At 39.8% G+C, this 43563-nt stretch carries 35 protein-coding genes, 1 tRNA gene and 1 other RNA gene; 12 read left to right on the top strand and 25 right to left on the bottom strand.

The window, feature by feature from the left end:
• Positions 1–390: 390 nt before the first annotated feature.
• From HXN26_RS04360 to HXN26_RS04340, 5 genes are read right to left on the bottom strand one after another with little or no spacing between them, the layout of a single operon-like run.
• Entirely contained in the window at positions 391–1398 is a 1008-nt protein-coding gene (locus HXN26_RS04360; RefSeq protein ID WP_234397494.1) for a hypothetical protein, read from the bottom strand.
• 11 nt (positions 1399–1409) lie between these two features.
• Positions 1410–2525, bottom strand: coding sequence for a YncE family protein (locus tag HXN26_RS04355; RefSeq protein WP_273158991.1), 1116 nt, complete (start codon positions 2523–2525; stop codon positions 1410–1412).
• 18 nt (positions 2526–2543) lie between these two features.
• The gene (locus HXN26_RS04350) at positions 2544–4583 is read right to left on the bottom strand and encodes a TonB-dependent receptor (protein WP_273158989.1); all 2040 of its coding nucleotides are present in this window, start codon (positions 4581–4583) and stop codon (positions 2544–2546) included.
• Between the two features lie 36 nt (positions 4584–4619).
• Complete coding sequence (locus HXN26_RS04345; RefSeq protein WP_273158987.1) at positions 4620–5192, bottom strand: GNAT family N-acetyltransferase; 573 nt, start codon at positions 5190–5192, stop codon at positions 4620–4622.
• A gap of 8 nt (positions 5193–5200) precedes the next feature.
• Positions 5201–6685, bottom strand: coding sequence for a phosphomannomutase/phosphoglucomutase (locus HXN26_RS04340; RefSeq protein ID WP_273158985.1), 1485 nt, complete (start codon positions 6683–6685; stop codon positions 5201–5203).
• Between the two features lie 259 nt (positions 6686–6944).
• On the opposite strand from HXN26_RS04340, the gene HXN26_RS04335 reads away from it, so the two are divergent.
• Positions 6945–7337 carry a hypothetical protein gene (locus tag HXN26_RS04335; protein WP_273158983.1) on the top strand — a complete coding sequence of 131 codons (393 nt, stop codon included), beginning with the start codon at positions 6945–6947 and terminating at the stop codon, positions 7335–7337.
• A 191-nt stretch (positions 7338–7528) separates the two neighbouring features.
• Complete coding sequence (locus tag HXN26_RS04330; protein WP_025000935.1) at positions 7529–8086, top strand: hypothetical protein; 558 nt, start codon at positions 7529–7531, stop codon at positions 8084–8086.
• 291 nt (positions 8087–8377) lie between these two features.
• Here HXN26_RS04330 and HXN26_RS04325 read toward each other — a convergent pair whose 3' ends face one another.
• From HXN26_RS04325 to HXN26_RS04255, 15 genes are all read right to left on the bottom strand, one after another.
• Positions 8378–9010, bottom strand: coding sequence for an HU family DNA-binding protein (locus HXN26_RS04325; protein ID WP_273158981.1), 633 nt, complete (start codon positions 9008–9010; stop codon positions 8378–8380).
• Positions 9011–9271: 261 nt separating this feature from the next.
• Positions 9272–9862 carry an IMPACT family protein gene (locus tag HXN26_RS04320; RefSeq protein WP_025000933.1) on the bottom strand — a complete coding sequence of 197 codons (591 nt, stop codon included), beginning with the start codon at positions 9860–9862 and terminating at the stop codon, positions 9272–9274.
• A 131-nt stretch (positions 9863–9993) separates the two neighbouring features.
• Positions 9994–11241 (bottom strand): DUF1015 domain-containing protein, encoded by a 1248-nt coding sequence (locus HXN26_RS04315; RefSeq protein WP_273158978.1) that lies wholly within the window; start codon positions 11239–11241, stop codon positions 9994–9996.
• A 93-nt stretch (positions 11242–11334) separates the two neighbouring features.
• A complete protein-coding gene (locus tag HXN26_RS04310; protein WP_025000932.1) occupies positions 11335–12252 on the bottom strand; it encodes an NAD(P)-dependent oxidoreductase in 918 nt (305 codons plus the stop codon).
• A gap of 79 nt (positions 12253–12331) precedes the next feature.
• A complete protein-coding gene (serC, locus tag HXN26_RS04305) occupies positions 12332–13402 on the bottom strand; it encodes a 3-phosphoserine/phosphohydroxythreonine transaminase (RefSeq protein WP_273158976.1) in 1071 nt (356 codons plus the stop codon).
• Positions 13403–13607: 205 nt separating this feature from the next.
• On the bottom strand, positions 13608–14924 hold the full coding sequence (locus HXN26_RS04300) for a DEAD/DEAH box helicase (protein ID WP_273158974.1): 1317 nt from the start codon (positions 14922–14924) through the stop codon (positions 13608–13610).
• Entirely contained in the window at positions 14911–16122 is a 1212-nt protein-coding gene (locus HXN26_RS04295; protein WP_375711684.1) for a tetratricopeptide repeat protein, read from the bottom strand. The genes HXN26_RS04300 and HXN26_RS04295 overlap by 14 nt, the downstream gene beginning before the upstream one ends.
• Positions 16119–17231 (bottom strand): tetratricopeptide repeat protein, encoded by a 1113-nt coding sequence (locus HXN26_RS04290; protein WP_273158969.1) that lies wholly within the window; start codon positions 17229–17231, stop codon positions 16119–16121. The genes HXN26_RS04295 and HXN26_RS04290 overlap by 4 nt, the downstream gene beginning before the upstream one ends.
• Positions 17232–17386: 155 nt before the next feature.
• A complete protein-coding gene (locus HXN26_RS04285) occupies positions 17387–18640 on the bottom strand; it encodes a tetratricopeptide repeat protein (protein ID WP_273158968.1) in 1254 nt (417 codons plus the stop codon).
• An 81-nt stretch (positions 18641–18721) separates the two neighbouring features.
• The gene (gyrA, locus tag HXN26_RS04280) at positions 18722–21325 is read right to left on the bottom strand and encodes a DNA gyrase subunit A (protein ID WP_273158966.1); all 2604 of its coding nucleotides are present in this window, start codon (positions 21323–21325) and stop codon (positions 18722–18724) included.
• Between the two features lie 857 nt (positions 21326–22182).
• Positions 22183–23484 carry an NCS2 family permease gene (locus HXN26_RS04275; RefSeq protein ID WP_025000664.1) on the bottom strand — a complete coding sequence of 434 codons (1302 nt, stop codon included), beginning with the start codon at positions 23482–23484 and terminating at the stop codon, positions 22183–22185.
• 26 nt (positions 23485–23510) lie between these two features.
• On the bottom strand, positions 23511–24293 hold the full coding sequence (nudC, locus tag HXN26_RS04270) for an NAD(+) diphosphatase (RefSeq protein ID WP_273158964.1): 783 nt from the start codon (positions 24291–24293) through the stop codon (positions 23511–23513).
• A gap of 36 nt (positions 24294–24329) precedes the next feature.
• A complete protein-coding gene (locus HXN26_RS04265) occupies positions 24330–26087 on the bottom strand; it encodes a bifunctional metallophosphatase/5'-nucleotidase (protein WP_273158962.1) in 1758 nt (585 codons plus the stop codon).
• A 53-nt stretch (positions 26088–26140) separates the two neighbouring features.
• The gene (locus tag HXN26_RS04260; RefSeq protein ID WP_273158960.1) at positions 26141–27397 is read right to left on the bottom strand and encodes a type IX secretion system plug protein; all 1257 of its coding nucleotides are present in this window, start codon (positions 27395–27397) and stop codon (positions 26141–26143) included.
• 18 nt (positions 27398–27415) lie between these two features.
• Positions 27416–27844, bottom strand: a complete 429-nt coding sequence (locus HXN26_RS04255; protein ID WP_273158958.1) for a hypothetical protein — start codon at positions 27842–27844, stop codon at positions 27416–27418.
• Between the two features lie 228 nt (positions 27845–28072).
• On the opposite strand from HXN26_RS04255, the gene galE reads away from it, so the two are divergent.
• The 9 genes from galE to HXN26_RS04210 all read left to right on the top strand — a co-directional run bounded on the left by galE (position 28073) and on the right by HXN26_RS04210 (position 38426).
• Positions 28073–29110 (top strand): UDP-glucose 4-epimerase GalE, encoded by a 1038-nt coding sequence (galE, locus tag HXN26_RS04250; RefSeq protein ID WP_273158956.1) that lies wholly within the window; start codon positions 28073–28075, stop codon positions 29108–29110.
• Between the two features lie 621 nt (positions 29111–29731).
• Positions 29732–30241, top strand: a complete 510-nt coding sequence (locus HXN26_RS04245; protein WP_273158954.1) for a hypothetical protein — start codon at positions 29732–29734, stop codon at positions 30239–30241.
• A 128-nt stretch (positions 30242–30369) separates the two neighbouring features.
• Positions 30370–31410, top strand: coding sequence for a dual-specificity RNA methyltransferase RlmN (gene rlmN / locus HXN26_RS04240; protein ID WP_273158952.1), 1041 nt, complete (start codon positions 30370–30372; stop codon positions 31408–31410).
• Positions 31397–32308: a DUF4837 family protein gene (locus HXN26_RS04235; RefSeq protein ID WP_273158950.1), complete on the top strand. Its 912-nt coding sequence runs from the start codon at positions 31397–31399 to the stop codon at positions 32306–32308. Before rlmN ends, HXN26_RS04235 begins: the two co-directional genes overlap by 14 nt.
• A 40-nt stretch (positions 32309–32348) precedes the next feature.
• Positions 32349–33440 carry a PdxA family dehydrogenase gene (locus HXN26_RS04230; protein WP_273158948.1) on the top strand — a complete coding sequence of 364 codons (1092 nt, stop codon included), beginning with the start codon at positions 32349–32351 and terminating at the stop codon, positions 33438–33440.
• A gap of 101 nt (positions 33441–33541) precedes the next feature.
• Complete coding sequence (locus HXN26_RS04225; RefSeq protein WP_273158946.1) at positions 33542–34534, top strand: lysylphosphatidylglycerol synthase transmembrane domain-containing protein; 993 nt, start codon at positions 33542–33544, stop codon at positions 34532–34534.
• A gap of 64 nt (positions 34535–34598) precedes the next feature.
• Positions 34599–36284, top strand: a complete 1686-nt coding sequence (locus tag HXN26_RS04220; RefSeq protein ID WP_273158944.1) for a right-handed parallel beta-helix repeat-containing protein — start codon at positions 34599–34601, stop codon at positions 36282–36284.
• A 388-nt stretch (positions 36285–36672) separates the two neighbouring features.
• A complete protein-coding gene (locus tag HXN26_RS04215) occupies positions 36673–38253 on the top strand; it encodes a hypothetical protein (RefSeq protein WP_273158943.1) in 1581 nt (526 codons plus the stop codon).
• Positions 38254–38267: 14 nt separating this feature from the next.
• On the top strand, positions 38268–38426 hold the full coding sequence (locus HXN26_RS04210) for a hypothetical protein (protein WP_234397464.1): 159 nt from the start codon (positions 38268–38270) through the stop codon (positions 38424–38426).
• Positions 38427–39033: 607 nt separating this feature from the next.
• Here HXN26_RS04210 and HXN26_RS04205 read toward each other — a convergent pair.
• The 5 genes from HXN26_RS04205 to rnpB form a co-directional block, all read right to left on the bottom strand.
• A tRNA-Cys gene (locus HXN26_RS04205) sits at positions 39034–39104 on the bottom strand.
• Between the two features lie 84 nt (positions 39105–39188).
• The gene (locus tag HXN26_RS04200) at positions 39189–39380 is read right to left on the bottom strand and encodes a FeoB-associated Cys-rich membrane protein (protein ID WP_273158940.1); all 192 of its coding nucleotides are present in this window, start codon (positions 39378–39380) and stop codon (positions 39189–39191) included.
• Positions 39381–39398: 18 nt separating this feature from the next.
• Positions 39399–39806 carry a YkvA family protein gene (locus HXN26_RS04195; protein WP_273158938.1) on the bottom strand — a complete coding sequence of 136 codons (408 nt, stop codon included), beginning with the start codon at positions 39804–39806 and terminating at the stop codon, positions 39399–39401.
• 52 nt (positions 39807–39858) lie between these two features.
• Positions 39859–40281 (bottom strand): hypothetical protein, encoded by a 423-nt coding sequence (locus HXN26_RS04190; RefSeq protein ID WP_273158936.1) that lies wholly within the window; start codon positions 40279–40281, stop codon positions 39859–39861.
• Positions 40282–40407: 126 nt separating this feature from the next.
• Positions 40408–40790, bottom strand: an RNA gene (gene rnpB / locus HXN26_RS04185) — RNase P RNA component class A.
• Positions 40791–41063: 273 nt separating this feature from the next.
• Here rnpB and HXN26_RS04180 point away from each other — a divergent pair.
• Positions 41064–43388 carry an outer membrane beta-barrel family protein gene (locus HXN26_RS04180; protein ID WP_273158935.1) on the top strand — a complete coding sequence of 775 codons (2325 nt, stop codon included), beginning with the start codon at positions 41064–41066 and terminating at the stop codon, positions 43386–43388.
• Positions 43389–43563 lie beyond the last annotated feature (175 nt).

Raw genomic sequence — 43563 nt, 5'->3', positions numbered from 1 at the left:
CTAAGTTGGAAAAGGGGATGTTCATGGCTAAGCATGTCCTCTAAAGAAGAGAACAAAGAGAGCTGTTTGGATGTACGTTTAAGCATAAATATCTGCAAGATTTATAATGTAAAGGTACAAAAACTTGCAGATATAAGCAAATAATTTACAGGATAATATACTATGAATCAGGAGAATATTAGGTTTTTAAGGGAGGACTATCTTAATACCTATTGTAATAAGTACTATATTAATTCTTTATTCACAAATTCAGCTATCTTTTAGTGTGTTTTGTTCTTAACAGCAATCCCCTTTAAAGGAAAAGAAATAGAAAAACAAAAAGGGCAAGCTGCTGTTTTCCTTTGCAACTTGCCTTTATTAACTTGTTATTTAAATCGTTTTTCGCTTGTCTTATTTAACTAAAACTTTTCTAACCTTTCCATTTGCCATCTTAACGATATTCAAACCGCGTTGCAATTCTGTAACTTTCTTACCCTCAATGGTGTAAATTGCCACCACAGTTGTTTCCTCGTTAGAATTGAGTGGTGCATCAATCTTTGTAGCAGTAGGGTGCAAATCTTCTGCACCTTTTACTTCAGTAGAAAGCTCTCCCGTCCAATTAGGCTTAGGACATTGGTCGTTTACAGCACAATAAACGCGTACAAAGTCTATCTGGTCTAACTTTACAGGCTTTCTGTTGGCATCTACTGCATTCTCTATGTTAAAGCCTTCGGTCTTATCGTTAGGCAGATTGTCTACATAGCCATAACGCAAAGCATTCTGTACCCACCAGCCTTTTTCGTTAGTATAGCTTCCAGAAGGAAGCAAAGTTCCTTTAAAAGTCAGCGGTTTCTTTATCCAAAGTGGGTAATATTCTTGAGTATGGTAGGTTAAACGCTCAATCGTTCCGCTACCTCCTTGGTTGTCGGTCCAAGGTATTGGTTGCATCGGATTAGGCGTATAAGTAATTTCGTAATTGTATTTTACCTTGCCAATACTATCTACATCGGCACTTCCCGATAGCTCGTACCATGTGTCATCTGGCTTTCCGTTGCCGTTTACATCCTTCATTACCATTACTATTCCTGGCTCTGAACTATTCTCAAAAGAATTACCATAGACAATAAAATCGGGTGCTCCTTGTACATTTATAATAGGATGATCGAAGTGAAAGGTAATATATCCGCCATAAGCACCCAATGTTATAAGACCACCTTGCTGCTTTCCTGCAATTTCATTTGTACACGCTTGTGCTGCCGTTTCGGGTGTATCGTTCTCTGTAAGTTCAGGTAACTTGTTTACAAACTGCCCTGGCGCAGGCACATACTCGTCTACTCCTTTTATATAAGGAGAGTTTTGAGCACTCAAAAGTGCCGATAATGACATAAATGCCATTGATAAATAAAGTCTTTTCATCATGTATATATTGTTTATTTTCTTAATAAAAAGCATCCGTGCCCTGGTATATCACCGGTTTGCGTATGCCATTTGTAATTTCCATATTTATCGAAACAGTATAGTTTTCCGCTTGAAACGTAGTTGGTTGCGTCCATAACAAAGATGTCTCCAGTAATTGGATGAATCATTAAACCATAAGCAATCTTTATCGGAAACTTCTCTGGCACCTTCAAGAAGTTGCTGTCCACTACTTTATGAGTGCGTATATCCAAAACCTTAAATAATGGTTTGCCATTCAAATTAGTATATGTTACAAGCGAATCGCCTATCATATCGAAACCGTCTACCGCTATATTCAGCTCGCTTTCTACCTTATCGTTGTCAAGAACATAGAGGTTTGAAGGTGTCTTATCATAGTCGCCACGTGACGAAACCCATAGTTTCCCATATTTATCGCTACGAAGACGGAACAGATTTATACCGACATCGATGGTTTTCGTTACGGTAAAGGTCTTTAAATCAATCACACTCACAGTACGATCATAGCCTAATGACGACATACCATTGTATCCTCCGCTGTTGGCAACATAGATTTTGCCGTCTTGTATAAGGAGTTCTTCGGGCTGAAAGCCCACCGTACACTTGTCAACTACCTTTAATGAGGCTGTGTCTACCTTATAAACAGCACCCAAAACACTCTTCTCGCTTATCTTTCCGACGTACGAACTAACGTAAGCATAGCCATCTTGGAATGTAAGATAGCGACAATTAGGTATATCTACATGTCCTCTGCTTACCGCTGTGCGGGCATTTGCAACCTCAACCTTATTGGATTGGTTGATAACAAGCCACAAACTGTTTCCATAAATCTGAACATCGTTGCCTACATCGCCCAGTTCTTTAATCTGATTTGGGTTGCGTGAGGGGAAGATATTGCGATAATACTTTCCAGAATCTAAGTCTAAGAAGTCTAATGTAGCCTTATTAGACCCCATATTTCCTTCGTTTAAGATGTAAAGACCTGCGTATTTCGTTTTCGTTTCTTCGCCTATACTGTGTTCAGAAGGGTAGATAATGATATCGTCTTCGCGGCAAGAGGCAGCTAAAAGAACTACCAATGAGCCATAAAGAATATGTTTTAATTTCATTTTAGTTAATCTCTTTTATTATAATTCTACTTGTAATCCAATCACACCGTTAATGCCTGGCATTGGATAATTGAGGATAACGTCGTATTTTTGGTCAAGAATGTTGTTTATTTCTAGCAATGCTCTGCACTTAGAACCGAACGCTTTGAAGTCGTATTGCAGACTTACGTCGCTCGTATACCATGGTTGCATATAGTTGTTCGGTATGTTTTCTTGCTGATTATAACGCTTTCCCGAATAGATAAAGCTATAATTAAGTGTCCAGTTATGGTACGCAAGGTTTACAATAGCCGACCCACTGTTGTACGGAATGTACGGAATCTGATGCTTATAAAAGCTATCAGAAGGATAAGTAACATCTCTTGCATCTTGATAGGTGTACTGTAAACGACCTGTAATCAAGAAATCTGAAGCTAGCGGTTTAAGCGTTATAGAGCCCATAACATCTACTCCTGTAATGTGAACTCGGCCCAAATTAAGCATTGTCCAGCGGAACTGCTGTCCTTTAGGGTATGCTATAATCTTATCGTGTATGGTGTTATAATATCCATCAGCTTGCAAATACAAGTTACGAACAATGCCTTGTTGGTTGTATTGTTTACTGAAAACCATGCCGAAATCGTACTGCATTGCACTCTCTGGCTTTAAGTTTGAATTTCCCAAATCGGTGTAATACAGGTCGTTAAACGTTGGCATACGGAAGCTACGCTTAGCAAACGTGCGCAGAGAGAACTTTGTTGATACACCGTTTTCATACTTATCAACCAACGGGAAGTCAATAAAGAGTGCAGGAGTGACTTTAGTTATGTTATCTTTTGCCTTCATTCCGTTCATTAAACTAGTCTTAGGATGGAGTTTATCGTGTATGAACGAAGCCAGCACTGAACCTTGAATACGTATGAAACGAGCTTCAAAAGCAGTGGCAAGACTTATCAAATTAGAAAAGCGTGTGGGGAAAACAAAGCGATAAGTATCTGCATTGAGTTTGTTCCAACGGAAGTCATAGCTTATAGAAGCACTCCAGTTGGGCAATATTTCGTAGGCATTGGCAGAAGAAAGATAGAACTCTTGCTGCCAGAAACGATTATCGGCAGGTAGCTGTGTAGTATCTTTGTTTATATAATGCGTGCGGTAAAAGGCATATTTAGCCAACCATTGTGTTGAGAAACGATCGGTAATATCCTTTTGAAAACGATTTTGCACAAAGAAATTGAGGTCGCCTTGTCGTTCTCCTCTGCGCCAAACGTTATTCACAATGGCTCCAGGAATGCCGCGTTGGCTATTGTAGAAGTAAACTTTTGTGTTCCAATAGCCGCGTTGCAAGATACCATTTACATTGAAATCGACACGGTCTGCACGTATATCACCATTCTGACGTATTGCTGTTGTGTCGTAAGCAACATCTCCACTTGGTGTTACACGGCGATAATTGAATTTGTATTTACCACTTGAAGTAAGATGTTCGGCATTCAGCGAAGTAGAGACAGCAGACGAAAGACGTTGTTCCCACAAAGCAGAAAGGCGCACCAAATCGCTCGAACCATACTTTGCTTTCAACTTTAAATTATAGGTTTTGCCATCAGTAAAACGGGGTTTGCGTGTTCGAATATACACGCTACCAGCATTTCCGAAGTCGGATGCTGGCTGAAAAATAGCACTTTTTTGTCCATTATAGAGCGATATCTCGTCGATATTGTCGAGCGAAAATTGTCCAAGATCTATCTGTCCGTTCTGCGCATTGCCAAGTTCTATGCCGTCATAGAATATGCCTAAGTGGTGCGTACCCATACTACGGATATCCACTGTCTTGATTCCACCTACTCCACCATAGTCTTTTAGCTGAATACCAGAGAAATATCGAAGAGCATCGGCCACCGACTGACTATTGAGACGTTGCAGTTCTATGCTCTTTAAGCTTTGTGCTGGAACGATTTCACGCTGTGTTAAGCGCGCTGTTATCTCTACTCCTTTGATGGTTTGAATAGAATCTTTCTGTGTTGTTTCTGCTTTTGTGCCAACTCCAAGGGCTAGAAGTAAAGTTAATGACAATAATCTCATAACTACAATTTTAATTCTTCTGTTACTTCATACTCATTATAATGCATATACCATGTGGCGCATAGTGTGGCCACCCCATTGGTTATCGTCTTTGTAAACAAAGCCTACTACGTTGTAAAGAGCTTCTGCTTCAGGGTTATTTGTATCTACCAACAGCCCTGAAGGTAGGTTCATGCGTTTACCTTTTTCTATTGTTGCACGTAGCAACAGCTTGGCTATGCCATTACCGCGATGTTTTTTTCTTACACAAAGCGAGTCGATGTAAAGTTCGCCTGCCGCTGTTTCGTCTGGCATATCGGAGAAATCGCGACCGAAAGTAGCCTTTGCTCCCTCTATAAATGCCTTGCGAAGCGTGTGTAACTGACTTCCATCGTAGCTGACACATACGCCAATAACTTCATCTTCGGGCGTTATGGCGACAAGGGTGTTAAGGTAAGAGTATTGAGAATCGGTACGTTCGACGAGCTTTTTCATCAGATTGAAGAAGTCGTCTAACGTATGTTGCGGTCCTGCAAACCATTGACAGCATTCATGATTCATAGCTTCCATTATCATTTCGGCTATGACGGCTGACTGCTCAAGGCGTGCTGAAACTACTCTTACCTTCATTTCGTATATTATTGCTTTAATGCTTTAAAGTCGGAGAGCAAGCTAAGAACTCGCTCGGTGATGCGATTGACACCTCCTTCTACATTCGATTCGATATTCAAAGGCAACACTGGGTCGTGTAAAGACTGGCGAAGCAAGAACCAACCTTGCTCTTCTCCTCCTTTACAAGCGATGCGCACACCTTCGTGGTTAGGCGATACCAGCTGCCAATCTTGCTCTTTTTCTGCTGCCATCTTAATGTGTTCCAACACCTGTTCGCCGTAAGTTTTAAAGTCATTGATACCAATTTTAAAGCGTATTTCCTTGCTTTCAACAGGTTGTTGCAGGTCGGCGATAAGGTTTTGAAGCTCTTTTCCTTCCTTGCGCAAGCATGCTGCCTCAACAATTAGCTTTGCTACAAGATACGCTCCATCGTCTAAGAAGTAGTTTTCGCGTAGTGCGGCGTGTCCAGAAGTCTCTATTGCGAGCCACGATTCTTCACCGTTCGCATTCAAACGGAGCGATTCATTAATGACATTCTTGTATCCACGGCGGAAGCGATGATGCTTTCCGTTGCGGTCGGCAATAAACTTTGCCAAGCCGTCTGACGTTACTGAGTCGGTAACGATAGTGCTTCCAGGGTGTTCGCGCAATATTACGGCTGATATCAATGCGATAAGTGCATTGCGGTTGATAGACTTTCCTGTTCTATCTACAATTGCAGAGCGGTCTACATCGGTATCGAAGATAATACCTAAATCGGCTTTATGTTCTACAACGGCTTTGCAAATAGAAGCCATTGCCTCTTTGTTTTCTGGGTTAGGGATATGGTTTGGGAAATGACCATCGGGTTCAAGGAACTGACTTCCTGTTGTATCGGCTCCCAAAGACTTCAACACTTTGTTAGCAAAAAAGCCACCAGCGCCATTGCCTGCATCTACTATGATGTGCATACCTTGCAATGGTTGGTCGCCATTATTCACACCACGGCGTATATAATTGGCAAGTATGTCGCAGTAAGTAGCCATAAAATCAACGGCTTTTACCTCGCCATTGCCTTTCTTTTCGGCACCCATGAACTGTGGTGCAAGCTCTAAGATGCGTGCAATGTCTGCTTTTTCCAATCCACCTTTGGCTGTAAAGAACTTCAATCCGTTTCTATTCCAAGGCAAATGGCTTGCTGTTACCATAACGGCACCATCTGCACGAAGCTGCTCATCAACTGTTGCCATGAACATTGCTGGCGTTGATGCCATGCCAAAACTAAGCACTGTTGCACCAACAGCGGCGGCTCCATCGGCAAAGGCCTTACAAAGTGCAGGGCTGGAAATACGTGAATCGCTACCGACAGCTATTGTTTGAGCCGTCTTTCCATTCTTTTCGCCCAACCAAGCAACGAATGCTTGTGCCAAAGCAGTTGTTACTTCGTTGGTAAGATTTACGCTTTCGCCTTCTATTCCTTCGAGTGCTACGCCTCTAATATCCGAGCCATTCTGCAGTTTCTTCCAGTCCATTTGTCTTATCTTAAATAGTTCTTATTTATAAATAAAGGTGTTGAGAAGTGCACGATGTTCTATTTTCTTTGTGCATTTCGAGGGCAAAGGTACTGAATTTTTCCTGATTATTTAATTCTTAGCAACTTATCTTTTAAGTCTATTTGAATAAGTTTGCTAAATTAGTAAACTTGCCTTATTTGATATTACGAAAGAAATGGTATCTTTGCAGCAGGTTTCTTAAAAATAGAATAATAAATAATGGTAATATATAGAAGCAATGGAAGAACTAAGATTAGCTATAAAACAGTATCTTGAAAGCAGGGAAAAGCTACAAGATTGCTTGTCAAATGTTGAGATAAATAAGGCTGCTAATAGTGCAGATTCTGCTGCTTTACTTTCTATTATCAACGATTCTTTTTTTGAAGCGAAGGCTTTTGAACTGCTGTTACATGCAAATGCTGATGAGGCTAAAAGGTATATCAACTTGTTTTACCTACAAGGAGACCCTCAACTAAAAGCAAAATTCAAGGGTAATTTAGACGTTATGTTAGACGATTATAGGTGTATCTTGGGGGATATGGAGTTTAAAAAGCTAATAGATTCATTGCCAAAAGAGCACAAAGAGTTTTATGTAATCAAGGAGGCAATTGACTTTTCAGGGTCAGAATAAGCGGATATGCGTTTCTAAATTGTCAAAAATATGATACAGAACAACTTACATCATAGTTTCAAATCAAACCATAGACGATGCCAACACCCTTGTAAAAATAGTTTGTCTTTGCCATTTACAACTTTCACCATCATAGGTTTACACTAAAAGATGATTGCTAACGAATAAAAGAAAATTAAATATAGCTCACTATGAATAAGATTGCGAACATCTCTTCAGATGTGTCTTGCAGTGGAATAGGCAGGATTGGAGGAAATATTCCTATTTGTTTCTTAAAAGATACAGAGGACTTAAAGCATTACAAATACTTTCTAACGATTGAAAATCCAAATGCTAAAAACGAATACTTATCTATCTTTGTGCCTGAAAGTTACGACACAATGATTGATAATAATATCTATCCTAACTGCTCGATGAAGGTTTTTGAACATTCATTTTCAGAGGAAAGTAACAATGATTCCTATACTTTGGAAGGACTTCGTAAATCTTCTATTGTTGGATTTGAGCAGGTTGAAGACGATGAGTTCGGCTTTATTACTTGTGCTAAGAGCCCACAGCTGATACAAGATGAGGACTATTACTTTGAGAAACTAAAGGAAGAAGGGTTCGATTTCTTACTTCAGATAGACGAAGACTACTATCCTGATGGAGTGATTACGGGGAATTACATTCTCGGATATGGTGCAATGTACTTATACAAGCATCGCATAACAAACGATATAATAGTGGGATTTTGGCAGTACACGTAACCTTATTGCAGCACTTCTTACTTGTATAAGCGCATTATACAGATTATTCTATATCTTTGATTCGAATATATTCAGAATTGGTTAATGGGGTTGTGGCTTGTTACTCAACTTGTTCCGCAACGTAAAAAATAGGAATTGACAAGGTAATAGTACTTAAATTACGAGGCAAAATAAGCGAAAAATAAGTTGGAAAGCTATAGGAAAAGAATATTTTCTACGTAGGAATATATCTCATACTACGCAGGAAATATTGGTGTAATAAGTAGGATTTTAAAACGAAAAAAAATATTCTTATACCTCAGTATAAACGTTTGTATGCCCTATACGGGTTTTACGGAGGATTGGATTGTCGCCTTCGGTCATCATATCGAGGCACTTTTTCGATGTCTTATAACTAAGACCTGTTTCTCGGCGGTACTCTTCAATCGTAACAAACCGATTTCCACCCTTATCAGCAGAAAGGCAATTTTCCAACGATTCGTTACGTTGGCTGTAGTATTCCACTGACATTGCATGCTTGCGACGGTCTATCTCTATGCTTTGAAACTGGCTTTCTACAGCCTCTCGAAATGCCTTTGTAGGACGGAAATCTATTCCGCTAAGACTAATATCGGAGGATATAACTTTCTCGTCATCGGTCATAGTACGCGCCAGTTGAGGCTTAATGTAAAAGCTACCAAGTGGAGTATGAACTCGCTTATGCTCGCCTATCAACTGGGGAATAATGTGTATCAGTGCATCAAAACAACGTGAGACATAGCCTTTAGGCAGACTTTCGTATTCATGGCATAGGGCATCAAGCTCGTCAATGGTTATTTCATCATGGGTGTTAGAAGATACGTAAAGCATTCTGTTCCCATTTTTGCCATTGAAATTTGATGGATATATGGTTACGTGGAGAGGGCTCTTTTTCTGTCTTACCATAGTATTTTCGTTTTCTTTGGCAAATATACGAAATATTATACAAAACGCAAAGAAACTTCTTATTGCCTTTTTCGATTGTCGTACTTTATTGATACGATTAGCAAAAGAGGATAAAATATGAAATAGAAAGAAGTGATAAGGTAGTAAAGAACAAGAATTTATACAAATAAAAGAGTTGAAAGCTGTTGCTTTCTGAAGTACGTTTACTATCGAAATAAGTGCATTTATAACAAATAAATAGGCGCATGCAAACGACTTAAATCAAGCAAACGAAAGTTTTTTTAGTCGTGTTTCAAGTTGGTCGGCAAGCGATTGGCGAATGGAAAGAACGATTTCGCAAGTATTATCAAAGTTTTGTTCAACGATATTGGCATTCATTTCCTTCACAATCTTCATAACATCGTTCATCATTGGATAAGAAAAGGTGTATCGAACAATTTGTTCTACAAACTTTTCTTCTATCTGTGAATGTGCAATACCGTCTGAAGCTGCTTCACGATAGGCAACAATGAGACCACTGGTACCGAGTTTCACACCTCCAAAATAACGGATAACACAAATCAAAGCATTTGTAATTTCGTTGCTAACAAGCTGGCCGAGAATGGGTTTCCCTGCCGTTGATGATGGTTCACCATCATCATTAGCACGAAATTCTGCTCCATCTGCACCTAAACGATAAGCGTAGCAACAATGACGGGCATCATAATACTTCTTCTTATAGTGCTTTATTATCTCTAAAGCTTCCTCCGCAGAGTCTATATGATGCACAAAGGCGAGGAATTTACTCCTCTTTTCGGAATAAAACCCCTCGCCTATTGTGTTCTTATGTACAGTCTTGTACTTATCTGTCATTAAATAAATTTGATAGAATATTGATATTAAGGCAAACTCCTAAAAGCAAAAATCCACATTAAGTAGAACTTTATTGTAATGCTTCTACCCTAATGTGGATTTGTTAGAATTTGGCTTATAATGTCATAAACTTATGAAAGCTTGTGAATGATAAGACCTGAACGGAGCTTTGGTTCGAACCAAGTAGCCTTAGGAGGCATAATCTTTCCGCTATCAGCAATATCCATAATCTGCTGCATAGAAACAGGATAGAGTGCCAAAGCCATCTTCATTTCACCGCTATCTACACGCTTCTTGAGTTCTTCGAGACCACGAAGACCGCCTACAAAGTCGATACGATCGCTTGAACGCAAGTCTTTGATATCGAGAAGTTCGTCGAGAATTAAACGGCTTGAGATATCAACGTCGAGTACACCGATAGGGTCGTTGTTGTCGTATGTACCTTCCTTGGCTGTGAGAGAGTACCATTCACCTTCCAAATAGAGTGAGAACTCGTGCAAAGCAGCTGGCTTATAAATAGCAGCCCCCTTCTTCTCAACAATGAAGTTCTTGTTCAATGCTTCGAGGAACTGAGCAGGTGTCATACCATTCAAGTCCTTAACAACACGGTTGTAATCGAGGATGGTAAGCTCAGATGCTTGGAAGCAAACTGCCATAAAGTAGTTGTACTCTTCCTTTCCTGTGTGGTTTGGATTAGCCTTTGCCTTTTCGCCACCTACAAGACCTGCAGCAGCTGAACGGTGGTGACCGTCTGCAATGTAAAGACTTGGCATCTTTGCAAACTCTTCAGTGATGGTCTTGATGTCCTTATCGTCAGAAACTACCCAAAGCTTATGACCGAAACCATCGATAGGAGCGATGAAGTCGTATTCTGGAGTAGTAGCTGCGTAGCGAGTAGTTATTTCCTTCAACACTGGATTATCAGGATAAGCGAAGAATACAGGCTCGATGTTGGCATCGTTTATACGAACGTGCTTCATACGGTCTTCTTCCTTGTCGCGGCGTGTAAGCTCGTGCTTCTTGATAACACCGTCTACGTAGTCCTGGCAAGCAGCACCGACAACGATACCATACTGTGTCTTGCCGTTCATAGTCTGAGCATAGATATAGTATTGTTCCTTGTCGTCTTGTACCAACCAACCCTTGTCTTGGAACATCTTGAAGTTCTCAGCAGCCTTTTCGTAAACACGTGGGTCGTATTCGCTTGTGCCTTCTGGGAAGTCGATTTCAGGCTTAATGATATGATAAAGGCTCTTTTCGTTGCCCTTAGCTTCTTCGCGTGCTTCCTCTGAATTCAATACGTCGTATGGACGGCTTTCTACTTGTTCAACGAACTCCTTTGGAGGACGAACACCTTTAAATGGTTTTACTATTGCCATAATATATTGTAGATATAAAATAAAAGCAGACTATCAGGGCTTTTGCTGTTATATAAGCATAGTTCCTAATAATCTGCAATATGGGTTTAAATATTATTTATTTACTTGGAATTTAGTATCGCCAGTAGCGAAGAAAGCATTGATTTGCTTTGCTGCTGCAATACCAGCGTTGATGTTAGCTTCAGCTGTTTGAGCTCCCATCTTCTTAGGTGTGCTGAAGTAACGACCTTCAAACTTAGCGAACTCTGCGTCTGCGTCTGGCTTGATGTCGGTAATGAACTTCAAGTCTTCGCGTTCGCCCATCAACTTGATGAGTTCTGGTTCGTTGATAACTTCCTTACGAGCAGTGTTGATAAGGGTACCGCCCTTAGCCATCTTGTTTACGAGAGCGTAGTTGATGCTCTGCTTTGTTTCAGGAGTTGCAGGAATGTGGAGAGAAACGATGTCGCAAGTTTCGAACAAAGCCTCTTGGTTATCAACAGCCTTAACACCAGCAGCTTCGATAACGTCCTTTGGACAGAATGCATCGTAAGCATAAACTTCCATGCCAAAGCCCTTAGCAATGCGAGCAACGTTGCGACCAACATTACCAAATGCAAGGATACCGAGCTTCTTGCCCATCAATTCAGAACCACTCTTGCCGTTGTAGAAGTTGCGTGCGCCATAAACGAGCATACCCAAAACAAGTTCAGCAACTGCATTTGAGTTCTGACCTGGAGTATTTTCAGCAACAACGTTGTGTGCAGTAGCTGCAGCAAGGTCAATATTATCAAAGCCTGCACCTGCACGAACTACAATCTTCAAGTTCTTTGCAGCGTCAAATACTTCTGCAGTAGCCTTATCTGAACGAATGATAAGAGCGTCAACATCTTTGACTGCATCCAACAACTGAGCTGTTTCTGTATATTTTTCTAAAAGTGCGAGTTCGTGTCCTGCACCTTCTATTTCCTTTCTGATACCCTCAACAGCTGCTGCTGCGAATGGTTTTTCTGTTGCAATTAAAACCTTCATAGTAATAAATTTTTATAACGCAATTACACGGATATAACCTTTTATGGGTCTATCCGTGCATTTGCTTTAATATCTTTAATTAGTGCTTAGCTTCAAATTCCTTCATTGTTTCAGCAAGAGCCTTGCAGCCTTCAACTGTCATTGCGTTGTAGCAGCTTGCACGGAAACCACCAACATCGCGGTGTCCCTTGATACCAACCATACCTCTTTCAGTTGCAAACTTGAAGAATTCATCTTGAAGTTCAGCGTACTCATCGTTGAGAACGAAGCAAATATTCATATATGAACGGTCTTCCTCGCACTTAACTGTACCACGGAACAACTTATTGCGGTCGATTTCGCCATAAACAATATCAGCACGCTCCTTAGCAAGTTTTTCCATTGCTACTACACCACCATTAGCCTTAATCCAACGGAGATTCTCCATTGCTGTGTAGATTGGTACTACAGGAGGAGTATTGAACATAGAACCCTTCTTGATATGTGTACGATAATCCAACATTGTTGGTATTTCGCGCTGTACACGACCAAGAACTTCGTCCTTAATAATAAGGAATGTAACACCAGCCATAGAGAGGTTCTTCTGCGCACCACCATAAATACAATCGTACTTAGAAACATCTACTGGACGACTAAAAATGTCTGAAGACATATCACCAATCATACGAACTGGTACGTCCAAATCTTTGTGGTACTCTGTACCATAAATTGTGTTATTGGTTGTTACGTGCAAGTAATCCAAATCTGTAGGAACATCGAAGTTCTTTGGAAGGTATGTATAGTTCTCATCTGCTGATGAGGCAACTTCAACAACATCTCCAAACAACTTAGCTTCCTTCATTGCCTTCTTTGCCCAAACACCAGTATTCAAATAGCCAGCCTTCTTTACCAAGAAATTGAAAGGAATCATGCAAAACTCAAGTGATGCACCACCACCCAAGAAAAGCACTGAATAGCCTTCAGGAACATTTAAAACTTCCTTTACCAAAGCCACAGCTTCGTCCAAAACTGGTTGGAAATCCTTTGAACGATGGCTAATTTCAGCAATTGAAAGACCAATTTCGTTAAAATCTAAGATAGCACTTGCTGTTTTTTCGATTACTTCACGTGGAAGGATACATGGACCAGCACCAAAATTGTACTTCTTCATGATGATATTAATTTTTTAGTTGAACTTATTTATTATATTATTGTTATTTTCTAAAAGTGTGTATAGACTTAATCATACGTTTGCGAAATTAAAGAAATTATTTGATATGGACAAATATTTAAGCATATTTTCACAATATATTTTATTATGATTTTTTTCCTTTTTACCAACAAACTACAAATTACCCAACATTATAACACTGGTACTACCGAACCTCTTCCACAACGGTACTTATCCCTTTTATTTTCTCTCCTTTAGTCATTTTCAGAATTTGAGATATTCGTATACGGGGAACGGCAACGTAAGTAAAACGTGGCATAACATCTATTTTACCTATCTCGGTTTGCTTTAATCCCGCTTTCTTACACAAAAAGCCCACTATGTCACCTTTAGATATTTTATCTTTCTTACCCTTACCTATATATAATGTGGTCATACGAGCAGGCTTTATAGTAGGCAGTATTTTAGGAAGTTCCATTGTTTCTACTTTCTGTTGAACATATTCTGGAAGTTTTTCCTCTGGCCCAATCACGAAAAATGCTTTTCCTTGCTTATCCCAACGCGCAGTCCTACCCACCCTGTGTACGTATTCGTCATCATTCTCGGGTAGATGGTAATGAATAATATTGTCTACATCAGGAATATCCAAACCTCTTGCTCCCAAGTTTGTGCTTACAAATATGTTGGCCGAACCATTTGCAAAAAGATATAACATTGCTTCACGCTCTTTCTGTGCCAATCCTCCGTGGAACATGGAAACTGTATAACCTTCTTCTTTTAGATATGAAGCTGTACGGATAACAGCATCACGATAGTTTAAGAAAACAATGCTACTTTTATCTTCTAAACACTTTAATAAGTTAGAAAGTACTTCTAACTTATCTTTTTCTAGGCTACGAACGATAAATAGTTGAACACGATTGGGAACCTTCTCTTCATTGTCACGATAGTCAATTCGTATACTTCTCCCCATGTTGACAAACTTTGGAATAGACTCAGCTTCGGTGGCTGAAAGTAAAATACGACGTTCTACTAGAGGTAACTTATCAACAATTTCCTTCATTTCATCTTGAAACCCCATTTCCAAACATTTATCAAACTCATCGATTATAAGCCATTTAATACTTTCAGTTATTAAATTGCCTTTATCAAGATGATCATTTAATCTACCTGGAGTGGCAAAAAGAATTTGAGGCTTGATACTGCGCATTTCTCGATGTTCGTCCATCGTAGGTCTACCACCATAAACTGCCATAGGTCTTAAGCCCGATTTCATATCTAGAACCACATTAGCCGACTGCTTAGCTAATTCTCGCCCAGGAACCGCGACTACTGCTTGAACCTCATCAATTGCGACATCTAACAATTGTATCAAGGGTAATAGGTAAGCATAAGTCTTTCCTGACCCCGTTGGGGACAGCACTATAATATCTTTGTTAGAACGTAAAAAAGCTTCTGAAACAGCTTCTTGCATCGGGTTTAGTTCTATTCCCAACTTCTCTATTATTTTATTTATCTCCATTTCGTAATCTATCTATTTCATCAAACTCTTTTCCCATATTCAAATTCAGATAAATGGTATATAGTGGGGCTAACCATTTATCTTTTGCTTTTGGTGCCATCTTTCTATAACGCTCAAGATAAGGCATTGCTGTTTCATATAGCTTTATTATCTTCGTTCTATTAGAACGACTGTGTTGTACTTTAGCTAACTCAATGGCCTGATCGAAGTAAGCCAATCCTATATTACAAAAAGCATCAGCAAATTTATCGTTTTCTTTTATAATCTGTAGACAGATGTCTATACATTCTTTATAACGTCCTAAATTTAGCAATACTGTACTTTTTGTAAAACGAAATAATACACTTGTAGAGTCAGCTTTTAACGCATCTTCTGTTATACGAAGTGCCATTTCATTGTCGCCTTTCTTGGCATAGTACTCCACTAAACGGGGAAAGAAAAACGCAAAGTTCGGATACTCTTTGAAACCTACTTGCAAGGCTTTTACATACTTTATAGTATCTTTCTGTACCAAATAAGCATCAGCTTCATACTGTCTTACAAAGTTCAACATTGACGTATCACGTTCTGCTAATCGCAAATGACGCATGGTTTTCTCTGTATCTTTCAATTTATATCCACAATACATTGCCCAATAGGCAGCATGTGGCATCAACACATCTTTATGTTCATAGTCATAACCTGTAAAGAGAGACTGCTTATCGCTTTTTATATAGCTATCAAAATATTCATAAGCAGTTTGATAATCCTTTGTATGAATAAAGTATGTACCTCCATTAAACAAATTCGGCCGAATAGAATTAAGTAGCTGCGCATGCCTTTCCCGATACTTAGGACGTACAGGAGTAGGTGTATATAAGCGAGCATCAATAGAGTCAAAACTCGCCATTGTCTCATACATTCGTTTTGTTACAGAAAAGAAAGCAGCTGTATCGTATTTCTGCTTTAAATATAATTTCTCATTACCTTGCTCATATTGTTTTATTAAAATATCGCAAAGCACAACCCAAATTTTTATATTTGTGCGATCGACAGAGTCTTCCAATAAAGTTCGCATGGACTTCTCAGCCTTCTTTAATTCTTTGCCAGCCTTAAGTAAATCTCGTGCTGCAGCTATCTGCTTCTTTTGTGCAAATACTAACAACGGACAAAATATGAGTAAAAGTAATATCGTCTTCTTCAAATTATTCCTTATCACTTCTTCAATTTATTAATCAGTGTTTCCAATTCTTGTGCTTTTATCTTATCGCCAAGCAATGTATAAGCCATAAATAAAGGGTTTACCCAATCCACTTTATTGCGTCGCGGGTCTTTAGCCTTCACTCTTTCAAGATAGTTTCGCGCATCAGCAAAATACATCATATAATCATTTTCAGATATCAGTTCTCCTTTTTTCTGCTTTTCTAACACCTCATTCCTTATTTCAATTCCTCGCATATTCAGACATACCCCTATATTGAATGCTATAGGAATAAGGTCAGGTGAAAGTTCATCAGCCTGTTTATAAGCCTCTATAGCTTCATCCCATCTACCAGCCTGCATGGCAATTTCTCCTTTTAGAATCCACGGAACAGATGATTTCGAGTTATTTACAAGTTGGTAATCTATGAAACTCTCTATATTAAAGCGCGCTGTAGAATGTTGATAGAACTTCATTATCCATGAAAAATATTTAGGATTAGTAGGTTCTGTCTCATATAACTTTGCAAGAACAGTAAGATATTGCAACGAATCTTCAGCATTTTTCATTTGTTCACGCATACATTCAGCTTTCACCTCTACTGATGCTTGCGCCGTTTCTTCATATTCTAAAGCTATATCCGAATATTTTTCTGCCAATCTGAAATTCCTTATTTTTAAATAATCATAAGCTAAATAATATGCTGCTATACCACTTTCATCTGGTATATCTGCTACCATTGGATTCTTTCTTGAGTTCAAATAAAGTTCTAAAGCCTTCTGCCCTTCAGTTTTTGTATAGCTACTCTTTAACAAGAACTGACCAGCATCTATCAACATTGGATACAATGTTCTTATACGTAGTTTATTCTCCTCCTCAAATTCTGGCTTCACTTTTCCTTTACGATTAGGCATTCGATCGAATTCATCGCATTTTAGCGAATATATTGTTCCATCTACCACTGCTCGGTAAATAGTGAGCGAATCCCTATTCGTATTTATTTGTACTCGATGATAAGCAATTTGAGCCTGCTTATTAAACTTTATCGCTTCTGCTTTATTATCTTGCGCTTGTACTGACAAGAAACAAAAAGATAAAAATAAAATAAAAGTTATGTACTTCCTCATAAGCATAAATATTAATTATACACATCCTATTTTTAGTTCAGTACCCATTCACAATATTTTTAAATAAAAATTAAAAGAGGATATCTAAAATAGGAATTTAAAAAGATTTCCCCCTTATTAGCATGCAAAGATGCCAATAAGGGGGAAACTATAAATTATTCTGAGTAACCTGCGTCAGCAGCGAGTGCCTTTGTTTCAGGTGCTGTAGCTCCCTTAACAAAGTAGTAACTTCCGTAAAGAGGATATGCCCACAAGCTCTTATTTTGTTTGCCTGTATCAAGTGCTTTAGCTTTTTCTAAATAAGAAATAGCTTCATTGTAAACAATGTTAAACTGCTCGCGTGCTTCCTTGGTCAGATTCTTAACTGCCATTACACGCTCTTGGGCCTTATAGAAGAGGCATTGGCCGATTGAAGCATTGATAGCAATCTGTGCACTTTCGTCACTTGCCAACGGTAAAGCCTTCTTTAATGCTTCAACAGCACCATCATAGTTCTTCTTAATGCTTTCAAACTGACCTTTCAATACAAGTGCACTGTAATTGTTAGGGTCTTTAGCTAGGTGGTTATCAATAATTTGCATAGCCTTATCACCCATACCTAGTGAGTTATAAGTAGACGCCAATGTTGAAAGAAGTGCATCATTTGTTGGGTCTTGCTCATAGATAGATGCAAGCTTGTTAACGTATGCAAGAGAATCCTGACGTGTCTTCAATTGTGAACCCATGATTGCGAGCTTCAAGTTTTGTACTTCCTTTGCACGTTCTTTATTATTCATAGCATATTCAATATACTTTGACGCCTTAGCAAAATCATTATTTTGATAAGCATAAACAGTTGCAAAGTAAGCTATTTCTGACAAGTTTTGGTCTTGGTCCTTAAACTTAACGAATGCAGGATAATCTGCAGACTCAACGTACTCTGCCAAATACTTGTATGCCATTTTATCATCTTTTCCTTGATAGTAAACTCCGCCATTGATAAGATCGTTACGAAGTTTATAAACACGTTCAACCAAAGCAGAGAACTTTGGCTTAACTTTGCCCTTTTCGTTTGGCATATTATCAAACTTAATAGCCTCAACACCAGAATTGAAAGCAGCACCTAACGCCATGTAGAGTCCTTTTTCGTCTACAGGTTTATTGCCTTCCTTACCCATTTGCTTTTGAGTCTCATTCTCAAGCTGAATGCCTTGTTCATAATTTACTTTCTTCATTGCCAATTCGTAGAGACGATTATAAGCCTTAGCCTTTTCCTCGTTACCTGCGAGTTGGTCTAAAGTTGATTGTACCAGATTAGCAGCCTCAGCATAACTCTGAGCCTTCAAAATCGCTTTCAATGGTTCGCTGTCACCAGCAAATGCAGCAGATGTACCTACTAACAACATCACTGCCAAGATTAATTTTTTCATATTAGTTTATAATTTAAAGATTAATACTCTTTATCAAGTTATTGATTCTATGCTTCAATAACGTTTAAATATCTCTCTGTTTTATTCGAAATCAACCGATGGTGCAGCCGTTTCTTCATTATTATCAACAGCCTCTTCATTGCCTCCTACAAGTTCGTTTTTAAAATCTTCGTTCGTTTTATTCCATTGTGAACGACTTTCTTCTTCCACTTGTTCTTCTATTTCAGCACTCATTACTTTGCATACTGATGCTATTACATCATTCTTCTTTGCAAGATTTATGAGGCGAACACCTTGAGTTGCACGTCCCATAACACGGCATTCAGCAACTGAAAGACGGATAACAATACCACTTTGATTGATAATCATAAGGTCGTTTTCATCAGTTACATTCTTTATTGCAACCAATTTTCCGGTCTTCTCTGTTATGTTCAAGGTCTTTACACCCTTACCACCACGATTTGTAAGTCGGTAGTCTTCTACAATAGAACGTTTTCCGTAGCCTTCTTCCGATACAACCATTACAGTTTCGGTTTCAGCATCATCAACTACAATCATACCAACAACAGCATCATCTCCATCTTCATCTAGGCGCATTCCACGCACACCAGTAGAAACACGTCCCATCGTGCGTACTGCGTCTTCGTTGAAACGACAAGCACGACCATTACGATTAGCTATAATAAGTTCGTTATGACCATTCGTTAAGCGTACGTCTACCACTTCATCACCTTCATTTATATTGATTGCAATGACACCATTAGTACGTGGGCGTGAATAATGGCGCAGCGATGTCTTCTTAACCAAACCGCATTTTGTTACGAATACTACATAGTGTGAATCAAGGAATTCCTCATCGTCCAATCCTTTAATACGCAAGAATGCATTCACACTATCATCCGGATCAAGTGCTAACATATTCTGAATAGCACGTCCCTTTGATGTTTTATCTCCTTCAGGAATATCGTAACACTTCATCCAGAAACAACGTCCTTTCTTTGTAAAGAATAACATCGTCTGATGCATCGTAGCTGGATATATGAATTCTGTAAAGTCTTTATCTCTTGTACGAGCACCTTTCGAACCAACACCGCCACGTGCCTGTTCCTTAAAGTCTGCAAGCGGAGTGCGTTTAATGTATCCAAGATGGCTAATAGTAATAACTACAGGGTCGTTAGGATAGAAATCCTCAGCATTAAACTCATGTTCGTCTGGAATAATTTCTGTACGACGAGAATCGCCATACTTTTCCTTTACCTCTTGTAGTTCTTCCTTCATCACCTCTTTGCAGCGTTCTGGATTATCAAGAACTTCTTGTAAATCCTTTATAGTCTGCATCAACTCTTCATATTCAGCATGCAATTGATCCATACGTAGACCTGTCAACTGCGACAAACGCATATCTACAATTGCCTTTGACTGTAGTTCGTCTAATTCAAAACGCTTCTCTAAATTGGTTTGTGCTTCAGCTGGTGTTTTACTTGCACGGATAATATGCACAACCTCGTCGATGTTGTCACATGCAATGAGCAATCCTTCAAGAATATGAGCACGCTCTTTTGCTTTGTTCAAATCGAACTTAGTACGACGAATAGTTACGTCACTGCGATGCTCTACAAAGTACTTCACACACTCTTGTAGGCTCAATAAACGTGGACGTCCATTTACGAGTGCAATACAGTTTACAGAGAACGAGCTCTGCAAGGCTGTCATCTTAAACAATTTATTCAAAATGATGTTGGCATTTGCATCGCGTTTCACATCAACTACGATACGCATACCTTGACGTCCTGTTTCATCATTTACATTTGAAATACCTTCCAACTTACCTTCCTTTACTAAGTCGGCAATGTATTCAATCAGCTGTTGCTTGTTAACGCCATATGGTATTTCGGTTACAACAATCTTATCGTGCTGTTCATCACTTTCTATCTCTGCCTTTGCACGCATTACTACACGACCCTTACCAGTTTCGTAAGCGTCCTTAACACCTTGCAATCCGTAGATATAGGCACCTGTTGGGAAGTCGGGTGCTGGTATATACTGCATCAATTCATCAACGGTGATTTCTGGATTATCTATATATGCGCAGCAACCATCTATAACTTCATTCAAATTATGGGTTGGAATGTTTGTCGCCATACCTACAGCAATACCATTACCACCATTAACAAGCAAGTTCGGAATCTTGGTTGGCATCACAGCTGGTTCCTTTAACGTATCGTCAAAGTTATTCACCATATCAACCGTATCTTTCTCAATGTCGTCCATTACATGCTCGCCCATCTTTGCTAAGCGGCACTCTGTATAACGCATAGCGGCTGGTGAGTCACCATCAACAGAACCAAAGTTTCCTTGTCCATCCACAAGCTTGTAGCGCATGTTCCATTCTTGCCCCATACGCACCAATGCACCGTACACGGAAGAGTCTCCGTGTGGGTGGTACTTACCCAGTACCTCTCCAACAACACGTGCACATTTCTTGTAAGGTTGGTTACTAAAGTTGCCTATTCCACGCATTCCGAAAAGAATACGGCGGTGTACCGGCTTAAAACCATCGCGCACATCGGGAAGAGCACGAGCCACAATCACCGACATAGAATAGTCGATGTAAGAGCTCTTCATCTCTTCTTCAATGTTTATTTTCAAAATTCGGTCCTGGTCTATTGTTTGATTTTCGTCCATTATATATTATTTTTTTATCTTCTTTTATAGTCGCATCCCTCAAGTCTTATCTTTTCAACGAAAATCGCCGTAAATGGCATTTATTTTCGTTTTAAGAGCTTTCGGTATTAATTTCAAGCTGTAAAAGTACAAAATAAAAACGACACACAAACCATTAAAAACGAAAAAAATCAGTATTTTAAGGATTGTTATAAGTAAAACTAAAACCGATTCTATCTCTTATCATTGTCAGTAAAGCACCACATTGAAAATACACTGACTGTCTTATTACCCATTACTTGCAGGTGGCAACAAATGTTGTAAGCTTCTAAAGATATAAGTTTTAATATTCCACACATCAGTTTTTATAGTGAAAAAGATGCTTGATAAAACTAAGAAAAAGAGATTTATCGCATACAAATACCTAAAAATGTTTTAGCTCAAATCTCTGATTGAATAGTCAAGATAGTATTACAAAAATGTCAAAATAAAATTATGTAATTTCAAGAGATATTATTTCACTTTCAAAAACAGGTACTTTTGCAACGCAAAACAGGTACTATTGCACGATAAAAGAGCCTGTTTTACAACGTAAAAGAGGCTCTTTTACAACACACTGATATTCAGTTTATTACACCACACTGTCTCTTTTGTAAATTCTTTACATTTTTAATAACATTTCTTCATCTATAAAATACAGTAAATTATTACAGTTTCTTAGCTTTGAAAAGAGCTCTACCCTTCTCCAAAAACTTTACTATATGCTGGTATTTTTCTATATCAACAGAAACAATAACGACCCTGTATAAAAGATACAGAGCCGTTGTCGTTATAATATTTCGATAGTTTGAATTTCAATTACTCCTATTTATCCATTCTTATCCAAACGCAAAGTTGAGAACAAAAAGGATAGATAGAATACAGAGAGTCCAGTTTAGGTCCTTCCAACGATGTGTACAAAGCTTCATAACTACGAACGACAAAATACCTAAACAAATGCCGTCAGCGATAGAATAGCACAGAACCATCGTTATCATTGTTATGAAAGCTGGGAAAGCTTCGGTCATATCACTAAGGTTTATCTTCTTTACTGAGTCAAGCATGAGTACACCTACCATAATAAGGGCACCACTTGTGGCAGCACTTGGTATAAGAAGGAAGACTGGAGCGAGGAATAAAGATAGAATAAACATGGCACCTACAACCAATGAAGTTACGCCAGAGCGACCTCCTTCGGCTATACCGCTAGCGCTTTCTATATAAGTAGAGATCGTAGAACTACCGAGCATGGCTCCGCAAGTAGTACCTATAGCATCACTCATCATAGCTTCGCTAACACGTGGAATGCTTCCATCTTCACGTACAATGCCTGTTTTTTCAGCCAATCCCATAAGTGTTCCGATGGTATCGAAGATATTAACGATAAGCAACGAGAAGACAACGAGCACTGTTTTGAGGTTCAATAAGCCTGAGAAATCGAACTCACAGAAGATGGGCGAAATATCTTTAGGTGCAGAAACTGGCAACCAATGATCTGGGAAAATGGTAACACCCAATGGTATTCCTATCAATGTTGTAATAATAATGCCCCAAAACAATGCGCCTTTAACGTTACGTGCCATGAGTACTCCACTAAGTAAGGTGGCGAAAATACCCAGCAAACATGGAGCAGTGAAAGCACCTAAGCCTACAAAAGTTCCTTCTTTCGATACAATAATACCGGCATTCTTAAGACCGATGAAGGCAATAAACATACCGATTCCCGCAGAAATGGCATAGCGTAGGTTGTTTGGAATAGCGTTAAAGATCATCTCTCGCACGTTGAAAAACGTTATCAAGATAAATACAATGCCCTCTATCAAGAGAATAGCGAGCGAGTTTTGCCACGAATAGCCCATTGCTTGGCAAAGCGTATAGGCAAAAAATGCGTTGAGTCCCATTGATGGTGCTTGTGCAAAAGGCAACTTTGCCATGAATGCCAACAAAAGAGTGGCAATCGCAGAAGCCAATGCTGTAGCAGTAAAGAGCGCTCCTTGGTCCATACCTGTAGACATAAGGATAGATGGATTCACTGCTAAAATGTAACTCATCGTTAGGAATGTTGTTACACCAGCTATCATTTCGGTGCGCAACTTCATTGTTTTAGGGTCGAACCCTAAGGTCTTTTCTAAAAGATTCATAAGATGTTTAATTTGTATTTTGATTATTATTTGTTGTCTTTTGTAGTTTCAAGCCAATCATCTATCAGCATTCTTGCAATTGATAACTTCTCTGGAAGATTGGGCAGATTGTCCTTCTTAAACCAGCTTCCATTAGATAGTTCACTCCTTTGCAGGTGTATTTTGCCTTCAACATAGTCGGCTTTGTAACCCACCATAATACCGCAAGGATACGGCCACGGCTGTGAACCGAAGTAACGGAGATTGTTTATCTTTATTCCAGTTTCCTCTTCAACTTCTCTATGCACTGCTTCTTCAAAGCTTTCGCCAGTCTCTACGAAGCCAGCAACCAAGCCGTAGTGGTTATCTTTAAAGCTGTTGGCTCGAACCAATAGCACTTCTTCGCCACGATGTATCAGTACAATGACGGCTGTTGCTACCTGTGGCCAAACTTCTTTGCCGCAGTTGGTGCAGCGTTTAGATATTGTTATGTGCAGTTTCATCGGTGCTCCGCACACGCCACAGAACTGTGTATTCTGGTTCCAATAAAGCAATTCATAGCATTTTCCAGCTTTCTGATAAAGCGTTTGCGATAGTTTGTAATAGCTGTTGCGCAATCCACACACTTCAAGAGTGGGGTTATCGGTCATTGGCACATCTATATTTACCGCCTTTACACTTGTTCCGTCGGGCATCGAATCTATCTCTAATACCTGTGACCATGCTTTCAAGGGAACAGGACAATCCTCTGATAGTGGTATTGTATAGCCGGCTGCAGTCTTTTCCAACACAAGGTCGGTCTTGCAAAATACAAACCAATAGCACTTCATTTTGGTATTCTTTTCTCCTTTTTCTAATGCTTTAGCTTATTCGCCAAATAGTATTTTGCGGTCGCGAGCGGCAGCTTTCTCAGTCCATTCGGTAGGTACGAATTTCCAGTTGCTGTTGGGTTGTGGATTCAAAGTACCTGCTTTCTTTATCTCTTCCATAAGATAATGGCGTTGATCAAGGTCGCTTCGCCATATAATACGGTTCTTTAGTTGATCTTGTGGAATGCCTGCACCTTTTGTAAGGAGCTCTCCTCCACCATTACCACGATAACTATTAACAGCCACCTTATAGTATTTTGTTTCGTCAAAAGGCTGCCCGTTGCTCATTTTTAGTATGTTTACCTTCTGCCCATATGGCTTTGTTACGTCTACTTCATAGTCTATTCCCGCAGCAGAATCGAAGTTAAACGAGAAGTTTTTAAAGCCTAAGCGTTGCGAATCGTCCCTTGTATCTTCCGAAAGCAATAGCAAATGGTCGTCAGCCGACTTCATTGTGTTCGCCCAAAGGTTATAACTCATCTCCAAATAGTCTTTGATTTCCTTGCCAGTTAGCTTCATAACGTAAAGTTGATTCTCGTATTTATAAAGACTAAACATATCTCCTACAGTGATAGGACCTGCTTTTATACTTGAGTTAAAGCCCAGAGGAGCATTGAAAGCAATATCTGCTTTCGTGATTTGAAGCTCTAAATTAAGAATTAAATCGTTGAAAGCTGAGTTGCCAAAGAAGCAGTCTTTCGTGCTGATAGTGTTTTCAAAGCGTCCGATTTCGGTATTTGCCCAACTCTTTACTTCGTTTATTTCGTTCTCAAAATGTGCCATAAACGGCTCATCAATGGTCAAATCTCTTACATTTACTAACTCTCCCGACTTCTTAATTACATTAAATCGTTTGCTATTTTTGGCATTTTTCTTTGCAGACGATAAGGTTATGGTTGCCACAGCTACCTTTTGTGCGTTGTTAGCAGGGTCGAGACACAACACCTCTTTGCCATTTTTATTGTTTACAATAATATTGCGTGGTTTGTGGTCGTGGCCGAAAAACACTACATCAAAACCGTCTACCTCTTCAGCAACCTTCTTTGAAGCGTCCTCAACATAATTCGGAGTCGTAATGCCACCGTCCCAACCAGAGTGGAAAAGTCCTACGATAACATCTGGGTTCTCATTCGCCTGCAATGCAGCAACTGTCTTTTTTGCCGATGAAACAATATCTTCGAAGTGCAGACCTCTCCACAAATTCTCTTCCAACCAGTTAGGGATAGCAGGTGTAAGCATGCCTACAACTGCCACCTTCACACCGTTTTTCTTTTTAATAATAGTGTAAGGCAACACGTACGACTTTTGTTTCTCTGTGTCAATGATATTTGCTCCTACTACAGGACAATTCAGTTCGCGTATCCATTTATCGTAAACAGCATGCCCAGTCTCTATATCGTGGTTTCCAACACTACTTGCATCGTACTTCATAAAGTTTAATACGCTGGCAGCAATGTTTTCCTTCTGCGTCTGAATATAGTTGTAGTAATAACTTATGGGTTGCCCTTGCAGAATGTCGCCGTTATCCAAAAGATACACATTTTCTGCGCCTTGCTTCTGTCGTAAATCCTTTATAAAGGTAGCAACCCTTGCCATTGACCCTGCTTTTGGCTTACGCGTGATGAAGTCGTAGGGGAAAAACGAACCATGAACGTCCGATGTTTCTACCAATTTTATAGTTATATCTTTATTCTGAGCCATTGCTCCCAGACTGCTTAATGCTAATGCCATAAATGCAAATAAAAGTCTTTTCATATATATTGATTGTTAAATCGTGCAGCGGAAGAGTCTGCATCAGTTGCTCCAGCCTATCTTATTTTAAACTTAACCGATGTATATCCCACCAACTTATCGGTTCTTCCGCCTGGCTCACGATAGTAAACCAGCGTTTGGTATGAGTTTTCGGTTTGATAGTAGCTACCTTCCGTTGGCATAATTTCAGTCTTTCCGTTTTCGTTCAACACTACGTATTGATAGCTGTAATAGCCCAATTTCAGTGGAATAACAGCCTGATAGCTTTTCGATTCATTATCGTAAGCTAATTTATATTGCGGTAAAAACCTGTCATAAGTCCAATCAGCGTTTACATAAACATCGCCTTTGCTAAGCTGTGGACAACTTAATTGGAAATGAACCAGCATGTAATCGCTTTCAGTATTGACATTATTGTTATCTGAATTACGTATTAAGAACGCTCCGTTTGCGTCTTCATCGTACAGATAGTTAGGCCTTGGCAATGCAATATAGGGGTAAGCGTGAAAGTTTTTGCCGTCCCATCTAATGCGTTCGATACCCGTTGAGGCTACATCAGTAGACAAAATCTCGAACTTTCTGTATTCGTTGCCCGCCCAAAAGATGTAGTTTACGTTGTGACTCCACCGCAATCCATCGCTCATAACGTATTGTGGCTTTACATTCCATCGTGCATTGTCCCATCGTTTGTTCTGTAACAACACGGTCTTTAGCTGTGTTTGCGGGTTCGTTACGTTGTAACTATTGTACTTTAGTTCCATTTCCACCTGCTGATGTGCTGTGTTTATGGTAGCATCGGTATTGGTTATAATATTCAATCCTACGCCCATTGATCGCATTAGAGGTTCTTTTACCATGAAACATGCTCTTATCACCTCGTTGTTGTCTTCATCGTAGATTGTAAGCAGATAATTACCAGAAAGTTTTGGACGGCATTTATCGTTTGGAATACTAAGGTGATAGTGTGTATAAATGGTATTTGTAAGCAACGATTGTTCTACGTCGTCTATCGTATTTCCACTTGCAAAGCCGTCTACATAATCGCTTTCGAATAGTGAAGTAGATTTATTCCAGTCGGCTTCGCAGTGTTCCAGCTTATAGGTATAGCGATGATACGCATGTGTAAGGTCATCAAAATCGATGTCCAACATGCCATTTTCTAATTCCATAACAGGCATATTGAGCCAATCTTTGTTCGCTACGACCTGCAACGAACGTATATTCTCGCTCAATATTTCGTGGCGTTGCGCTGCAATACTTATTGAAAACAACAACGACAATAGCAGTAAGACAGTTTTTCTGCCCTTTCTCATAAGCATATTTCCTATTCTTCAAGGTAATAGTTTCTTCAAGAACTCGTCGAGATCTTCCTCCAAACCAGGCAGCAAATCGTCTCCAGCGATAATCGTATCATCGTCTGCTACATATACTTCGGCAATGTTTTCTCCTTCTTCATCTTCTAAAACCAAGCTGTAAGGCTTCATTATTCCGAAGTCGTCTACAATGTCTTTCAAGGCCAATGTTTCTGCACGGAGTAGCGCAGTAACCTTTTTATTGAATTCGTCGTCGTTGTTTTCAATCCATTCCTCAACAACACAACGTGTTATTTCTTCCCCTTCGTCGTTGAAAGCCATTAGGTCTCCGGTAAATTGAGACACTCTTAAATGGATGTCTGTCATCGTTGTTGGGGCCTCTGTTGTGGGGAATTTCTGCGCAATCTTCCTTAGAAAGCGTTCTATTTGTTGCTTGGTCTGTTCCATAATATAAAACCTTTAAAGAACTATTGAATGCTATTTAAACTATGGCAAAGTTAGTAAAACTTTTTATTTATAGTGGTACAAACACACCTTTTTTAATAAATTATGCCACTTTTAAGGTCTTACGTGCCGATTTATCAGTATCTTTGCAAACATAAAAATAGAAAAAAACTCTCGCTCTTACAATGTGAGAAATAACAACAAGTTACTTGCAATATATTTAGAAACAATATGAAACAAACGATTTTAGTTACAGGTGGAACTGGTTTTATCGGTTCACATACAACGGTAGAACTACAAGAAGCTGGGTACGAAGTAGTAATAGTAGACAATCTTTCAAACTCTAAGATAGAAGTACTCGATGGTATTGAGAAGATAACAGGTATACGTCCAGCTTTCGAAAAGGTTGACCTTGAAGACAAAGAGGCTACCGAACGTGTATTCCAAAAATATCCAAATATAGAAGGTATCATTCATTTTGCTGCTTCAAAGGCTGTGGGCGAAAGTGTTGAAAAACCATTGATGTACTATCGTAACAATGTTGTTTCGCTCATCAACTTATTGGAAATGATGCCAAAATACAATGTAAAGGGCATTATTTTCTCAAGTTCATGCACCGTATATGGCCAGCCTAACCAAGAGAATCTACCTGTTACGGAAGATGCCCCACACCAAAAAGCAACATCGCCATACGGCAATACGAAAGAGATAAACGAACAAATTATTTACGATTACATACACAGTGGTGCTGCCATTAAGAGCATTGTACTTCGTTATTTCAACCCAATTGGTGCGCATCCAACGGCTCATATTGGTGAATTACCTAATGGTGTGCCCAACAATCTTATTCCTTTCGTTACGCAAACTGCTATGGGAATACGTGAGCAACTGACTATTTTCGGCAACGATTATAATACAGAAGATGGCACATGCATACGCGATTACATCTATGTAGTGGACCTTGCGAAGGCTCATGTAGCCGCTATGACACGTGTATTGGATAAGGATACCGATAAGATAGAATACTTTAACATTGGTACTGGTAGCGGAAACTCTACTCTTGAGATTGTTACTACCTTTGAAAAGGCTACTGGCGTGAAGGTGAACTGGAAGTTCGGACCACGTCGTGAAGGCGATATTGAAAAGATTTGGGGCGACTGTACCAAAGCCAACACGGTGATGGGATGGAAAGCCGATACGCCTTTAGAGGACGTACTTGCCTCTGCTTGGAAGTGGCAACAGAAACTTCGTGAAGACGGTATCATGTAATTGATGGCCTTAAAACTCTTTTAATGACTTGCTGATGACGCATTACCGCTTCAGCATAAGCATTAAAAAGTCGCTACTTATTGGTGGAATTGATTTCCTATCGCCTATCCTACATGTATAAAAAACAATTCTTCAACCAATTGATAGTATATGTAAAGGGACAATTCGACACGTTTCTAACTATAAAGAAACAACGAATCGGGTGTAAGGAATATAACAAATTAGATGTCCATACTTGGGGTATGATTGAATCATAGAATTACTCCCATTTTGTAAATATATTATCATAAGAAAACAATAGTAACGCTTTGACTTTGTAATAGTGCCTGTTTTGCGATGCAAAACAGGCACTATTGCGTTGTAAAACAGACGCTTTTACAACGCAAAACAATGGGTATTGTAACGTATTGATAACAAACAAGTTACACAAGACTGATACTTTGAAATAATCTTTACATTATTTTTACATTATTGTACCCTTATTTTGATAAGAAAAAAGTAGATAAAACGATGTTCTTCCGCTACACTTAAAGTTTGCATTTATTTATAATTCAAACCATATAATAAAGTCTTTTTATCTTCGTTATAAACTATATAAAAATAATAAAAAGAAATTAAACGATGAAGAAAGTAGTATTTTTATTTATGGCTTGCTGCGCTATGGCAATGTCGTTGATGTCGTGCCACAGAGAACCAGAGCTTACCCCAGAGGGAGAAAAGACTATGTCTGTCCATCGACTCTTCTATGAGAGATTGCTTGGACAATGGTATTATGAAGAACAAAGCGACACCAGATATCGCTACATAGCCTACAATTTTATGGAAAAAGGTAAGTTAGAAACCTATGAAAAATTTCTTACTCGCAAGCGTATTAAAAAGGGAGATGAAGTAATTTATGGTGATTGGGAAATAGAAGAAGACTCCATAAGCAAAGGAGAGTGGGGCTTAGGCTGGAAAGAAGAGTATGGCGAGATGTATCTTTCTACATCTGAGGAAGACGGTAAAGGACACAGTGTAGTGCAACTTCACTGTTTAGAATATGTAAACCAAAGCAAATTGGTATTGAAATATTTCGGTACGGGCAACCATTCTATGATTTTCAAGCGCGGCACTTCGAAGCCTTCGATTTAGAAAAACATTGCTTTCGCTAAGGAATAACCACGTTTTCTTGTCGGTAATTCGTCTATTATTCGACAGAAAAACGTGGTTATTCCTTATTTTTTCGTTATCTTTGCACCATTATATATAGAGAACAAGATATGGAAGTCGCAAAGAAACCACTCATGGGAATGAACCTTTTGGAACTGAAAACGGTTGCAAAGGAACTTGGTATGCCTGCTTTTACAGGCGGACAGATGGCAAAGTGGCTCTATACACAGCATGTAACGTCGATTGACGATATGACTAATTTGTCGAAAGCCAATCGCGAAAAGCTGAAAGCGGCTTATACTATAGGTTGCAAAAAACATATCGACGCACAGTATTCAAAAGACGGAACCATCAAGTATTTGTTTCCAACGGACGACGGAAAGTTTGTTGAGTCGGTGTATATTCCCGACGACGACCGTGCAACTCTTTGCGTTTCGTCACAAGTTGGCTGCAAAATGAATTGTCTTTTTTGCCAAACTGGCAAGCAAGGATTTGAGGGAAACCTTACAGCAACCGATATATTGAACCAGATTTACTCGCTTCCTGAACGCGAAAAGCTAACCAATATCGTGTTCATGGGGCAAGGCGAGCCAATGGATAACTACAACAACGTATTACGAACTACACAGATAATGACTGCTGATTATGGCTATGCATGGTCGCCAAAGCGCATTACGGTGAGTTCAATCGGTGTGAAGACCAAGCTGAAACGGTTTCTTGAAGAGAGCGACTGCCACGTTGCGATAAGCATGCACTCGCCTATTCCTAACGAGAGAGCAGAGATAATGCCCGGAGAACGCGGCATGTCGATTGCCGATATCGTAGAGTTGCTACGCAATTACGACTTCTCTCACCAGCGCCGTCTATCGTTTGAGTATATCGTTTTCAAAGGTGTGAACGATTCAGAACGCCACGCAAAGGAAATTATACAGTTGCTTAAAGGATTGGATTGCAGAATAAACCTAATTCGTTTCCATACCATTCCCAACGTTCCACTGCATGGAGTAGACGACAAAAAGATGGAGGAGTTTCGCAATTACCTTACCCAACACGGCGTATTCACAACTATACGTGCCAGTCGCGGGCAGGATATTTTTGCAGCTTGCGGCTTACTTTCTACAGCAAAGAAGATTGCTGATGAACGTGCGTAAACTATTTTCGTTCGCTGTACTCGTAGCAATACTATTGCTAACGGGGTGCAAAAACAACATATTCCGCCCTGCAAGCTATGGTGGAGCCTACGAAGTTGTAGTGGCGGGAGATAGCGATAGTCTTCTATACGATGTGTTTTCGACACCGATAGTGGGACTTCCGCAATCAGAACCAGCGTTCGATGTAGTGGAAATTGCACACAATGAATTGCAGGGCGATAGCAAAATGGTGCGCAATTTAGTTGTTTTGAAAATAGACCAACACGAAAAAGGAGTGAACATAAGCACCAAACAGAACGTGTATGCACAGCCACAGGTTATCATAACCATCACTACTCCATCGCTAACGAGGCTAAAAGCTTTTATGAAAAAGCAGGGACATACTTTGCGTAACTATCTTACGAAAGTAGAATTGCACCGCTCTCAAGGTGATTTAGCAACACAACCGAATGTAAAAGCGGAAGGTTTGATACAGAAAATGTTTGGAATTGACATGCAAGTGCCTGCTGAATTAACAGCAAGTAAAACTGGGAAAGACTTCCTATGGCTTTCTAACAATGCGGCATCGGGTATGGCTAATATTTGTATATATAGCATTAGCAAAGGCGATTTCGCCCAACAGCGCGACAGCGTGATGCGAAAAAACATGCCGGGAGAGCAACAAGGAATGTATATGCAAACCGCTTCCATTGCTTCAATATCACACGGACAGGGCAAATCCGTAACGATACGAGGACTTTGGGAGATGAGAAACGATGCCATGGGAGGTGCTTTCGTAGCATATTGGAGGCCGAAAGGTAAGCGTATAGTAGTGACAGAAGCTTTTGTTTATGCGCCCGAAAACAAAAAACGGAACCTTATGCGCCGATTGGAAGCTGCCCTTTATACAAGAAAATAAGTAAGAATTAAATAGAGATACATAATATACAGAATTAGTTATGAGCAACAATAGAAAAGTCCGAGTAGCCATTACGCATGGCGATACGAACGGAATAGGATACGAACTGATATTTAAAGCCTTTGAAGAACCAACAATGCTGGAGCTATGTACGCCTATAATATATGGCTCTCCAAAGGTTGCTACCTATCATCGCAATGCCTTAGAGATTGAAGCAACCTTTACAATCATCAACGATATAAGCGAAGTTCAAGACAATAGGATAAACTTTATTCCTGTATTCGACGAGGAAATAAAGGTGGAAATCGGCGTTCCAACTGAAGAATCGGGCAACGCTGGCTTGCTTGCAATAGACCGAGCGTTGGCTGATTACCGTGCTGGCGGCTTCGATATACTGGTAACTGCACCGATAGAAAATAGCGAACACTTCCATTTCAGTGGGCAAAGTCGTTACATAGAAGACCATTTACCTGCCGAAGAAGCTACTCTTTCTATGCTTGTTAGCGAAAGATTGCGTATTGCTTTGGCTACCCGTAACCTGCCGTTAAAGCAAGTGGCAGAGTCTATTTCTATTGAAGGACTTACCGAAGATGGCCGTTTGCTGTACCAAAGCATACGTCGCGACTTCCGCATTTCCAATCCACGTATCGCCCTTTTAGCCCTTAATCCGAAGGCAGGCGATAATGGTTTGCTTGGTTCAGAGGAACAAGAGGTGATTGAACCTGCTATTGCTGCACTCGAAAAAGAGGGAATTCAGGCTTTTGGACCATACGCAGCGGATAAATTTTTCGGTAGTAACGATTGGGAACAGTTCGATGGTGTGCTTGCAATGTACTATGAACAAGGACTTACTCCTTTCCGTTCGCTCACAGTAGAAGGGGGCGTAAACTATCTTGCAGGACTGCCATTGGTTCGCACTGCACCCGAAATAACTGACAGTTTCAATATTGCAGGCAAAGGAATAGCCGATGCTATGCCTATGCGTCATGCCATTTTCCTTGCTATAGACATCTTCCGTCATCGCATGGAATACGATGAGCCAATGGGTAATCCATTGCCAAAACTATACAAAGAGCGTCGTGATGATAGTGAAAAAGTGCGCTTTGCTGTACCCAAAAGAAAGGAAGAATAATAGATAAAAATAGATGACTGCTTGGTGATTCAGATATTCAAAGCTTCTCTGTGTATTGTAGAGTTGTTGTAATTTCTATTCCCATGTAAGAAAAGAAGCCTATGAAAAAGAAACATCAGAATGGTTTTTTCCTCTTCGGTATTGTTGTTTTGGTGATAATGGTAACCCAATTAGACTTTGCCGAAGTATGGAATGGGCTGCAACATGCAGGCTATTGGTTCTTCGCAGTGGTGATATTGTGGGCCTTTCTCTATATTTTTAATACTTCGTCTTGGTATATCATCATCAAAAGTCAGACCAAAGGCGACGACAAACGCATGGTTCCGTTCTGGTATCTCTATAAACTTAGCGTGTCAGGATTTGCTTTGAACTATGCCACACCAGGCGGATTGATGGGTGGAGAGCCCTATCGTATCATGGAATTAACACCCCGTATCGGTGTGGAACGTGCTACATCCTCGGTGCTTTTATTCGTTATGACACACATCTTCAGTCATTTTTGGTTCTGGTTGTTATCTATTCCGCTCTTCATTCTTACGCAGCACGTCAGTGTTTTCATGGCAATAATGCTCTCAGTGTGTGCATTTTTCTGCCTAACAGCTATCTGGTTCTTCCTCTCTGGCTATCGAAAAGGACTCGCTGTTCGCGTTATGAACCTGTTACGGCATATCCCTTTCGTTAAGAAATGGGCACGACGGTATGTGGAAGAGAACCAAGAGCAACTTGAAAACATAGATAAGCAAATAGCAGCGTTACATAATCAGGACCCGAAAACATTTTTTTCGGTGGTGTTTATCGAACTCATGTGTCGCGTTTGCAGTGCTCTTGAAGTGTTCTTCATATTGCTTGTCTTGTTCCCAAACGTGAATTATCTGAATTGTATCCTCATTATTTCATTCACGACGCTATTTGCCAACATGTTGTTTTTTATGCCGTTGCAACTTGGCGGACGCGAAGGTGGCTTCTTAATGTCGGTATCTGGCTTAGGACTTACGTCTAATGCAGGTATCTTTGTAGCCCTTATTGTGCGACTTCGTGAACTTATTTGGACAGCCATTGGCCTATTACTTATCAAGGTTTCTAAAGGTAAGTAAAGGCAATTGAGCTGAAAACGACAACACCTTTTCTGATATTTTATTGACCAAAACATATTGAAACATGAAACATTTTTATTTTTTTGCAGCAGGACTTAGTCTACTTCTTGCTGCGACACCGCTACAAGCGAAAGTATATCACGTTACTACGAAAGGAACAGGCGATGGTTCTTCATGGGCAAATGCTATGGGAAGCATAGACGATGCCTTGGCAAAAGCAACTTCGGGAGATGAGATTTGGATTGCAGCAGGCACCTATAAGCCTACCCAACTCATTAAATCTTCGAAAAAAAACTCACGCCATTTCCCATTAAAAGATGGTGTTTCGCTCTATGGTGGTTTTGCTGGTACAGAGTCGAAGAAGGAAGAACGTGCAAAAATAGAAGATGGTGAAGCCTACAATTATGTAAATGAGACAATATTAAGTGCCGATGATGATGTGGCTGACGAATGGGTAAGAGAAGCTAATTCAGAAACTCCGTTTGTGTATGGATGGAAGGTTGAAAACAATATCATACCAGGAACAGAGAATAATGCTAACCATATATTATTTAAAAAGGAGGAATTAACAGTTCCAATAACTATCGACGGATTTACCTTAAAGGGTGCAAATGCAATGGTATATAACGTCCAATGTTCGGGTGGAGCTATCTATGCAGTGGGCGATGTAACCATTACAACTTGCCAATTCATAGAAAACTCTTGCTACTTTACAGCTGAAGGAAACAAAGATGCCAATGGTGCAGCCATCTATTTGATAGGTAAAGGCAATGCAAAAATTGCCAATTGTTTCTTTAAGCGTACTTATGGACACTCTCCAAACACCCAAGCACAAGGCGGGGCAGTATATGCAGAGAACACCGAAATAAACAATTGTTACTTCTTAGACTGCGTTTCTTTAGATGCAGGAGGTGCTGTTTACAATGTTAAAGGTAAGGTTATTGATTGCGAATTTGATAATTGCTATGCCCGTGAAGGAGGTGCTATCTATTCAACATCAGGCACTCTAAGAGACAACGAAGTATTTAATTGCCGTGCACTTCTTGGCGGTGGAATCTACAATATGGGCACTGCCATCAATAATACTGTGGGCAACTGCTTTGCCGATTATACTTTACTTGGCGATGATAAAGGCGGTGCTGGTGGTGGAGTCTATAATAAAGGCACATTCATAGGGGCTGTTGTGTATAACTGTACGTCGTTTCATGGAGGCGGAATCTTCGCCGATGGTGGCAAAATAATAAACTGTACCGTTCAAAATAACACGTCGAGAAAAGCTACAACAAGTGCTAATATCGACTTCTCTGCTAACAGCAACATTGAGAAAGATGTGATAAATACCATCAGCGGTACTGATGTGAGTAAATCAAACTTTGAGGCTCCAACTGCATTTGAGGGCAGTACGACCGATGAAAAAGAGACAAAAGACATTCTTTTTGCCAGCTGGGAGCTGCAAACAGGCAGCGAATATATTGATAAGGGTGTAGCTATCGATGTAGACGATTACGCTAAAGACATTTATGGCAACGACCGAATAATGGGCAAGAGCATTGATATTGGTGCATCTGAGTTCAATACTACAACTGCTATTGCACCCATTGTACCTGGTAAAGAAGTACTTAATTATGGCTATTACTCTATCAGCGGACAATATCTTGGCACTATTTTCCCATCTGTTTCTGGTATTTACATCGTAAAAATAACAGACAACAACAAGACTGTAATTACAAAGAAGATAGTCGTTAAGTAGACTTTCTGAAAACATTAAAAGGGTTTACACCTTATTATATATAGGCTGCGCATCGATAGAAATATTGGTGCGCAGCTTTTTTAATGGTCAAAACGATGAATAACAACAACTTTTAAGACTTCTGTTTCTTTTATTAAAAGGCTACTAAAAAGTATTATCTATAACAGTTTTTTAGATAAGAGATGAATTCATATACATATTTCTATCTATCTTTGCGACCATTAAAAAGACAACAACACATTCTTTTTAGCTTGTCAATACATCTGTATTAAAGCTTTGAATGTGGGTCTGATACTTTGAGAACGCGCATTACAATTCTTAGTTTTATGCGCGAACTAAATAACTTGATAATGATTTTAAATTATAATATAATATTAAACACTACAAGATGATGAAAAAATTACGTTTGATTCATTCATTTTTATTGCTCTTATTAGCAATCGGAATGCATGCAACAGAGCCTATTTCTGGCTTTTTCCGTATTAAAAACGCACACACACGACCCGATGGAAAGCTGTATGTACAAGTAACTGGCAAGTATCAAGCACAACCCAATCAGACTGTTGATGCTGTAAAAACGCAACCTGGAAGCGTTATTCAGTTAGAAGCAAAATGGGACAATGCGAAAAGTAGATACACTATAACTACCTTACGCTCGCAAGGTGTTGATGTTGTTAATGGCTACTTATTGCAAGGACTTAAGCTTGTGAAAGAAAACATAAACCAGAAAATACAAGATAAACTGGGTAATGGTTTTGCAGCTAACATAGCAAAAACCGCATGGGAAACCCAGATTCTTGCAAAGTGGGACTTAGACATGCACTTAGAGAAAACGGCTACTACAGGTGGGCTTGAGGCCTATTATATGTTTGCAACCGTACCATCTATGCAACCTATTGTAGATTTCTATAAAACTTATAGTTGGATTGCGGGCACCCAAATCGACAATGCTCTTGCTGGCTATCCAGAACTTCTTGCAGGCTTAAAGAATGGTAATGCCGATGCAGTTTGGAAAGCAGTAGAACAGTATGCAGTCCAAGCTATCGCCAATCGCTTTGGTGTTACCAGCGATTTAGCTATCTTAGTAAAGAGCTATGTAGATGCTGGTCGCGTGAATCACGGCCATACTTACTACTTAATGGAAGGCGCTCTTGATCGCATAACAGAGAATGGTCGCAATATAAACAAATACCGTGAAGGTGAAGCAAAGTTCAATTTTTGTAATAATAATGCTACTTCTGAGTATGGTCCTGAGCTTGCAGATGTTGGCGAAGCAGCTAAATGGATTATCGAACCTGTTAAGGATAACGCTGCAGACTACTTTGGTGTTGCTCCTGTTAGCAAGATGAAGGGCAAGAATGGTAAGTATTTTACTTCCCTTTATACCGACTTTCCAATGCAGATTGTAGACAATATGAATGCCTACATAGTAGAATCTATTGGTACAACAGGCTCTGAAAAGGGTTATGCACAATGTACTAAGATAGCATCACAAGGCGACATTATCCCTGCTGGAACACCAATTGTGCTTGAATGTGAGACTACTCAAAGTTTCTCAAATCGTTTGTTACCTATAGCAAATACAGATGCAGCTCCTACTAATAATATTCTTAAAGGTGTGTTCTTCGACGAGGCTAAGGCAACTATAGAGACGGGTGGAAAGACTGTTCGTGTATTTAACATCAACCCAAAGACCACTGTTCGCAACCCAATCGGTTTCTATCGTTATAGCGGTACAACCATTAAGGGCAACAAAGCATTCTTGTTGGTAGATGCTAAAACATCTGGTGCTAAGTTAGACGGATACGATATGGAAGAAGATGGAATGGTTAATGGTATCAACGAAGTTACATCAGAAGCTATTGTTACAGATGCTAATGCAGTCTACTACGATTTGCAAGGTCGCCGTGTAGAACGCCCTGGCAGAGGTATTTATATCGTAAATGGAAAAAAAGTAATTATCAAGTAAGGAGGGAAAACAACATGAAAAAGAAAGAATATGCAATGCCCACTTGCGAAGTGGTTACATTACAATTAAGCGGTGACTATCTTGAAAGAGGATTCGCAGGCCAGTCTAAAGTTCCAGTCGGCGGAGAAACAGATGATGAAGAAGAAGATGAAGAGGTAGACGATATGAACTAATAAAGGGCAAAATGTGCTCTTTGTACACAGAAGTCTATACTAATCAGAGTATATCAGCTGCGCATCCACATTCAGTCGGTGCGCAGTTTTTGTTGATTTATTGGTTGTAATATAGTTCAGAACTACTTTTCTTGTCCAGCAATTTTGGCAAAACTGAATTAAGATTCTACTATAAACAACCACAAAAATTCACTTGTTAGAATAGTAAAAGAATCATGGCTTCAAGCTATATTTTGGACAAAAACAATGCAACAAAAGTGTAAAGATTTTACATAAAGCATTTTCTTGCGTAATCAACTGAATACCAAAGCGTTGCAATAGTGCCTATTTTGCATAATAAAAGAGCCTGTTTTACAACGCAATAGTGCCTGTTTTGCGTTGCAAAACAGGCACTATTGCGATACGAAAGCGCTATTATCATTTTTACTTACTATTTTATTTACAAAATAAGAGCCATATTCTTATGCTATCACCTTGATGTTTTCTATATCTATGTGTATATGTTGTAAGGGTGAAATCTATTCCAATTATCCTTTTACCCTTGCTATTTGGTATCTTATCAGTGGGCAATAAAAAAAGCCCGAAGGTATATTTCCTTCGGACTTTGAGGTGCCTAGCAGAATCGAACTGCTCTACACGGTTTTGCAGACCGTTACCTAACCGACCGGCCCAGGCACCATTTTGTTTCATTGAACAACTAAGGCAATCCCCCTAATTGCGGTGCAAAAGTAATAAGAAATATTTGTTTGACCAAATTTTTTATCAACTATTGCAACAAGAATTTACTTTCTTTTGAGCGCTAAAGTTGTTTTTTCGTGTCATTTGTTCGCGTATTGCACAGCCTTTACAGCCTCCGCAAGCGTTCCTTGAAACCTTAATCGTTCTTATAAGCATACGGATAACATAGGCTACAGCTAATGCTAAAACAATGCCAACGATGATATATTGTTCCATGAGTTCTCCTTTCTTTTATTATACAGGCTCGTCTTCTATTCTGTCAACAAATAGGTTTTCAGTTGCCTTCATTTCGTCTTTATCGAACCATTGCGACAGTTTGTCTTTCGCCTTTTGTTTCGCTTCATCGTCTACATAGTCCCAAACTTTTCGCAACACATATATAAGTACACCGAGGTCGTCGCTCAATCCTGCGAGCGGAATAGCATCTGGCATGATGTCAAGCGGTGTTATCAGATACCCAAGCGCCCCTATGATGATGGCTTTCTCCTTAAATGACACCTTATCGCTATCGATAGAGTAATAGAGAATCAACGCCGCATAAACGAGTTTTGCACCAGCTCGCTTGGCTATACGCTGTATTTTCTCGATAAAGTCATTCTTTGTGAACTTCTCTTTGTATTTGCTTAAATCTGGTATTTTCATATATTTCCTTTATTGTTACGAATATATACCAAGCACATAGTGTGCCAAAAAGTTAGAAATTCATCACCTTTTCCACGTATTTACAGGCTTCGGGGTGGTCTTTTTTTGCGCGTTTCACCTTGTTATTTACAATAGTTTTCATAACAACACGATAGATAAAGTAAAGTACTAAACCGATAGCAACACCCATAAGCGGCACTTGATAGCCTTTTACAGGCAGCGATTCTTCAGAGAATCCTGACAATATTATAATGGGCAACGTTATCAGTACGCCTGCAATAGTATATTGCGTACGCTCTGTTCCTGCTGTATCGAGTGCAGCTTGGTGGTCGAAAAGATAGTCGTCTAACTCCTGTTGGTTTAACTTTCCTTCCATTTTTGGAAAGCCAGGTTCGTCCTTATGATTTCTAATCTTGTTCTCAACTTGATGCTGAAAATCGTCTAATATGTATCTGTAGTCTTGAAATTCTTCCATAAGATATAAAGAATGGTTCGGTAATTTGTTTTTTATGAGATACTGCTCGGTAGTTGTTAAAGCAGTCAATCTCCCTTTTTCATAGCTCAACTCCCTCCCCACAAAGGGGGAGGCAGCGAGTATGTGTAAAGCAGCACTCCTATAAGCCGGGTCTCGTTTCCTTATTGTCTTTCGGCAAATAAGGATGCCTGTCATTTATCTAACCACAGGGTCGCCCCATGCGTTTTAGCGTTCTACCCTCCGTTGTGCCTTATATGGCTCGGGCGAGTAACCCTCAAACAACGGTTTACATGAACTTGCAGCTCCTGAACGGTACGGCCACGCTGTCACCACCGTGCCGGTAGTCTCTTACACTACCTTCTCACCCTTACCTCGTTTCCAAGGCGGTTGTTTTCTTCTACCTACATCTACTGTTGCCAATAGCTTTCATTTTCGGAAGCAGGATACTCTTTGCTGCCCGGACTTTCCTCTCGTGTTATACAACACCAGCGACAGTGCCGGAGTACTGCCTTAGTATGCAAAGTTAGCGTAAATATGCCGAATTGCAAAGCTTTGATATTACATTTTTTGTTAATAGGTACCCTTTTGGCATACCTATAGAATGTTGTTTTAATACATAAAAGGGTAAAAAATGCAGTAAAACAAAAAGTTTATTCGTTTTTTTTTATAAATAATTGTTCTTTTCTTACCTTTGCAAATAAGAACCACAAACCCTTTTAACAAGGGCAATAAGGTGTTGAAGCAAGACGAACGAATATCTAAACAATAAAACTTTAGTACGAATGAAAAAATTGTATCCTATTATTGCAGTCTTGACACTGCTCTCTACAACAGCAAAAGCACAACAAACCATTCGTGGTTGGGTAACCGACGAACAGCGTTTGCCTATTGAATATGCCAACGTTATCGCACTTTCTGTGCGCGATTCCTCGCTTGTTACGGGTATAGTAACGGATAAGGAGGGAGCATTCCAACTTTCTTTATCTACCGATATGCAGGTGTTTTTGCGTGTATCGGGCATTGGTTACGAGCAACGTAATGTATTGTTGCCTCTTATTGCTGATACTTTGCAGTTGAAAGAAGAATCAGATACAAAAGCAATAGAGGGAGTAACAGTTACAGCCAGTCGCCCAAAGATGGCTATACGAAACGATGCTCTTGTTACAACTATCATTGGTTCGTCGTTAGCTAAAGCTGGTTCGGGCAACGATGTTCTTAAGCGTATTCCACTGTTGAAAGGCAAAGAAGGAAGTTATTCTGTTATAGGTAGAGGAGCAGCAGTTATCTATATAAACAACAGAAAGATAACCGACCCTACCGAAATAGAGCGTCTTAACTCGTCGGACATTAAGGACATTGAGGTAGTAACCAATCCGGGAGCTCGCTACGATGCGACGGTGAGTGCCGTTATCCGCATTCACACGGTGCGTAAGGTGGGCGACGGCTTTGGTTTCGATGTACGTACGTCGGCTTATTATTGGGAAAACTGGGACACTAACAATCAGCTCAATATGTATTATCGCCGCAATGGTTTGGAGCTGACGGCTGGTTCGGCTTACAATATTAACAATAGTCTAAGCAAACAAACCACTACCAACGAGGTGCAGACCGCCAATTTGTGGACCAACAAGTGGACAAGCGATAGCCATAGTTGTAATACAAACAACAATTATACGCTTTCGGCAGCCTACGAGTTCAATGCCAACCACTCTGTTGGTGTGCGTTTCTTCACCAATTTGCTTGTTGGTGCAAACAATGGACATGGTGATTTCTCTACCGATATACTTAAAAACAATGCGCTTTACGACCATATAGAGTCGCAAATTAGTGCTAACTCTACTGCCATTCCTAATAAAAGTCTCTCGGCTTACTACGTTGGAAAGGTAGGAAAGATAGATATAGATTTCAATACAGACTACTATTATGGTAGAGAAACTGAATACCGCATAACCACAGAGCAAAGTGCCACCAACGCCAATCGCACTGTAACATCGGCAGGAATACACACAAACAAGTTCTTTGCAACCAAGCTGGTGCTCTCTCACCCATTGTTTGGCGGCAGCCTGTCGGTTGGAAACGAGAATACTTTCACTAATCACGAACAAAATTATGTTAATCAAGAAAACGTGGTTCCCAGCACAGCATCAACCATTAAGGAGCGCAATAACGCTTTCTTCTTCGAATATAGCCACCCCACACCCATTGGTCAGCTTATGGCAGGATTGCGCTACGAGCACGTAAATTCTGATTATTACGAACAAGGAGTGTATAGTCCGGCACACAGCCGTACCTACAGCCAATGGTTTCCGTCGCTCACTTTCGCAACAAAGATAAAGGAAGTAGGCTTGCAACTCTCTTATTCGGCAAAGACATCGCGCCCCTCTTATAGGCAATTGGGTACAAACGTAGAGTATATGAACCGCTTTACGCGTCAGAGTGGTAACCCTACACTGAAGCCAGAAACACTACACAACATTACTCTTGTGAGCAGTTGGAACTGGCTAACCTTTGTTGCCAACTACACACAGACACACAACAAAATTATGTATTGGAACGAACAAGAAAGCACTGATGAGAATATAACCAACTTGCGTTACCGCAATTTCAAAAGGTTTCCTGCCTTAACACTGAGCCTTACCGCAGCACCGACAATCGGAGTATGGTCTCCACAACTCACATTGTTCTGCCAAAAGCAATGGTTCGACATAGAGCGTTTGGGCAGCAAGTTAGATTTAAGTAAGCCTGTGTGGGGAATACAGTGGGACAATTCGTTTGAGTTTAAGCACGATTGGACTGCCGAAGCCTTCCTGCAAGTCAATTCAAGTGGTATAACAGAGAACACTGAGCTTACCAGAACCACCTGCACATTCAACTTCTCAGTACGAAAAGCGTTCCTGAACGACCGCCTTTCCGTTACTGTAGGCGTAGACGACCTCTTCAACCGCACTGCTAATCACGTCATACTTTACACGAATAACCTTAAAACAAGCGTAAACGAAGGGTACGATAGCCGTCAAGCCTACGTTACTTTGCGCTACAAATTCAACACAGCACGTAGCAAATACAAAGGTACAGGAGCCGGACAGAGCGAACGTAAGCGTTTCTAATCCACGGCAAGTGCGCAGAAAATAGGTTTTCAACGCCCCATTTTCTTCGTTTTTCAGGACTGAAAATATACTTTTATAATTCATTGGTAATCAGTGCTTAGAAAGCTATCAAAATTGTCTTATAAGAGAATTAAAATTGTCCTATAAGAGAATTAAAATTGTCCTATAAGAGAAT

Source organism: Prevotella aurantiaca, from assembly GCF_015262605.1.
Lineage (GTDB): Bacteria > Bacteroidota > Bacteroidia > Bacteroidales > Bacteroidaceae > Prevotella > Prevotella aurantiaca.
The sequence above is the reverse complement of the archived record's forward strand: the minus strand, read 5'-3'. Positions and strand labels throughout refer to the sequence as shown.

What these genes read in the sequence shown, in the direction of transcription:
- HXN26_RS04245 (WP_273158954.1), top strand. Translation starts at nt 29,732, where the DNA reads ATGAAGAAAGTAGTATTTTTATTTATGGCTTGCTGCGCTATGGCAATG.
- HXN26_RS04225 (WP_273158946.1), top strand. Translation starts at nt 33,542, where the DNA reads ATGAAAAAGAAACATCAGAATGGTTTTTTCCTCTTCGGTATTGTTGTT.
- HXN26_RS04320 (WP_025000933.1), bottom strand. Translation starts at nt 9,862, where the DNA reads ATGACAGATAAGTACAAGACTGTACATAAGAACACAATAGGCGAGGGG.
- rlmN (WP_273158952.1), top strand. Translation starts at nt 30,370, where the DNA reads ATGGAAGTCGCAAAGAAACCACTCATGGGAATGAACCTTTTGGAACTG.
- HXN26_RS04215 (WP_273158943.1), top strand. Translation starts at nt 36,673, where the DNA reads ATGATGAAAAAATTACGTTTGATTCATTCATTTTTATTGCTCTTATTA.
- HXN26_RS04310 (WP_025000932.1), bottom strand. Translation starts at nt 12,252, where the DNA reads ATGAAGGTTTTAATTGCAACAGAAAAACCATTCGCAGCAGCAGCTGTT.
- HXN26_RS04340 (WP_273158985.1), bottom strand. Translation starts at nt 6,685, where the DNA reads ATGGACTGGAAGAAACTGCAGAATGGCTCGGATATTAGAGGCGTAGCA.
- HXN26_RS04260 (WP_273158960.1), bottom strand. Translation starts at nt 27,397, where the DNA reads ATGAGAAAGGGCAGAAAAACTGTCTTACTGCTATTGTCGTTGTTGTTT.
- HXN26_RS04350 (WP_273158989.1), bottom strand. Translation starts at nt 4,583, where the DNA reads ATGAGATTATTGTCATTAACTTTACTTCTAGCCCTTGGAGTTGGCACA.
- gyrA (WP_273158966.1), bottom strand. Translation starts at nt 21,325, where the DNA reads ATGGACGAAAATCAAACAATAGACCAGGACCGAATTTTGAAAATAAAC.
- HXN26_RS04195 (WP_273158938.1), bottom strand. Translation starts at nt 39,806, where the DNA reads ATGAAAATACCAGATTTAAGCAAATACAAAGAGAAGTTCACAAAGAAT.
- HXN26_RS04345 (WP_273158987.1), bottom strand. Translation starts at nt 5,192, where the DNA reads ATGAAGGTAAGAGTAGTTTCAGCACGCCTTGAGCAGTCAGCCGTCATA.
- galE (WP_273158956.1), top strand. Translation starts at nt 28,073, where the DNA reads ATGAAACAAACGATTTTAGTTACAGGTGGAACTGGTTTTATCGGTTCA.
- HXN26_RS04210 (WP_234397464.1), top strand. Translation starts at nt 38,268, where the DNA reads ATGAAAAAGAAAGAATATGCAATGCCCACTTGCGAAGTGGTTACATTA.
- HXN26_RS04335 (WP_273158983.1), top strand. Translation starts at nt 6,945, where the DNA reads ATGGAAGAACTAAGATTAGCTATAAAACAGTATCTTGAAAGCAGGGAA.
- HXN26_RS04285 (WP_273158968.1), bottom strand. Translation starts at nt 18,640, where the DNA reads ATGAAAAAATTAATCTTGGCAGTGATGTTGTTAGTAGGTACATCTGCT.
- HXN26_RS04220 (WP_273158944.1), top strand. Translation starts at nt 34,599, where the DNA reads ATGAAACATTTTTATTTTTTTGCAGCAGGACTTAGTCTACTTCTTGCT.
- HXN26_RS04230 (WP_273158948.1), top strand. Translation starts at nt 32,349, where the DNA reads ATGAGCAACAATAGAAAAGTCCGAGTAGCCATTACGCATGGCGATACG.
- HXN26_RS04255 (WP_273158958.1), bottom strand. Translation starts at nt 27,844, where the DNA reads ATGGAACAGACCAAGCAACAAATAGAACGCTTTCTAAGGAAGATTGCG.
- HXN26_RS04290 (WP_273158969.1), bottom strand. Translation starts at nt 17,231, where the DNA reads ATGAGGAAGTACATAACTTTTATTTTATTTTTATCTTTTTGTTTCTTG.
- HXN26_RS04315 (WP_273158978.1), bottom strand. Translation starts at nt 11,241, where the DNA reads ATGGCAATAGTAAAACCATTTAAAGGTGTTCGTCCTCCAAAGGAGTTC.
- HXN26_RS04200 (WP_273158940.1), bottom strand. Translation starts at nt 39,380, where the DNA reads ATGGAACAATATATCATCGTTGGCATTGTTTTAGCATTAGCTGTAGCC.
- HXN26_RS04330 (WP_025000935.1), top strand. Translation starts at nt 7,529, where the DNA reads ATGAATAAGATTGCGAACATCTCTTCAGATGTGTCTTGCAGTGGAATA.
- nudC (WP_273158964.1), bottom strand. Translation starts at nt 24,293, where the DNA reads ATGAAGTGCTATTGGTTTGTATTTTGCAAGACCGACCTTGTGTTGGAA.
- HXN26_RS04300 (WP_273158974.1), bottom strand. Translation starts at nt 14,924, where the DNA reads ATGGAGATAAATAAAATAATAGAGAAGTTGGGAATAGAACTAAACCCG.
- HXN26_RS04265 (WP_273158962.1), bottom strand. Translation starts at nt 26,087, where the DNA reads ATGAAAAGACTTTTATTTGCATTTATGGCATTAGCATTAAGCAGTCTG.
- HXN26_RS04355 (WP_273158991.1), bottom strand. Translation starts at nt 2,525, where the DNA reads ATGAAATTAAAACATATTCTTTATGGCTCATTGGTAGTTCTTTTAGCT.
- HXN26_RS04360 (WP_234397494.1), bottom strand. Translation starts at nt 1,398, where the DNA reads ATGATGAAAAGACTTTATTTATCAATGGCATTTATGTCATTATCGGCA.
- HXN26_RS04325 (WP_273158981.1), bottom strand. Translation starts at nt 9,010, where the DNA reads ATGGTAAGACAGAAAAAGAGCCCTCTCCACGTAACCATATATCCATCA.
- HXN26_RS04275 (WP_025000664.1), bottom strand. Translation starts at nt 23,484, where the DNA reads ATGAATCTTTTAGAAAAGACCTTAGGGTTCGACCCTAAAACAATGAAG.
- HXN26_RS04190 (WP_273158936.1), bottom strand. Translation starts at nt 40,281, where the DNA reads ATGGAAGAATTTCAAGACTACAGATACATATTAGACGATTTTCAGCAT.
- serC (WP_273158976.1), bottom strand. Translation starts at nt 13,402, where the DNA reads ATGAAGAAGTACAATTTTGGTGCTGGTCCATGTATCCTTCCACGTGAA.
- HXN26_RS04235 (WP_273158950.1), top strand. Translation starts at nt 31,397, where the DNA reads ATGAACGTGCGTAAACTATTTTCGTTCGCTGTACTCGTAGCAATACTA.
- HXN26_RS04180 (WP_273158935.1), top strand. Translation starts at nt 41,064, where the DNA reads ATGAAAAAATTGTATCCTATTATTGCAGTCTTGACACTGCTCTCTACA.